The organism is Streptomyces hokutonensis (assembly GCF_000376565.1).
Taxonomy (GTDB): Bacteria; Actinomycetota; Actinomycetes; order Streptomycetales; family Streptomycetaceae; genus Streptomyces; species Streptomyces hokutonensis.
Map to the genome: position 1 here is coordinate 280726 of NZ_BARG01000031.1, position 57067 is coordinate 337792.

50 protein-coding genes (2 of these 50 running past the window's edge) are annotated in these 57067 nt (G+C 70.9%); 25 read left to right on the forward strand and 25 right to left on the reverse strand.

Annotated features, from left to right (window positions below):
- The 4 genes in view from SSP08S_RS18840 to SSP08S_RS18855 are tightly spaced (each overlapping or abutting the next) and all read left to right on the forward strand, a layout consistent with a single transcriptional unit that may run on beyond the window.
- A protein-coding gene (locus tag SSP08S_RS18840) for an ABC transporter permease (protein ID WP_019069169.1) crosses the window boundary here: on the forward strand, positions 1-143 show its final stretch. Its footprint begins 745 nt before the window's first position; only the last 143 of its 888 coding nucleotides appear in the window; the start codon falls outside the window, past its left edge; the stop codon is at positions 141-143.
- Positions 143-1873, forward strand: coding sequence for a dipeptide ABC transporter ATP-binding protein (locus SSP08S_RS18845; protein ID WP_019069170.1), 1731 nt, complete (start codon positions 143-145; stop codon positions 1871-1873). Before SSP08S_RS18840 ends, SSP08S_RS18845 begins: the two co-directional genes overlap by 1 nt.
- Positions 1870-3876 carry a CocE/NonD family hydrolase gene (locus SSP08S_RS18850; protein WP_019069171.1) on the forward strand — a complete coding sequence of 669 codons (2007 nt, stop codon included), beginning with the start codon at positions 1870-1872 and terminating at the stop codon, positions 3874-3876. The genes SSP08S_RS18845 and SSP08S_RS18850 overlap by 4 nt, the downstream gene beginning before the upstream one ends.
- Positions 3843-4538, forward strand: coding sequence for a TetR/AcrR family transcriptional regulator (locus SSP08S_RS18855; RefSeq protein ID WP_019069172.1), 696 nt, complete (start codon positions 3843-3845; stop codon positions 4536-4538). Before SSP08S_RS18850 ends, SSP08S_RS18855 begins: the two co-directional genes overlap by 34 nt.
- Here SSP08S_RS18855 and SSP08S_RS18860 read toward each other — a convergent pair.
- From SSP08S_RS18860 to SSP08S_RS18870, 3 genes are all read right to left on the reverse strand, one after another.
- Entirely contained in the window at positions 4501-5394 is an 894-nt protein-coding gene (locus tag SSP08S_RS18860) for an SGNH/GDSL hydrolase family protein (protein WP_019069173.1), read from the reverse strand. The two genes, SSP08S_RS18855 and SSP08S_RS18860, sit on opposite strands and share 38 nt — an antisense overlap.
- A gap of 77 nt (positions 5395-5471) precedes the next feature.
- Positions 5472-7139, reverse strand: coding sequence for a hybrid sensor histidine kinase/response regulator (locus SSP08S_RS18865; RefSeq protein WP_019069174.1), 1668 nt, complete (start codon positions 7137-7139; stop codon positions 5472-5474).
- An 8-nt stretch (positions 7140-7147) separates the two neighbouring features.
- Entirely contained in the window at positions 7148-7822 is a 675-nt protein-coding gene (locus tag SSP08S_RS18870) for a response regulator transcription factor (protein WP_019069175.1), read from the reverse strand.
- A gap of 231 nt (positions 7823-8053) precedes the next feature.
- On the opposite strand from SSP08S_RS18870, the gene SSP08S_RS55510 reads away from it, so the two are divergent.
- Entirely contained in the window at positions 8054-8446 is a 393-nt protein-coding gene (locus SSP08S_RS55510) for an STAS domain-containing protein (RefSeq protein WP_245607904.1), read from the forward strand.
- Positions 8447-8450: 4 nt separating this feature from the next.
- On the opposite strand, the gene SSP08S_RS18880 is transcribed toward SSP08S_RS55510, so the two are convergent.
- From SSP08S_RS18880 to SSP08S_RS18890, 3 genes are read right to left on the reverse strand one after another with little or no spacing between them, the layout of a single operon-like run.
- Entirely contained in the window at positions 8451-9326 is an 876-nt protein-coding gene (locus tag SSP08S_RS18880; protein ID WP_019069177.1) for a geranyl diphosphate 2-C-methyltransferase, read from the reverse strand.
- Positions 9327-9375: 49 nt separating this feature from the next.
- The gene (locus SSP08S_RS18885; RefSeq protein ID WP_019069178.1) at positions 9376-10416 is read right to left on the reverse strand and encodes a family 2 encapsulin nanocompartment cargo protein terpene cyclase; all 1041 of its coding nucleotides are present in this window, start codon (positions 10414-10416) and stop codon (positions 9376-9378) included.
- Between the two features lie 16 nt (positions 10417-10432).
- Positions 10433-11875 (reverse strand): family 2B encapsulin nanocompartment shell protein, encoded by a 1443-nt coding sequence (locus SSP08S_RS18890; protein ID WP_019069179.1) that lies wholly within the window; start codon positions 11873-11875, stop codon positions 10433-10435.
- A 293-nt stretch (positions 11876-12168) separates the two neighbouring features.
- On the opposite strand from SSP08S_RS18890, the gene SSP08S_RS18895 reads away from it, so the two are divergent.
- Positions 12169-12963, forward strand: coding sequence for a VOC family protein (locus tag SSP08S_RS18895; RefSeq protein WP_026178624.1), 795 nt, complete (start codon positions 12169-12171; stop codon positions 12961-12963).
- A 25-nt stretch (positions 12964-12988) separates the two neighbouring features.
- On the opposite strand, the gene SSP08S_RS18900 is transcribed toward SSP08S_RS18895, so the two are convergent.
- Entirely contained in the window at positions 12989-13594 is a 606-nt protein-coding gene (locus tag SSP08S_RS18900) for a TetR/AcrR family transcriptional regulator (protein WP_019069181.1), read from the reverse strand.
- 57 nt (positions 13595-13651) lie between these two features.
- Between SSP08S_RS18900 and SSP08S_RS18905 the strand changes: the two genes are divergently transcribed.
- Positions 13652-14119 carry a nuclear transport factor 2 family protein gene (locus SSP08S_RS18905; protein ID WP_019069182.1) on the forward strand — a complete coding sequence of 156 codons (468 nt, stop codon included), beginning with the start codon at positions 13652-13654 and terminating at the stop codon, positions 14117-14119.
- Positions 14120-14132: 13 nt separating this feature from the next.
- Here SSP08S_RS18905 and SSP08S_RS18910 read toward each other — a convergent pair whose 3' ends face one another.
- Positions 14133-15344, reverse strand: coding sequence for a low temperature requirement protein A (locus SSP08S_RS18910; RefSeq protein ID WP_019069183.1), 1212 nt, complete (start codon positions 15342-15344; stop codon positions 14133-14135).
- 90 nt (positions 15345-15434) lie between these two features.
- Between SSP08S_RS18910 and SSP08S_RS18915 the strand changes: the two genes are divergently transcribed.
- A complete protein-coding gene (locus SSP08S_RS18915; protein WP_026178625.1) occupies positions 15435-16133 on the forward strand; it encodes a ribonuclease H family protein in 699 nt (232 codons plus the stop codon).
- Between the two features lie 154 nt (positions 16134-16287).
- Here the strand turns inward: SSP08S_RS18915 and SSP08S_RS18920 are convergent, their stop codons facing one another.
- Positions 16288-16653, reverse strand: a complete 366-nt coding sequence (locus SSP08S_RS18920) for a hypothetical protein (RefSeq protein WP_019069185.1) — start codon at positions 16651-16653, stop codon at positions 16288-16290.
- Between the two features lie 163 nt (positions 16654-16816).
- Here SSP08S_RS18920 and SSP08S_RS18925 point away from each other — a divergent pair, with 163 nt between their 5' ends.
- From SSP08S_RS18925 to SSP08S_RS18950, 6 genes are all read left to right on the forward strand, one after another.
- A complete protein-coding gene (locus tag SSP08S_RS18925; RefSeq protein WP_019069186.1) occupies positions 16817-17167 on the forward strand; it encodes a hypothetical protein in 351 nt (116 codons plus the stop codon).
- Positions 17164-18015, forward strand: a complete 852-nt coding sequence (locus SSP08S_RS18930) for a hypothetical protein (RefSeq protein WP_019069187.1) — start codon at positions 17164-17166, stop codon at positions 18013-18015. Before SSP08S_RS18925 ends, SSP08S_RS18930 begins: the two co-directional genes overlap by 4 nt.
- A 107-nt stretch (positions 18016-18122) precedes the next feature.
- Complete coding sequence (locus SSP08S_RS18935) at positions 18123-18491, forward strand: roadblock/LC7 domain-containing protein (RefSeq protein ID WP_019069188.1); 369 nt, start codon at positions 18123-18125, stop codon at positions 18489-18491.
- 114 nt (positions 18492-18605) lie between these two features.
- A complete protein-coding gene (locus SSP08S_RS18940; RefSeq protein WP_026178627.1) occupies positions 18606-19817 on the forward strand; it encodes an FAD-dependent monooxygenase in 1212 nt (403 codons plus the stop codon).
- Positions 19818-19933: 116 nt separating this feature from the next.
- A complete protein-coding gene (locus SSP08S_RS18945) occupies positions 19934-21424 on the forward strand; it encodes an MFS transporter (RefSeq protein WP_019069190.1) in 1491 nt (496 codons plus the stop codon).
- Positions 21421-22011 carry a TetR/AcrR family transcriptional regulator gene (locus tag SSP08S_RS18950; RefSeq protein ID WP_019069191.1) on the forward strand — a complete coding sequence of 197 codons (591 nt, stop codon included), beginning with the start codon at positions 21421-21423 and terminating at the stop codon, positions 22009-22011. Before SSP08S_RS18945 ends, SSP08S_RS18950 begins: the two co-directional genes overlap by 4 nt.
- On the opposite strand, the gene SSP08S_RS18955 is transcribed toward SSP08S_RS18950, so the two are convergent.
- Both SSP08S_RS18955 and SSP08S_RS18960 read right to left on the reverse strand, forming a co-directional pair.
- Entirely contained in the window at positions 22008-22931 is a 924-nt protein-coding gene (locus SSP08S_RS18955; protein WP_019069192.1) for a phytoene/squalene synthase family protein, read from the reverse strand. The genes SSP08S_RS18950 and SSP08S_RS18955 overlap by 4 nt on opposite strands.
- A 42-nt stretch (positions 22932-22973) precedes the next feature.
- On the reverse strand, positions 22974-24695 hold the full coding sequence (locus SSP08S_RS18960; protein ID WP_245607905.1) for a cholesterol oxidase substrate-binding domain-containing protein: 1722 nt from the start codon (positions 24693-24695) through the stop codon (positions 22974-22976).
- A 136-nt stretch (positions 24696-24831) separates the two neighbouring features.
- Here SSP08S_RS18960 and SSP08S_RS18965 point away from each other — a divergent pair, with 136 nt between their 5' ends.
- Positions 24832-25815: an aldo/keto reductase gene (locus tag SSP08S_RS18965; RefSeq protein ID WP_019069194.1), complete on the forward strand. Its 984-nt coding sequence runs from the start codon at positions 24832-24834 to the stop codon at positions 25813-25815.
- Between the two features lie 46 nt (positions 25816-25861).
- Complete coding sequence (locus tag SSP08S_RS18970) at positions 25862-26359, forward strand: DUF6328 family protein (protein WP_026178628.1); 498 nt, start codon at positions 25862-25864, stop codon at positions 26357-26359.
- On the opposite strand, the gene SSP08S_RS18975 is transcribed toward SSP08S_RS18970, so the two are convergent.
- The 4 genes from SSP08S_RS18975 to SSP08S_RS18990 all read right to left on the reverse strand — a co-directional run bounded on the left by SSP08S_RS18975 (position 26283) and on the right by SSP08S_RS18990 (position 30797).
- Positions 26283-26939: a DUF2238 domain-containing protein gene (locus SSP08S_RS18975; protein WP_043259544.1), complete on the reverse strand. Its 657-nt coding sequence runs from the start codon at positions 26937-26939 to the stop codon at positions 26283-26285. The two genes, SSP08S_RS18970 and SSP08S_RS18975, sit on opposite strands and share 77 nt — an antisense overlap.
- Before the next feature lie 111 nt (positions 26940-27050).
- Positions 27051-28073: a hypothetical protein gene (locus tag SSP08S_RS18980; RefSeq protein ID WP_019069197.1), complete on the reverse strand. Its 1023-nt coding sequence runs from the start codon at positions 28071-28073 to the stop codon at positions 27051-27053.
- A gap of 106 nt (positions 28074-28179) precedes the next feature.
- Positions 28180-29832: a serine/threonine protein kinase gene (locus SSP08S_RS18985; RefSeq protein ID WP_019069198.1), complete on the reverse strand. Its 1653-nt coding sequence runs from the start codon at positions 29830-29832 to the stop codon at positions 28180-28182.
- 287 nt (positions 29833-30119) lie between these two features.
- Positions 30120-30797 carry a TetR/AcrR family transcriptional regulator gene (locus SSP08S_RS18990; protein WP_026178630.1) on the reverse strand — a complete coding sequence of 226 codons (678 nt, stop codon included), beginning with the start codon at positions 30795-30797 and terminating at the stop codon, positions 30120-30122.
- 136 nt (positions 30798-30933) lie between these two features.
- On the opposite strand from SSP08S_RS18990, the gene SSP08S_RS18995 reads away from it, so the two are divergent.
- The 4 genes from SSP08S_RS18995 to SSP08S_RS19010 are packed head-to-tail and all read left to right on the forward strand — an operon-like array spanning position 30934 to position 35460.
- Entirely contained in the window at positions 30934-31770 is an 837-nt protein-coding gene (locus tag SSP08S_RS18995) for an oxidoreductase (RefSeq protein WP_019069200.1), read from the forward strand.
- A 41-nt stretch (positions 31771-31811) separates the two neighbouring features.
- Entirely contained in the window at positions 31812-32846 is a 1035-nt protein-coding gene (locus tag SSP08S_RS19000) for a type 1 glutamine amidotransferase family protein (protein WP_019069201.1), read from the forward strand.
- A 42-nt stretch (positions 32847-32888) separates the two neighbouring features.
- Positions 32889-33971: a lipocalin-like domain-containing protein gene (locus tag SSP08S_RS55515; protein ID WP_019069202.1), complete on the forward strand. Its 1083-nt coding sequence runs from the start codon at positions 32889-32891 to the stop codon at positions 33969-33971.
- Positions 33972-34002: 31 nt separating this feature from the next.
- Entirely contained in the window at positions 34003-35460 is a 1458-nt protein-coding gene (locus tag SSP08S_RS19010; RefSeq protein WP_019069203.1) for an aldehyde dehydrogenase family protein, read from the forward strand.
- A gap of 69 nt (positions 35461-35529) precedes the next feature.
- On the opposite strand, the gene SSP08S_RS19015 is transcribed toward SSP08S_RS19010, so the two are convergent.
- The 7 genes from SSP08S_RS19015 to SSP08S_RS19045 all read right to left on the reverse strand — a co-directional run bounded on the left by SSP08S_RS19015 (position 35530) and on the right by SSP08S_RS19045 (position 44174).
- The gene (locus SSP08S_RS19015) at positions 35530-37236 is read right to left on the reverse strand and encodes an MFS transporter (RefSeq protein WP_019069204.1); all 1707 of its coding nucleotides are present in this window, start codon (positions 37234-37236) and stop codon (positions 35530-35532) included.
- Positions 37237-37418: 182 nt separating this feature from the next.
- Complete coding sequence (locus SSP08S_RS19020) at positions 37419-38378, reverse strand: threonine/serine dehydratase family protein (RefSeq protein WP_019069205.1); 960 nt, start codon at positions 38376-38378, stop codon at positions 37419-37421.
- An 83-nt stretch (positions 38379-38461) separates the two neighbouring features.
- Positions 38462-39490, reverse strand: a complete 1029-nt coding sequence (locus SSP08S_RS19025) for a polyprenyl synthetase family protein (RefSeq protein ID WP_019069206.1) — start codon at positions 39488-39490, stop codon at positions 38462-38464.
- On the reverse strand, positions 39487-40527 hold the full coding sequence (locus SSP08S_RS19030) for a tetratricopeptide repeat protein (RefSeq protein ID WP_019069207.1): 1041 nt from the start codon (positions 40525-40527) through the stop codon (positions 39487-39489). The genes SSP08S_RS19025 and SSP08S_RS19030 overlap by 4 nt, the downstream gene beginning before the upstream one ends.
- Positions 40528-40701: 174 nt before the next feature.
- Positions 40702-41379 carry an AIM24 family protein gene (locus SSP08S_RS19035; RefSeq protein ID WP_019069208.1) on the reverse strand — a complete coding sequence of 226 codons (678 nt, stop codon included), beginning with the start codon at positions 41377-41379 and terminating at the stop codon, positions 40702-40704.
- Positions 41380-41445: 66 nt separating this feature from the next.
- Positions 41446-42768, reverse strand: a complete 1323-nt coding sequence (locus SSP08S_RS19040; protein ID WP_019069209.1) for a CAP domain-containing protein — start codon at positions 42766-42768, stop codon at positions 41446-41448.
- A gap of 146 nt (positions 42769-42914) precedes the next feature.
- On the reverse strand, positions 42915-44174 hold the full coding sequence (locus SSP08S_RS19045; RefSeq protein WP_026178631.1) for a serine hydrolase domain-containing protein: 1260 nt from the start codon (positions 44172-44174) through the stop codon (positions 42915-42917).
- Between the two features lie 303 nt (positions 44175-44477).
- Between SSP08S_RS19045 and SSP08S_RS19050 the strand changes: the two genes are divergently transcribed.
- Complete coding sequence (locus SSP08S_RS19050; RefSeq protein ID WP_019069211.1) at positions 44478-46274, forward strand: M4 family metallopeptidase; 1797 nt, start codon at positions 44478-44480, stop codon at positions 46272-46274.
- 48 nt (positions 46275-46322) lie between these two features.
- On the opposite strand, the gene SSP08S_RS19055 is transcribed toward SSP08S_RS19050, so the two are convergent.
- A complete protein-coding gene (locus tag SSP08S_RS19055) occupies positions 46323-47066 on the reverse strand; it encodes a hypothetical protein (RefSeq protein WP_026178632.1) in 744 nt (247 codons plus the stop codon).
- A gap of 135 nt (positions 47067-47201) precedes the next feature.
- Between SSP08S_RS19055 and SSP08S_RS19060 the strand changes: the two genes are divergently transcribed.
- The 4 genes from SSP08S_RS19060 to SSP08S_RS19075 are packed head-to-tail and all read left to right on the forward strand — an operon-like array spanning position 47202 to position 53884.
- Positions 47202-48374 (forward strand): ROK family transcriptional regulator, encoded by a 1173-nt coding sequence (locus SSP08S_RS19060; protein ID WP_019069212.1) that lies wholly within the window; start codon positions 47202-47204, stop codon positions 48372-48374.
- Positions 48375-48414: 40 nt separating this feature from the next.
- A complete protein-coding gene (locus SSP08S_RS19065; RefSeq protein WP_019069213.1) occupies positions 48415-50199 on the forward strand; it encodes an alpha-galactosidase D in 1785 nt (594 codons plus the stop codon).
- A 23-nt stretch (positions 50200-50222) separates the two neighbouring features.
- Positions 50223-52589 (forward strand): glycosyl hydrolase family 95 catalytic domain-containing protein, encoded by a 2367-nt coding sequence (locus SSP08S_RS19070; protein ID WP_019069214.1) that lies wholly within the window; start codon positions 50223-50225, stop codon positions 52587-52589.
- Entirely contained in the window at positions 52586-53884 is a 1299-nt protein-coding gene (locus SSP08S_RS19075) for an SGNH/GDSL hydrolase family protein (protein ID WP_026178633.1), read from the forward strand. Before SSP08S_RS19070 ends, SSP08S_RS19075 begins: the two co-directional genes overlap by 4 nt.
- 3 nt (positions 53885-53887) lie before the next feature.
- Here SSP08S_RS19075 and SSP08S_RS19080 read toward each other — a convergent pair whose 3' ends face one another.
- Together SSP08S_RS19080 and SSP08S_RS19085 are read right to left on the reverse strand one after the other, a co-directional pair.
- A complete protein-coding gene (locus tag SSP08S_RS19080) occupies positions 53888-56851 on the reverse strand; it encodes a helix-turn-helix transcriptional regulator (RefSeq protein ID WP_019069216.1) in 2964 nt (987 codons plus the stop codon).
- Positions 56852-56927: 76 nt separating this feature from the next.
- Positions 56928-57067 carry the 3' end of a UBP-type zinc finger domain-containing protein gene (locus SSP08S_RS19085; RefSeq protein WP_019069217.1) on the reverse strand. The gene runs 211 nt beyond the window's last position, so the window shows 140 of its 351 coding nt (coding positions 212-351); its start codon lies beyond the right edge, outside the window — the gene reads right to left on this strand; the stop codon is at positions 56928-56930.

Consider the following 57067-nt stretch of genomic DNA (forward strand, 5'->3'; position numbering starts at 1 on the left):
AGAACCGCACCGCCATCACCGTCGTCCCGATGGCGAGCATCGCTCCCATCATCGCCCTGGCCACCCTCGTGGTCGGGCTCAACCTCGCGGCCGACGGCCTGTCCAAGGCGTGGGGCGTCGACCGGATCAGGGAGGGCTCCTGATGACCCCGATCGTTTCCGTCAACTCCCTGTCCGTGGCCTACCGTTCGGGCGGCCGGGACGTGCCCGTCGTGCACGAGGTGTCGCTCGATGTCGCCGAGGGGCAGACCCACGCGCTCGTCGGCGAGTCCGGCAGCGGCAAGTCGACCGTCGCCGCGACCCTGCTCGGGCATCTGCGACACGGTTCGCGGATCACCGGCGGGTCCGTCCAGGTGTCCGGCGCCGACGTATTCGCCCTGCCCGCAAGGGAGTTGCGAGGGCTGCGCGGCGGCACGGTCGCGATGGTCGGCCAGAACGCCGGCCACGCCCTCACGCCCTCCATGCGCATCGGACGCCAGATAGCGGAGGCGGGCGGCGAGGTCCCCGTCACGGAACTCCTCGCACAGGTCCGGCTGCCGAACCCGGCCGACCTGGCCCGCCGCTATCCGCACGAACTCTCCGGCGGCCAGCAGCAGCGTGTCGCCATCGCCATGGCCATCGCGGCCCGCCCCAAGGTCCTGGTCCTCGACGAACCGACCACCGGCCTGGACGTCATCACCCAGCGCAGCGTCCTCGACCTGATCGCCGCCCTGAGCGACGAACTCGGCCTGGCCGCCGTGCTGGTGAGCCACGACCTCGGCGTCGTCGCCCACATGGCCGACGAGGTGACCGTCCTGCGGTCCGGTCGGGTGGTTGAATCGGCGCCCACCAGGCAGCTGTTCGCCCAGCCCCAAGACCCGTACACCAAGCGCCTGTTGGCGAGCGTGCCGCGGCTCGACGACACCGGGCTCGCGGTCGTCGGCGAGGCGGGGGAGCGGGAGGTCAGGCCCAAGGCGGAGGTGCCCGCCGACGCTCCCGTGGCCGTGTCCGCGCAGGACGTCACCATCGACTACGGCAGCACCCGTGCCGTGCACGGCGTCTCCTTCGACGTCCGGCGCGGCGAAGTCCTCGCCCTCGTCGGCGAGTCGGGCAGCGGCAAGTCCACCCTCGCGTGGACCCTGGCGGGTCTGCGCACCCCGTCCGGCGGCACGATGCGCCACGAGGACGGCGACCTGGCCCGGCCGGCGCAGCAACGGCCGCTGTCCCTGCGCCGCCGGGTGCAGCTCGTCTTCCAGAACGCGGACACCTCGCTCAACCCCCGCCGTTCCGTGGGCGACGCGGTCCGCCACCCGTTGCGCTTCTTCGGCACGGCGGCCGACCGGCCGGAGGCGGCCGAGCGCGCCCGCCGACTCATCTCCGACGTACGGCTCGACCCGGCCCTCGCGGACCGCCTTCCCGCGCAGCTCTCCGGCGGCCAGCGTCAACGCATCGGTATCGCAAGGGCGTTGGCGGGTGAGCCGGACGTCCTGATCGCCGACGAGATCACCACCGCCCTGGATGTGTCGGTCCAGGCGGACGTACTCCGCCTCCTCGACGACCTCCGGCGCGAACGCGACCTCGCCTGCCTGTTCATCAGCCATGACCTGGCGGTCGTACGGGGCATCGCGGACCGGGTCGTCGTACTGCGCCACGGAGTCGTTGTCGAGGAGGGCCCGACGGAGACCGTCTTCGCCGACCCCCAACACCCCTACACCCGCCAACTGATGGCCGCCGCCCTCGAACCCGACCCCGACGCGCTGCCCTACGTCGACGACACCGCCGACTGGGCCGACGCGGCCGACGGGGACGACATCTGGACCGACCACGGCGCCGACGGCCACCGCGTCCGACGCTGGCGCCCCCTCGACGCCCCCGTGGCAGAAGGAGCTTTGTGAAGTACCGCAAGCAGTTCGACCGCCAGGTCGTCCGCGAGGACGTCTGGATCCCCACCCGGGACGGAAGGACCCGGCTGCACGCCCGTATCTGGCGGCCCGTCGACGCCGAGGCGGACCCGGTGCCCGCGCTGCTCGAATACCTCCCGTACCGCAAGAGCGACTGGACCGCGCCCCGGGACGCCCAGCGCCACCCCTGGTACGCGGGGCACGGCTACGCCTCGGTCCGCGTGGACATCCGTGGGCACGGCGACAGCGAGGGTCTACCCGGCGACGAGTACGACGCGCAGGAACTCGCGGACGGCGTGGACGTCGTCAACTGGCTTGCCGCACAGCCCTGGTGCACCGGCAAGGTGGGCATGTTCGGCATCTCCTGGGGCGGCTTCAACTCCCTCCAGATCGCCGCGCTCGCTCCCGAACCCTTGAAGGCGATCGTCACCGTCTGCTCCACCGACGACCGCTACGACAACGACGTCCACTACACGGGCGGCGCCGTCCTCGGCATCGACATGCTCGCCTGGGCCGGCACCATGCTCGCCTTCGCCGCCCGGCCGCCGGACCCGGCGAGCGTGGGCGAGGACCGCTGGCTGCCGATGTGGCGCGAACGCCTCGACGCCCTCGAACCCTTCCTGCACACCTGGCTCGACCATCAGCAGCGCGACGACTACTGGAAGCACGGCAGCGTCTGCGAGGACTACACCGCGATCGACGCGGCCGTCCTCGCGGTCGGCGGCTGGAACGACCCGTACCGGGACACCGTGCTGCGGCTCGTCGAGCACCTGCCCGGCGACCGCGTCCGGGGGATCGTCGGCCCCTGGTCGCACCAGTACCCCGACCGCGGTCTGCCGCCCGGTCCGGCGATCGGCTTCCTCCAGGAGACCCTGCGCTGGTGGGACCAGCACCTCAAGGGCGTCGACACGGGCGCGATGGACGAGCCCCTGCTGCGGGCCTGGATCACCGACCCGGTCCCGCCGGCGACGTCGTACGACGTACTGCCCGGCCGTTGGGTGGGCGACGTCAAGTGGCCGAGCCCGACGGTCAGTTGGGACGCACGACCCCTCGGTACGAGCACTGAGCCCGTCCTCGTGCGGTCCCCGCAGCACACCGGCCTCGACGCCGGGCGTTTCTTCCCCTTCGGGAACGCGAGCGACCTGCCGCCGGACCAGCGAGAGGAGGACGGCCGTTCGGTCTGCTTCGACTCCGAGCCGCTCACCGAGCGCGTCGAGATCCTCGGCCGCCCGCGCGTCCGGCTTCGCCTCGACAGCTCCGCCCCGCGCGCCCATGTCGTCGCCCGGCTGTGCGACGTCGCCCCGGACGGCTCCTCCACGCTGGTCACCCGTGGCGTGCTCAACCTGCTGAGCAGGCACGGCCGGGACCGGGCCGTCGAGTGGACACCGGGGACGTACGAGGACGTCGAGTTCGAGCTGACCGGCATCGGCTACGCGATCCCGCCCGGCCACCGCGTCCGGGTCGCCGTGTCCGACACCTACTGGCCGTGGGTGTGGCCGCACGGCCAGCGCGGCGAGCTGCGGGTCGTGCCGGCCGAGAGCGCCGTACGACTGCCCGTGCGCGAAAGCGGATCGGAGCCGCCGATCCGCTTCGAGGAGCCCGAACAGTCGGTCCCGCTCGACGTGATCTACGACCGGCCCGCAGGGCCGACGCCCGAGCGGCTGGTCACGCACGATGTCGCCAAGGGGGAGTGGACGCTGGAGGTCGACCCCAACTACGGGGGCTCGCGGACGTATCCGGACGGGCTGCGCTACGAGGAGAGCGCGCGGGAGACGTACCGCATGCGCAGCGACGACCCGCTGTCCGCGCACGCCGCCTCGGAGTGGCGAATCCGGTTGCGGCGCGGGGACGACTACGACGCTGAGATCATGGCGCGGACGGAGCTGCGCGCCACGGCCGCTGACTTCGTCATGGACAGTCGCGTCGAAGCACGGGCGAACGGAGAGACAGTGGCCGAGCGAGCATGGCACCGCACCACCCCGAGGACGTCGGGATGACGGCCGCCAAGCCCCCGCAGGCCGCCAAGGCACCGCGCCGTGCCGTCGCCGCCGCCGCCCGCACCCGGCAGCCCACCGAGGTGCGCCGGCGGCTCATCGTCGAGGCGGCCGTCCCGCTGATAGCGGAACGCGGCTACGCCTCGGTCGGCGTGCGGGACGTGGCGGCCGCCGCCGGGGTCTCCGTCGGTACCGTCACGTACCACTTCGGCAGTGTGCAGGAGATCCTGTCCGAGGCGATGGTCCTGCACATCGAGCGCTACTACGCCGAGTTGCACGAGGCCGCCGAGCAGGCGACCAGCGGGGCGGAGGCGCTGCGGCTGCTGGTCGACGCGCTGTTCACCGAGGACACCGACCGGCACTGGCGGATGTGGTTCGACTACTGGAACGCCGGTGAACAGGGCACCGACGAGGCCTTCAGCAGTGGGCAGGCCCGGCGCTACGAGAGCTGGCACCAGCAGATCCGCGCCCTGGCCGAACGGGGCGTCGCCGACGGCGAGTTCCGCTCCGACGACCTCGACGGCTTCACGGTCCGCTTCGCCGCCCTCGCCGACGGCCTCGCCCTGCAACGGCTGCGCCAGGCACCCCCGTTGACCACCGAGGACGCCCGCCGTCACCTCAACCGGCTCATCGAGACGGAGCTCGGGCGCCGATCACCCGCGTGATCTCCCTGGCCATGCGCAGGATGCCGGGGGAGCGGACCGGACACGGTCTCGGCGTCGAGGTCGTCGGCGCCAGGCAGAAGTGCAGGTAGTCGTCGTCCCGGTGCAGGGCCGTACGGCCGTTGCCGGGCTGGGTGCAGTAGTCGGGGTGGGCGCGCTCGTAGGTGGTGCACGGGAGGTACTGGGTCCAGGTGTAGCGGGCGCCGGCGGGGCTCACGGCCTTCCCGGCGTCGGCGACGGTGTCGTCCGTGGACCTGGCCTGCGCCTCGTAGAGCGCGTTCACCGCCCGGACGCGCTCGGGGGTGATCGGGTCGGGGCCCTGCAACACCCAGACGACGGTGGGCCGTTGGGTACCTCCGGCGGTCGCGATCTGCGCGGTGAGCTTCCTGATGTCGGAGGCGTACCGCCGCAGATACGTCTGCCGGTCGGCGTCGTAGGTGATCCCGTCCATGCAGGGCGTGTAGCCCCACGCGTTGCCCCAGAACTGCAGGATCACGAAGTCCGGGTGCAGCGCGCGCACCAGCGCCGCCGCCTTGTCGCCGTCCGGCACCAGGGAACGCGCCCCCGTGCCCTCCAGGTAGTCGCACAGTGTGGTCCCCGAGTACGGGGCACTCGTGTACGTCGCGTCGAGCCTGCCGCGGAGTTCCTGCCCGAGCACCCGCTGGCTCTCCATCGCGAGGGAGTCCCCGAGATACAGCACGCCGGGCGCCGACTTCACCGGGGCGACGGGGACTTGTCGATGGGTCGTGGCGCGCACGGACGGGGTCGGCGGCGGGACCTCGGGCCCGGACGCCGGGTCCGTGCACGCGCCGAGCAGCACTCCGGCCAGCAGTACACCCACGATCCACGGCTTCCGCATACGGCGACTCCCGCCCCGGGCACCGGCAAACGGCTCCCCAGGCAAGCACAGGCAGGGTGAAGGTGGAAGACGCTCCGCTACTCCAGGCGCTCCAGCAGGTCGAGCAGATCGGTCAGCGGGAGCGGCTTGGCGAGATGGGCGTCGAAGCCCGCCGTCCGGGACAGCGAACGGTCGGTGCCCCGGCTGAAGCCGGAGACCGCGATCAGCCGGAGCCGGTCCCCGTGCGGCCGGGCCCGTACCGTACGGGCCACCGTGTAGCCGTCGGTGTCGGGCAGGCCCAGGTCGCACAGGACCACGTCGAAGACGTCGGACTCGGTCGCGGTGAGCGCGTCGGCGCCGGTGTGGACGGCGGTGACGTGGTGGCCCTGGCGTTCCAGGAGGGTGCGGTAGGTCGCGGCGAGGTCGGTGTTGTCCTCCACGATCAGGATGGCGAGTTGGCGCCGGGCGCGGGGTGGCGCGGACGGGCGTGCCGGTTCCGGAGCCGCCTCGTCGGCCCGCGGCAGCAGGACCGTGAACGTCGCTCCCTTGCCGGGGCCTTCGCTGTGCGCGCTGATCCGGCCGCCGTGCAGTTCGACCACCGTACGGGCGACCGCGAGTCCCAGACCGAGCCCCTCGGGCGTGTTCGGGCCCGCCGGGGCCGCCCGCACGAACACCCCGAACAGGTCCTCGGCCTGGGCGGGTTGGAAGCCTATGCCGTCGTCCCGCACGGTCAGCCGGGCCTGCTCGTCCTCGACCGTGAGCCGGACCTCCGTACGGCCGCCGGGCGGGGAGTACTTGAGCGCGTTGGACAGCAGGTTCGTCAGCACCTGGGCCAGCCGCAGCCGATCCCCGTCGACCACAACGGGCGTGTCCGGCAAGGTCAGTTGGAGGGTGCGCTCCTCGTGTCCGAAGAGGCTCCTGATGTCGGCGCAGGCGCTCTCGACCACGGACCGTACGTCGACCCGCTCGGACACCAGCTCAAGTCGGCCGGTCAACGCCCGTGTCCCGTCCAGGAGATCGTTGCTCATCCGCACCAGCGTGCCCAACTGCCGCTCCAGGACCGAGAGTGCGGGAAGGCCGTCGTCCGGCAGGTCCAGTGCGAGCAGTTCCACGGCCGCGCAGGCCGCGGCGAGCGGATTGCGCAGTTCGTGCGAGAGCGTGGCGATGAACCGGTCCTTGGCCCGCTGCTCCTCCCTCAACTGTCGTCCGGCAGCGTCCAGTTCGGCGTTGGCGCGGCTCAGCTGCTCGTTGACCTCGCGGATCTCCCGGGCCCGTACGAACAGGTCGATCTCCATGCCCTCGGCCCGCATCTGCGCCTCGGCGGCGGCCCGTTCCTGCTCCCGGCCGACCCGGCGCAGATGCACGAAGTCCGTGACGTCCTCGACCCGGTGGATGATGTGCGTGACCCGTCCCTCGGCGTCCAGGACGGGGGAGTTGACGGGGCTCCAGTACCGCTCGGCGAAACCGCCCGCCTCGCCGGTCGGGATGTCGTAGCGCTGGAGGGCCATCGTGTCCTTGCGGCCCGTGGCCACCACCGACTCCAGCGAGCGGCGCAGGTTGGCGACGCCGTCCGCCGAGGGGTCGTCGGGGTTGTCGGGGAAGACGTCGAAGATCCGTTGCCCGACGATCGTGCGTTCCGTACGGGTGGCCGCGAGATACGCGCGGTTGACCTCGACGATGGTGAAGTCGGGGCTGAGGATCAGCAGCGGGGAGAGCGAGGAGTCGAAGAGCAGCCGGAAGTCGGGGGTCGTGAGGGGCGGTGACATGGCGGCTCTCAGGGGTCGAGGCGGTAGCCGTAGCCGCGGACCGTGGTGATCCGGGGCGCGGGCGTGGGGAGTGCCGCGAGCTTGCCGCGCAGGCGGTACACGTGCTCGATCACGGTGGCGGGCTGCTGCCAGGAGGCGCCCCAGATCCGGTCGAGGACCTGCTCGGTGGAGAACACCCGGCCGGGCGCCTCGCCGAGCATCTCCAGCAGGGCGTACTCCTTGGGACGCAGGGTGAGGAGGACGCCGTCGGCGGACGCCTGGCGGGCGGCCGTGTCGATCCGCAGTGAGCCGACCTGGATCACGGCCGGGGTCTCCGGCGGCTGCGACCTGCGCAGTACCGCCCTGATGCGGGCCACCAACTCCCGTTGTGAGAACGGCTTGACGAGGTAGTCGTCGGCGCCGATCTCCAGGCCCGCCACCCGGTCGGCCTCCGCGCCCCGGCCGGTGACCACGATGACCGGAAGCCGGCTGGTGGAGCGGAGCGCCCGCAGGAGTTCCAGGCCGCTGCCGTCCGGGAGTCCCAGGTCGAGGACGGCGAGATCGATGCGGCTCTCGTGGAGGACGGACTTGCCGGCGCGGGCGTCCATGGCCCAGGTGACGGTGAATCCCTCGTGCTCCAGGTAGGAACGGCACATCAGTGCGAAATCGGGTTCGTCCTCGATCAGTGCCAGGTGCGGACGCATTCCGCATCACCCGGCCCGACCTCGGCCCGCTCGTTGTGTCGCTGATGAGCGGGCGTTGATGCCCCGACCATGTGGCGAAGGTAGAACAGGAGGTACCCACGGTTCAAGGGGGAGCCGCTCGGGGGAGTTCCGGCGCGGGCTCGTGCGGTGCGGGGATGTCGAAGCCGCCGCACGGACCCGCGCCGGATCGTGCGCCCGCGCGCGACAGGCACGGAACGGGGACGGAACACCTTGCACGAGAAAAGCCTGGAGCCGGTGACCGCGGCGGCCTGGCCGGCGCCCGGCGACCATGCCCTGCTGGGCGCCAGGGACGGCCTGCTCGTCGTCGACCTGCACGGCGACATCGATCTGGCGACCACGACCCCGCTGCGCGAGTGGCTGGACTCCGTCGTCGCCCTGCGCGCGCCCGCCTACGTCGTCGATCTGCGCCGTACGACGTTCATCGACTCCACCGGACTCAACCTGGTGCTGCGTTTCCGCCGCCGGGTGCGGGAGCACGAGGCGGGCTTCGCCGTGGTGTGCGCCCCGCGCACCGTGCGCCTGTTGCGGGCGCACGGCACGCTGGACGTCCTCGATCCGGCGCCCGGTCTCCCGGAGGCGGCCTCCAGGATCGCCGGCCGCTGAGACCTCAGACCCGGTCGGCCGCGATCAGCAGATACTGGAAGCTGCCGTTGCGGTAGGCGGTCAGAAAGGTGTCCTCGATGCCCGTGACCAGATGGTCGGCCCGGCTGCGCAGCGCCCAGTAGGGGATCGTGTCCTGGGTGAGGTCCTGGACGTGGACGGGCACCAGCCGGTTGCGGGCCATCGCCCGGAAGTACTCCGACCTGGGGTGGATGTCGCAGATGTAGTGGGCGTTGATGAGGGACACCTCGCGCGAGGCCCGGCCGTAGGTGTCGTTGTAGCAGCCGGTGATCACCACATAGCGTCCGCCGCGGCGCAGCAGCCGGGCATGCTCGGCGAACAGCAGGTCCAACTCGACGTACATCGTGGACTCGTTGTTCCACGACGCGGCGAACTCCCCTGTGGGGAAGCCGGTGTCGAGCATGTTGCGGTGGTGGTAGCGCACCTTGCCGTCGATGCCCCGGGCACGGGCCTGCGCGTTGGCGAACTCGGCCTGCTTGGCGGAGATCGTGACCCCGTCGGCCCGGCAGCCGTAGCGCAGATGCGCCACCACACTGCCCCCGCCGCGCCCGCAGCCGGCGTCGAACACCCGGTCGTCGGGGGCGAGTTGGCCGAGGTGGGAGGCGAGCAGTTCGGCCTGGGCGTGTTCCAGGCGGTGGAGTTCGGCGGTGAGCCGTTCGCGGCGCCGGACGGGGTCTGGCTCCTCCAGCACGGATTCGTCGGCCCCGCCGATTCCGTAGTGGTGGTGGTACAGGTCGTCGATCTGTCCGAGGGCGAGGTTGACCGGGTTCTCTTCGGCGTTCCAGTAGTCCGCGACACGGCTCTGGTACGTGGACTGGGTCGGCACCGGTGGAGCTGTGGTGCCGGCGTCGGTGGTGGTCAACGGTGACTCCTAGCGTGGTGCGTCTGACGGGACGTCAGGGACCGGACTCTTACCAGTAGTTGGGCAGGTGGTAGCGGTGGGTGTTGGTCGCGTGCCACTCGTGGTTGCCGGACACCCAGGCGGCCAGGCCCTCGGTGTAGCGCGCGACGAGGGGCGAGGTCGCGGAGAGCGCCGCGGACTCCTCGTCGAAGGCGTCCATGATCCGGTTGTGGATCTCGACGGACTTCAGATAGGCGGCCTTCAGCCCGCACCGCTCGTCGGCAGCGACGACCTGCGGGAGGTTGAGGTGGTCCGGGTCGCTCGCGAGCTCCCTGGTGAAGGAGTACAGGTCGTTGACGATCGTGGTGGCGTTGCAGGCGAGAGCCGTGACCCGCTGGATCTCGGGCCGGGCGTAGACCTGTTCGGGCAGTTCGTAGCCGTCGACCGCGTCCACGATGGACAGACAGGGCCGGAAGTTGTTGAACTGCCGCATCACCAGGTACTCCCACACCCGGGGCTTGTACCGGATCTCGGCCCACGCGGCCTCGGCGAGATAGCCGAGGTGCAGCCGGGCGAGGTCGTGCACGATCCGGTCGGTCTGGCTGGGGGTGGCGAGGAGGGCGTAGTCCTGGATCGCGAAGTGGTACGAGCGCAGCGGGCCGTCGGTCTGCACGCCCTGGCGCCACTCCTCCTCCAGCTCGGGGGTGGAGTGGAACGGGTCGAGCGCCGACTGCGCGAAGATCAGCCGCCCGCCCAGCCCCCGGTGCGAGCCGCCCTTTCCCTCGTCCTCCTCGCAGTAGCAGTTGTCGACGATGTTCTCGGCGAGCAGCAACTTGCCTGCCGCGGTGAGCCGTTCGAGGTCGACCGCCCCCGGGTGCTGGAGCACCACGGCCCGGCCGAACTGGAACCCGGCGAAGTCCCCGCCCCACGCGGCCGGGAACAGATCGAGGCCGCGCGCCCAGGTCTCCAGTCTGCGGTCGAGCTCCGCGGCCTTCTCCGGGTCCGCGGGTACTGCCGGGCGGTAGGTGAGTCCGGGGATCGCTCCGGTGCGCCGGGCCCGCAGAGTGCTCGCCAGGTTCGGCGGGCCGGGCAGCGGGAGGGAGGTGGTCATGAGCTTCTCCAGGCCGTCACTCGGCGGTCCTGCCGATCTGGACGTTCTCCAGGATTCCCGCCGCGTCGGGGACCAGGATGGCCATCGAGTAGTACGCGGTGACGAGGTAGCGGATGATCGCGGCCGAGTCGATGCCCATGAAGCGGACGTTCAGACCGGGCTGGTACTCCTCGGGGATACCGGTCTGGAACAGGCCGACGACCCCCTGGTCGGCCTCACCGGTACGCAGCGCGATGATGCTGCTGGTGTGCTGCGGGGAGACCGGGATCTTGCTGCACGGGAAGAACGGCACACCGCGCCAGGCGGGGATCTCGTGCCCGTCGACGGTGGCCGTGCCCGGCACCAGACCGCGCCTGTTGCACTGCCGGAAGAAGGCCGCGATGGCCTTCGGATGGGCGAGGAACAACTTCGTCCTGCGTCGCATGGCGAGCAGTTCGTCGAGGTCGTCCGGGGTCGGCGGACCGGTGAAGGTGCTGATGCGCTGGGTGTAGTCGACGCTGTGCAGCAGCCCGAAGTCCCGGTTGTTGACCAGCTCCCACTCCTGCCGCTCGCGGATCTCCTCGATGGTGAGCCGCAGTTGCTGCTGGGTCTGGTCCATCGGATCGTTGTAGAGGTCGGCGACCCTGGTGTGCACCCGCAGCACGGTCTGGGTGAGGGACAACTCGTACTCGCGCGGGGCGAGTTCGTAGTCGACGAAGCCGCCGGGCAGCGTCGGCTCGCCCACATGGCCGGCCTGCACCGGCACATCGGCCTCGCCCTTGCGGTTCATCGGCAGCCGCTGCCGCTCGGCGTAGGCCTCCAGATGGGCGGCCAACGACGGTACGCGGTCGGTGAATTCGGACACGACGTCCCAGGGCAGAACCAGCAGCACGCCCGCGGTCTCGGCGCGCACGGAACTCAGCCACAGCGGGTCGGACTGTCCTATGGCCTCGTCCCCCATCTGGTCGCCGTCGGTGACGACTCCGAGGATCTCCTCCTCGTCGTAGGGTCCCGCCGCGTAGCGGGTGAAGCGGCCGTGGGCGACCAAGTAGGCCTCGGTGACGGGCTGTCCGGCCTCGAAGAGGACCTGGCCCGCGCGTACGTCCCGGACCCGGAACCGGGTGGCGATCTCCTTCAGGACCTCCGTGTCTGAGTACCCGCGCAGCACGGGCAGTTCGGTGAGCGTCTCGGGGATGACCTTCACGTCGTCGGCGCCGTTCTGCTCGAACCGCACCCGGCCGCGGCCGACGCTGAGCTGGAGCCGCCGGTTGACCCGGTAGGCGCCGCCCCTGACGTCCACCCAGGGCAGCATCTTCAGCAGCCAGCGCGAGGTGATGGCCTGCATCTGCGGTTCGGACTTGGTGGTCGTGGCGAGTTGCCGGGCCGCGACCGTGCTGAGGCTGGTGAGCTGTCCGTTGCCGGGCGGCTCGGGGGCGGAGTCGTCGGTGGCCGGTCCGTTGACGCTTTCCGGAGTGGACACATTCCCTCCCGGGAGGTGAACAGGGGTGAGCGCGTCGTCGGTTTACAAGCCAAACAGTCCTGCCCAGCACCGGTAACCGCGCGAAGGGGGCGGCTTCGCGTTCCGGAGGTCGTAAACCCGCCGGTCGGGTCGGGGAGGGCGAGGGTTCGTGCCCGCACCCCGGCGCGCGGGGCGCGCGGGCGCGGTGCCAGGCGATTCCGGCGTTCGACGCGCGCCCCGCACCCCTGGTGACTAGCGTGAGAATTCGGACAACCAGATCCAGCCAACCCGACCTATCGGAGAGGGCCGCAGCCATGGCCGTACAACCTGAAGGAACCCCCTGTTGGGCCGACGCGATGTTCGGCGACGTCGAGGGAGCCAAGAGTTTCTACGGCGACGTCCTCGGCTGGACCTTCGGCGAGGCGTCGTCGGAGTACGGCAACTACACGCAGGCCTACGTCGACGGAAAGGCCGTGGCCGCCGTCGTACCGCCGATGCCCGGCCAGGAGGGGCAGTCGCAGTGGTGCCTCTACCTCGCCTCACCGGACGCCGCTGCGACCGCGGCGAAGATCCGGGAGAACGGCGGCGAGGTGCTGATGGAGCCGATGCAGGTCGGCGAGTTCGGCACGATGTGCCTGGCCCGTGAGCCCAGCGGCGCCGTGTTTGGCGTCTGGCAGGGCGGCACCCACGAGGGCTTCGAGGCATCGGGCGTGGCCGGCGCGTACGCCTGGGCCGAGATCTTCACCCGCGAGCCCGCGAAGGCGGACGGATTCTTCCCGGCGGTCTTCCCGTACTCGGCGAAGAGCATGGAGGACCCGGGCGTCGACTACCGCGTCTACAACATCGGCGAGGACACGGTCATCGGACGGATGGCGATGGGCGACGAGTTCCCGCCCGAGGTGCCGTCGTACGTCAACGTCTACTTCGCCGTGGACAACTGCGACGACGCCGTCGCCAAGGCCACCAAGCTCGGCGGGATCCTCCGCTTCGGCCCCATGGACAGCCCCTTCGGACGGTTCGCGGCCCTCAGCGACCCGCAGGGCGCCTCGTTCTCGGTGATCGACATGACCACCACCCAGGGAGACATGCCGCAGATGACGGACGTCTGACCGGGCGGGCCGCGGGTCAGCGGCCCTAGGCCGTCCACCAGGCGGGGGCGCAGGCCACGGCCGCGTCGACCATGTCGTCCTTGGTGACCGCCGGGTCCTCCAGCCATGCCTTGATGGCACCCGCGAAGCCGTGGGCCAGGAACTGCGCGACGACCCGGCGGTTGGCCTCGGGAAGCCCCGGGTGGTCGCCGTCGGCCATGAAGGACAGCGTGTAGTCGCCGAAATGGCGAACGAGCGCCTCGTACACACCGCTGTCCGCCGGATCCGTGAGGGCGCGCCGGTAGATCGGCAGATGCCGCTCGACGTGGTCGGCGACCTCGGCGGTGGCCAGCCGGAGCAGTTCGGGGGCCGAGTGCCCGCCCTGCGCGCGGGCCTCGGCCTCGCGGCGGTGGCCGCGGTCCAGATCGGCCTGGAGCACCTGGATGAGCAGGTCCAGCGGGGAGCTGTAGCGGTTGTAGAACGTGGCGCGCGTGACCCCGGCGCGTTCGGCCAGTTCCGCGACGGAGATCCGGGAGACGGACCGCTGCGCGGCGAGCTCCACGACGGCCTCCTCGAAGGCCCGCGTCGTGCGGGTGACGCGGGGATCGATCCGCTGGTTCAGCGCTCCGCCCTCCTCGGGTTCACGTTGCACTCTGCCATGACGAGTGATTTTATACACATGTCAAATAGTGCGGCGAAAGGAACGGTCATGGCCTCGCACACCGCGATCTCACCCCAGGAGGCCGCCGACCGGCTGGCCGTCCGTGAGCTGGTCGACGCCTACGCGCACTGCGCGGACCGGCGGGACGCAAAGGGGCAGATGGCCCTGTTCACCGAGGACACCCGCTTCCTTGTGTTCATGGACGCCACCGCGGCGGAGCCGACGCAGGAGCTGCACGGCCGCGAGTCGCTGGCCCCGGTCTTCGACAACCTGAACGTCTACCGGGCCACCACGCACTTCAACGGCCAGAGCACCATCACCCTGGACGGGGACCGGGCGAGTGGCGAGAGCTACTGCCTGGCCCACCATGTCTCGGTCGACGAGTCCGGGCAGCGCTCGCTCATGATCGCGTCCATCCGCTACCTCGACGAGTTCACCAAGCTGGACGGCGACTGGTACTTCGCCGAGCGCCGGCTGATGGTCGACTGGACCGAGACCCGCCCCTCGACGCCCTGACACCCGTGCGCGGTCACACCGCCCGTTCCCCTTCGTGGGCCACGCGGTGCGCCACGGCCAGTCCCCAGGGCACCCCGAGCACGACCACGAGAGCCAGACCCAGGAGCAGCGGAGCCGGACGCAACGCGCCGAGCGCCACGCACACGACGGCCATGGCGACGCAGGTCCGGGCCAGCGGCCGGTAGAGGCCCAGGTCCTCGCTCCAGACCCGCAGGGACGACGCGAGCACCATCGTCGCGCAGAGCACGACGGCCGTACCCCCGCAGAGCACCCAGGCCGTGGCGGCCGGGGTCCGGCCGTCGTGGGCGTGCTCGACCAGGCCCACCATCGCGGCGCCCATCGCGGCCACCGCGGCCGTCAGCGGCAGATGGATCATCATCCACTGGAGGGCGCTCGCCCGCGTGGGCCGCGGCAGCCGGTGCCCGGCGAAGTCGAAGTACGTCCACCAGCCGCCGAAGCCGACCACGACGGCGACCAGTCCGACGGCGAGAGTGAGCGCGCCGGTCGGCTCGTGGGACAGTCCGTCGACGACGCCGGTCACGTTCTCGCCGAGCACGATGATGATGAACAGTCCGAACCGCTCGGCGAGCGCGTCGGTCACGCTGAACCCGACCACCCGTTCCGGAATGGCCCTGGCGAGCACGAACACGAACCCCAGCAGATAGACGACGGCCAGCGCGCCCCACGTCAGCACCCGGGCGTCGGCGGGCAGCGCGGCGCTCGCGGCCAGGACGACCGCGCAGAAGGCCGTCCCCGTCACGAACAGCGCGCTGGGGCGCCGGAATTCGGGAGTGTCGCCCCGCGAGGCCAGCAGCCACAGCAGCGCCAGGAGCGCGAACAGCACCCCCGCGTCCACGGCGAACGCGGCACCGCGCGTGTCACCCGCCTCCGGGATGAACGCGCCCAGCGGCACCAGTACCAGGATCTGCAGCAGGAACATGCTCCGGCCGCGGGCGTCCTCGTGCCCGTGCAGCTCGTGGTGCAGGCTGCCGTTGAGCCAGGCGATCCACACCAGCGCGAACACCGCGGCGAACAGGCCGAGGCCGTGCCAGTCGAGTTCCCCGGCCAGATGGTGGGCGGCCTGGGCGACGAGAACGACCACGACGAGGTCGTAGAAGAGTTCGAGCGGGCCGACCACCCGCTCGCGCGGCTGTTCCCCGTGGGGGCGCGGAGGCAGCCACAACAGGTCGCGCAGCCGGGCCCACTGCTCGTGTCGCGAGGTCATGCGCGCAGCGTAGAGGGCCGAGCGGCCCGATCCCCGGACGGGGCGCGCGGCCGGACCGGGTCGGCGGAGAGCGCGTGGTGCGGTCGTGGCATGATCGGGCGCATGCGTGAACGTGTGGTGGCCGCGTGCGACGGGGCTTCGAAGGGAAATCCGGGGCCCGCTGCCTGGGCCTGGGTCGTGTCGGACGACGCGGAGAGCCCGGCCCGCTGGGAGGCCGGACCGCTCGGCAGGGCCACCAACAACGTCGCCGAACTCACCGCGCTGGAGCGCCTGTTGACGGCGACCGCACCGGACGTACCGCTGGAGATCCGGATGGACTCGCAGTACGCCATGAAGGCGGTCACCACCTGGCTGCCGGGCTGGAAGCGCAACGGCTGGAAGACCTCCGGCGGCAAGCCGGTCGCCAACCAGGAACTGGTCGTCCGCATCGACGAACTGCTCGACGGCCGCTCGGTCGAGTTCCGCTACGTCCCCGCCCACCAGGTCGACGGCGACCCGCTGAACGACTTCGCCGACCGCGCCGCGAGCCAGGCCGCCGTCGTCCAGGAACCCGCGGGCAGCGACCTCGGCTCCCCGGAGCCGCCCCCCTCTCCCGACACCCCGAAGAAGTCCGCCCGTCCGGCCGGTGCCAAGTCGGCCCGGAAGAGCGCGAGTTCGTCCTCCCGCACCATCAAGGCGAAGTTCCCCGGCCGTTGCCTGTGCGGACGCGCCTATGCGGCCGGCGAGCCGATCAGCAAGAACGCCCAGGGCTGGGGTCACCCGGAGTGCAGTACCGGCAAAGTGGACTAGACAATTTCAGTCTCTCCGCTTTAACGGTCGTGCGCGGTCCGGGAATTCGGTCTCGCAAAGGTCGGACCTAATAGCCGGACCGGTCTCGGCGGATATGGCCGCGCCGAGACCGCCCGAAGTCGCGACTACTCGTTTGTCATATGCCGCGACGCCCTCATATCTCCAAACTCGCCTCAAGGCGCTTCAAGTTGTGCCGTGCCAGTGCGAGATTGCTGCGCTCACGATCCAGCGCCAGATACAGGAAGAGCGAGCCGTGCGCGCCCGCCAGCGGCCTGATCAGGTGGTACTGCTTTCCGAGGGTGATCAGGATGTCCTCGATCCGGTCGTCCACGTTGATGGACTTCAGCGTGCGCTGCTTCGCCCGTACGACCTCGGTGTTGCCCGCCCCCGCGACCTCCAGGTCCAGATGCGGACCGCCGCCCAACGCCCCCAGCGTCATGCCGCTCTCGTAGTCGACAAGGGACACCCCCAGGGCCCCGTCGATAGTCATCGCTTCCTTGAGCGTCGCCTCAATGTTCACGTGGTGCCTCGTTTCCCTCACGAGCCGGCGAGACGGTGGGTCTCGCCATGAAAACGGTCTCAATGCGAACCGTGCGGGTAACAGACAACACCATCTTTGGTCAGTGTTGCGATAGTTGGCAAATAAAGTAGTCTGCTCGCCAGAGTGACTGAAGGGGGGGCCTTTGTCATCGCTCGACACCGCGCTGGACCGTGTCCTGACCGCGCCCGGTATCAGCGGAGCCATGCTGCTCGATGCCGTCACCGGTCTCACCTATGCGGAGTCGGGTGAGGTGAGTGGCGGTCGGGATTCCTGCGAAATAGCGGAGATCGCCCGCACCCGCCTCAACCGGGCCGGTGCGTCGGGGGAGTTGGAGAGCGTCGTCGTGACCACCTCCACCCGCCATCTCGTGACGCTCCAACTCGCACGGCGGGGCGACCCCCTGCTGCTGTGCGCGACCGTCGACCGCGAGCGCACCAACCTCACCTGGGCGCTGCGCGAACTGCACCGGCACGCCGACGAGTTGCTGGCATGACGCAGTCCGGCACCGAGGAACCGCTCGCCGACTCCCGCAACGTTCCCGCCCTGTTGTCGGCCCTCCGGGACCGGGCCCGCTCCTGCACCGTGCTCGTCACCGGCACCCCGGGCGGCTCCATCCACGTCCGCGACGGGCTGGTGGTGGCCATGGAGACGCCCGGCGCACCCGGCATCGAGGGCCTCCTGCTCAGATCGGGCCGGATCAGCGAGGAGGCGTGGTCGGCGGTCCGGGCCTCCGACACCACCCACGAACACCTCGCCGCCGAACTCGTGGCGCGCGGGCTCGTCGGCGCCGGCGAACTCGAAGTCATCAGCCTGGGCGCCCTGTTCGACGCGGCCTTCGCGCTGTCCCTCGCCGTACCCGACAGCTGGGAGGTGGCCGATCCCGTACCGGCGCTCCACCGCAACGCCGGAGTCACCCCCGAGCGACTCCTCGACGAGGTGTCCCGGCGGATCAACCTCCTCGCCGGGGAACCCGGTTCGGTCGCCGCCCTCGCCCGCACCCGCGTCCGGTCGGTGTCCGCCGCGGGCCTCCCAGGGACCGCCGCCGGGCTTCCCGCCCGGCACCAGGAGGTCCTGGCCCACGCGGACGGCCGCGGCACGGCGAGGGACATCGCCTTCGCCCTCGGCCGCGGTCTCTTCGCCGTGATGATGGACCTACGTCATCTGCTGGACCGCGGACTCGTCCAACCGCACCTGCCCTCGGCGGAGAACAGGCCCAGCACGGCGGCCCGCGGCGCGCCCTCCGCGCCCCTCGCCGGGGCGTCCGCCGCGCCCCGTTCCGTACCGCTCCCGCGCCGTGAACCCGGGCGGAACTCCGCACCGGAGCTTCGGCCCCACGACTGAACGACCCGTCCCGCTCAGCCCGTTCGTGCCGATTCCGGCTGAAACCGCGACCCGGCCCCCTCCCGCCTCGTTGTCCCACCGCCTGCACGCAACAGGAAGAAGACGCCATGAGCGACCCCGTGACCGACCTCCTCATCGCCCTGCGGGACAACGTAATGGGAGTCACCGAATCCACCCTGGCCACCAGTGACGGGCTCGTCGTGGCCAGCGACGCGAACAAGACCCACCCCGAGTCCATGGCCGCCCTGGCGGCGGCGGGCCTCGCACTCGGCAACCGGCTAGCCGATCACGGCGGCGCGGGCCATCTCCGCGAGATCACCGCGCGGGGCAGCACGGGCCACGTCATCGTGACGGCCGTAGGAGACCGCGCGCTGCTCGCCGTGGTGGCCGACGACGGCCTCGACGAAGCGGCCTTCCGCCGCGAGATCCCGGCGCTCACGGCGGAACTGCGCCGCCATCTGGACAAGGACGTCTGAGCCGTCCTGGTTGTCCCCTTGGTCTCGTGCGGGGTGACGCGCATTCCGTGCCGCCCCATCCTGCTACTCTGCGGATCCACTTGACCACTTTGAGTAAAACCCAGGGGTGTGCGCGTGAAGGTCGCCTGTGTCGGAGGCGGGCCCGCCGGCCTGTATCTCTCGATCCTGCTGAAGCGGCAGGACCCGTCCCACGACATCACCGTCTACGAGCGCAACCCCGAGGGCTCGACCTACGGCTGGGGCGTCACGTACTGGCGCGGACTGCTCGGCCAACTCCGGGAGTACGACCCCGAGTCGGCGCAGGCCGTCGACGAGCACTCCGTGCGCTGGAGTGACGGCGTCGCCCGCGTCCGGGACCTCACGACCACCCAGCCCGGCGACGAGGGCCACGGCATCGGCCGCCACCGCCTCCTCAAGATCCTCGCCGAACGGGCCAGATCCCTGGGTGTACGGCTGGAGTTCGACCACGACGTCACCGCCGACGACCTGCCCGACGCGGATCTGATCGTGGCCGCCGACGGCGTCAACAGCGCGCTGCGCACCCGCCACGCCGACCACTTCGGCGCCGAACTCAAGCCAGGCCGCAACCAGTACATCTGGCTCGGCACCAGCAAGGTCTTCGGCTCCTTCACCTTCGCCTTCGTGGAGACCGACCACGGCTGGATCTGGTGCTACGGCTACGCGTTCGGCCCCGAGGGCAGCACCTGCGTCATCGAGTGCGCCCCCGAGACCTGGACCGGCCTCGGCCTCGACACCGCCGCCGAGGCCGACGGACTCGCCCTCCTGGAGAAACTCTTCGCCGACCTCCTCGACGGCCACTCCCTGATCGGCCGCGCCTCCGCCGACGGCAGCGCCCAGTGGCTCAACTTCCGCACCCTCACCAACCGCACCTGGCACCGCGACAACCTCGTCCTGCTCGGCGACGCCGCCCACACCACCCACTACTCCATCGGCGCCGGCACCACCCTCGCCCTGGAGGACGCCATCGCGCTCGCCGACGCCCTGCGCGACCACACCGAACTGCCCCAGGCCCTCGCCGCCTACGAACAGCGCCGTAAGTCCGCCCTGTTGTCCATCCAGAGCGCGGCCCGCTACAGCGCCCAGTGGTACGAGAACCTCCAGCGCTACATCCACCTGCCCCCGCACCGCATGTTCGCCCTGCTCGGCCAGCGCCACTCGCCGCTGCTGCCGTACGTCCCGCCGCAGGTCTACTACGGCCTCGACAAGGCGGCCGGACGACTGGAGGCGCTGCGCCGGTTCAAGCGCTGGCTCGGCCCCAGGCTGGCGCGCACCGTCCACGCGCGGGCGCTCGCCTCCCGCAAGTAGGGTGCCCGGCTCCCGCAAGCAGGGGCACCTGGCCTCCCGAGCGCATTGGGTGAATGGCTATTCACCGGATAGGGTGAATAGCCATTCACCTTCTTTACGTGTCCGCTGGAGTGCCCATGGGTCAGCCCGTACCGATACCCGACCCGTCCGGCACCACCGGGCGGACCCCCTTGCGGGACCGGCTCACGGTCCCGGTGCTGGCCTTCGGCGGGATCCTGATGGCGGTCATGCAGACCGTGGTCGTCCCCCTGCTGCCGTCCCTGCCCCGGCTGACCCACTCCTCCGCGGGCGCCGTCTCCTGGATGGTCACGGCGACCCTGCTCTCCGGCGCCGTCCTCACCCCCGTACTCGGCCGGGCCGGCGACATGTACGGCAAGCGAAGGGTCCTGACGGGCGCACTGAGCCTGATGACCGTCGGCTCGGTCATGTGCGCCCTGTCCTCCGACATCCGCGTGCTCATCACGGCCCGCGCCCTCCAGGGCGCCGCCTCCGCCGTCGTACCCCTGTCGATCAGCATCCTGCGGGACGAACTGCCGCCGGAACGCCGGGGCAGCGCGGTCGCGTTGATGAGTTCCACCGTCGGCATCGGCGCCGCGCTCGGACTGCCCCTCGCCGCACTGATCGTGCAGTACTCCAACTGGCACGTCATGTTCTGGGCGACCGCCACCCTCGGCGCGATCGGCGTCTCGGCGGTCTGGTGGGCGGTGCGCGAGTCGCCCGTGCGGGAACCCGGCCGCTTCGACGTGCTCGGCGCGCTCGGACTCGCCGCCGGGCTGGTGTGCCTGCTCCTCGGCGTGTCCCAGGGCGGCCAGTGGGGATGGGGCAGCCCGCGGATCCTGGGGCTGTTCCTCGGCGCGGTCGTCGTACTCGCGCTCTGGTGGTGGCAGCAGCTGCGCACCCAACTGCCGCTGGTGGACCTGCGGTTGGTGTCGCGGCCCCGGGTGGGCCTGTCCCATGTCGCGGCCCTGCTGACCGGCTTCGCGTTCTACGCCAACTCCCTGGTCACCGCCCAACTGGTGCAGGCGCCCAAGGCCACCGGGTACGGGCTCGGACTGTCGATCGTCGAGACAGGACTGTGCCTGCTGCCCGGCGGCATCACGATGCTGCTGCTCTCACCCCTCTCGGCCCGGATCTCCGCGGCCCGCGGCCCGCGGATCACGCTCGCCATCGGGGCCGCGATCATCGCGCTCGGCTATGTGGTGCGCATCGCCGACAGCCACGACCTGTGGACGATCATCCTCGGCGCGACCGTCGTGGCCACCGGCACCACCTTCGCCTACTCGGCGTTGCCCACCCTCATCCTGCGCGCCGTGCCGGCCGGCCAGACCGCGTCCGCCAACGGCGTCAACGTCCTGATGCGCACCATCGGCCAGGCCGTCTCCAGCGCCGTGGTGGCCGCCGTACTCGTGCACCACACCAGCCTGATCGGCGGACGCCCGCTGCCCACGCTGCACGGATACCTGATGGCGTTCGGCATCGCCGCCGTGGTCGCCCTGATCGCCTGCGCGACGGCGCTCACCATCCCCGGCGACGCCACGCCCGACAAGGCGCGGGGCACGGACGGCCGTACCCGGGGCGCGCGGGACGAGGCGCTGGAGGGAGCATGAGGGCCGTGAGCACCCCACCCGCCGCGTCCCCGTCCCCGCCCGCACGCCGGGACGCCGAGGCGACCAAGGCGGCCATCCTCAGGGCGGCCCGCTACCTTCTCGCCCGGAACGCGCACGCCGACATCACCCTCAAGGCCGTGGCCGAACGCGCCGGTGTCAGCGCCCCGTTGATCCTCAAGTACTTCGGCAACAAGGAAGCCCTCTTCGCCCGCGTGATGTCCTTCGAGTCGGACGCGGAGGCCCTGCTCGACGCCCCGCTCGACGAACTCGGCCGCCACATGGTCCGGCACGTCCTGGTCAGCCAGCGCGAGCGGGGCGCCGACCCGCTGCTGCGCATCGCGTTCGCGCCCCTCCAGGGCGACCACGGCGACATCCTGCGCGTCAACTTCCGCGCCCAGGTGGTCGACCGCCTCGCCGAACGGCTCCCCGACCCCGACGCCGGCCTGCGCGCCGAACTGGCCGTCTCCACCGTCCTCGGCCTCGGCGTGATGTACGGCATCGCACGCGGCACCCGGCTGCGCGAGACCGCGACGGACGTCATCGTGGACCGCTACGGACCCACTGTGCAGGCCCACTTGGACTCCTAGGCGTACCGGCGAGCCCTGCGGTACTGCCGGGCCAGGACACCCAGCGTGGCGAACACCGACGGTCCCGTGTCGCGCAGCAGGACCCTGCCCCCTGCGCGTCGTACCGCGCCCAGTCGCAGTTCCTGGACGGCGAGCAAGGCGTCGAGGAACGGCCGGTGTTCCGCCGCGACCAGCGCGGGAAGCGCACGGCAGTCCACGAGCGTGGTCCCGGCGAGGTCGGCCTGCGCCCGGACCACCTGGTCCAGCGCGGGCACGCACGCTTCCGGCCTGCTCCGCAGATCCTCGAACTTCAGCCCGTGCCGGGCGAGTTCGTCCCGTGGGATGCCGATGCGGTCGTTCTCGGCGTCCTCCCGGAGGTCGGCGAGGAAGTCGCTGCGCTGCCAGCCCTCGATCAGATCCCGGCACCCCTGGACGAACGACTTGTACGTCTCGGGGTCGGCCGGCGCGAGCAGCGACGCGGTCAGCATCAGGGCGGGCAGCGAGTAACTGTCCACGTACGCCTGGAAGTCGGCCTCCGTCTCGAAGCCGGTCCAACTCGCGTCGACGGGAGCGCCGTCGAGGAAGGCCCGCACCCGGGCCGCCATGTCCGGGTGACGGCGAACGGTGTCCCAGAGCGCCAACAGGCCGTCCTGCTCGGGTGGTTCGGCGCTCTCCAGGGCCGCCGAGGTCCCGGCGTCCCAGGCGGAGAGGGCTGCCTCCCGCGCGTCCACGTCACCGGTGTCGATCAGTTCGTCGGTCGTGTGCATATAGGCCACCGCGGCGACGACCGGCGGATGCAGCTCCGCCGGCAGCAACAGCCGTACCGCCACGTACTCGTGCAGCGCGAACCTGCGGACGATCCCGCGCTGGATGTCGTAGGCGTGCCGCAGTCGCGGATCGGTGATGCCCGCCTTCGTCAGCGCGGTCGGCCAGCTGGTCACAACTCTCCCTGTGTCAAGATCTCCGACACAGCCTAGTCAGTGCTAGCCGAACAGCCGGTCCAGGAAGGCATTCCCGAACACCCCGTGTGGATCGAGCCGGTCGAAGGTCCCGGCCGCCTGCCCCCACACCGACTCCCCGAACGAACCCGGGACCGCCGTCCCCAGCACCTCCTCGTCGCTCCACGCGGCCTCGTCGGTGTAGGCCCAGCCCTTCGACCACTCGACCCGGGTGCCGTCGAACGAGCGGAACAGGAACTGCTCCAACTCCCGCAGGAACTCCTCCGCGTACGGCGTGCCGGGCAGTGTCAGGACGTCCAGCCAGACGGCCGTGTCCCACTCGGGGTGCTCGGCGCTCGGGCGCAGCGCGGAGAGCAACGGGGCGCGGGCGCCGGTGAGTTCGGAGTCGGCGGGGTGGTCGAGGCCGGTGACTCTGATCTCGACGGTGCCGTTGACGGGGAACCGGCCGAGCGCGGCGTACGCGGCGAGCCGCTCCCGGTAGAACTCGGTGAACTCGTGCACCACCCGCTGCACTTGGGCGCGTGCGGTGAGCACCGCGTACCCGTTGGCGGTCTCCCGCAGTGTCGTCGGCCTGACGTAGAGCAGTGTGTTCTTCGACGGCCCCCAGATGTCCGCCGACAGCGTCGCCGTCAACCCCACTGCAGCCACGTCGAGTTGGGCGTTGCCGAGCACCGGCGCCAGATACCACGCGCCGTCGGACAGGATCCGCCCGACGAGATCCGCGACCACCGTCGGCACGTTGTCGGAGAACGGATAGTTGTACGGCGACGTCACGCGCCGCGAGGTCAACGGCCGGGTCGGTGCGACGCTCCACACCTTCAGCCAGGGGAACTCGGTGAACGCGAACCAGATCGCCTCGGCCCGCCCGGCCTCGTCCAGGAAACTCGCGAAGGTACGCCCGTCGGACCCGGGCGCCGCGAAGAGCTCGGTGGCCGGGATGTCCGTACGGCTCAGGCACCGCAGATTCGCGTTCGCCCCCACCCGCAGCACGACCTCGGTGACCAGTGAACGCCCCAGATGGGTGAGCAGCGCCGCGCAGTCCGCCTCGTCGCGGGTGTAGGTCCGCAGGACGTACGCGCCGGTGTCCGAGTCCCACACCACCGCCGTCAGCGACAGCACCAGATTGCTGAGCGACCCGAACGTGTGCCCGGCCGTCCGCTCCTCGCCGTCAGCCGGTACGGCCGTGCCGTGCGCGTCGATCGCCAGGGCGCCGCCGAGCGTCAGATCGCCGGGTGCGGGCGCCGCGGTGAGACCGAGACCGTGCCCCTCCAGATAGGTGAGCAGCGCCTCCAGGGTGACCCCGGTGCCGGCCCGGACGGCCGAGGCGGAGTCCAGGGTGAGGCCGGTGAGGTGCGGGGCGGTGTCGACCAGCAGCACCGGCGCGTCCGACGCCGTACCGGACTCGATCGTCAGCGGTGACCAGCCGTGCGAGGAGCCGCGGGCGCGGACCCGCCAGCCGTGCTGCCAGGCCCAGTTGACGACGGACACCACCTGGCCGGCGTCGGTCGGCGCGCACGCCCACAACCCGTCGGCGGTGATCTCGCCGACCCAGTTCCGGTACGCCGAGCGGTAGAGGTCGACCTCGGCCGGGAAGTCCGGCAGCTCGGCCGCGGCGAGAGCCGGATCGGCCGTCAGGAGGACGGGTACGGCGGCCAGCGCGGCCGCAGAGAGGAGGAAGCCACGACGGGTCCAGGGAGCGGAACTGCCGTTCCCCGACTGGAGGTTGTTCGCCACATGATCGGTCACGCGCACACGCTAGGTGGGAGTTGACACGAGTAGGCAGCCTGTCGAACTGGTTCACCCGTGTGAGTGAAAGATTCACAGGTCGCGGCCCGGAGGAGCCCGTTCCGCGCATGTCGGTGCCGGATGACAGACTGACGGCATGGACGAACGTGTAATCGGCAGGTCGCAGCAGCAGGCATCCGTCGTCGGGCTCGGCACCTGGCAGCTGGGCGCCGACTGGGGAGACGTCGACGACAAGGAGGCCCTCGCCGTGCTGGAGGCGGCGGCGGAGTCGGGGGTGACCTTCTTCGACACGGCCGACGTGTACGGCGACGGGCGCAGCGAGCAGACCATCGCCGCCTTCCTGAGCGGCCGGCCCGATCTGCATGTCCTGGTCGCGACCAAGATGGGCCGCCGCGTCGACCAGATCCCCGAGAACTACGTCCTCGAGAACTTCCGCGCGTGGAACGACCGTTCGCGCCGCAACCTCGGCGTCGACCGCATCGACCTGGTACAGCTGCACTGCCCGCCGACGCCGGTCTACTCCTCGGACGAGGTGTTCGACGCCCTCGACACCCTGGTCGCCGAGGAGCGCATCGCGCGGTACGGCGTCAGCGTCGAGACCTGCGAGGAGGCCCTCACCGCGATCGCCCGGCCGAACGTGACCAGCGTGCAGATCATCCTCAACGCGTTCCGCATGAAACCCCTGCTCCAGGTGCTCCCGGCCGCCCAGGAGGCGGGCGTCGGCATCATCGCGCGCGTGCCTCTCGCCTCCGGCCTGCTGTCCGGGAAGTACACCAAGGACACGGTCTTCCCCGAGAACGACCACCGCACCTACAACCGCCACGGCGAGGCCTTCGACCAGGGCGAGACCTTCTCCGGCGTCGACTACGCGACGGGCGTCGAGGCCGCCGCCGAGTTCTCCGCCCTCGCCCCGGAGGGATACACCCCGGCCCAGCTGGCCCTGCGCTGGATCATCGACCAGCCCGGTGTCACGTCGGTGATCCCCGGCGCGCGCTCACCCGAACAGGCCCGCGCCAACGCGGCGGCGGCCAGGCTGCCCGCCCTGTCCGAGGACACGCTCACCTCGATCCGGGACCTCTACGACCGCCGGATCAAGGACCAGGTGGAGGGCCGCTGGTAGGCCGCAGTTCCGTTTGAAGGGTCTGCGGTCCGGTTACACGGACCGCATGACTCAGGAGGAAGATCGGCGGACGGGGCGCGACGAGTCCGAGGACGAGAGAGCGGACCGGATGTGGGGCGAGCTCATCCAGGAGGTCCGGGTCGCGCAGACCGGCGTACAGATCCTGTTCGGGTTCCTCCTCACCGTCGTCTTCACCCCGAAGTACGCCCAGCTGGAGCACGCGAACCAGGTCCTCTACGTCGTGACCGTCGTCCTCGGTGCCACCGCCACCGGAGCGCTGATCGGCCCGGTGTCCCTGCACCGCCTGGTCTCGGGCCGGAGCGTGAAACCCCAGGCGGTGCGCTGGGCGTCCCGGCTGACCTTCGTCGGGCTCGTCCTGCTGCTCGCCACGATGACGGCCGCGCTGCTGCTGGTTCTCAGGGTTGCGACCCACGACGCGTATGTGCCCTGGCTGGTCGCCGGGGTGGTCACCTGGTACCTGCTGTGCTGGTTCGTATTGCCACTGTGGGCGAGACAGCGCGATACGACTCGACCGGGCCGATGACCCCGAGCCGCGCCATCTGCCGGTCGTGGACGCGGCTGAGCACCAGCACCGAGACCGTGGCCCCGATCAGCGCGCAGAACATGTCCCACTGCGTGTCCCACACATCCCCCTGGGTCGCCAGAAAGGCGTCCGCGCCGTGTCCGCCGATCACGGCCGCCGCCCACTCGAACAGCTCGAAGAGCGCGCTGAAGGCGAGGCACGCGCACACGGTCAGCGGCGCCAGCCAGCGGCTGCCGCGCAGCGGCGAGGTGCGGGTGAGCAACTCCCGTACCAGGACCGCCGGTACGAAGCCCTGCATGAGGTGGCCGAAACGGTCGTAGGGATTCCGGCTGAGCCCGAACGTGTCCCGGACCCAGTCGCCGACCGGCACCTGCGCGTACGTGTAGTGGCCGCCCACGGCGAGAACCAGCGCGTGCGCGGCGAGCAGACAGCACAGGAGGCCGGTGAAGGGGAAGCGGCGCCAGGTCAGGACGATCACCGGGAGTCCAACGAAGACCCACACGGTCTCCAGGAACCAGGTCGTGCGGTCGTGCGGATGCCAGGCGGAGACGGCCATGCCGACGATCACCAGCGCGACCATGGCGGCGGGCAGCCGGCGCCGCGGCGCGGAAGCTGGAACGGACACGATGGGGCTCCCTTGTCGTGGGGAGCCCCATCGTGTCCGAAGGCCGAAGCCGCTACATGAGTACGGCTACTCAGCCGGAGTGGTGCTCTTGCGCAGCGCGGTGAGGCAGCTGTCGATGGCCTGCTGGAGTTCCTCCAGACGCTTGACCATGTCGTCCTCGTAGAAGTCCTGGGCGTCGTCGAAGGTCAGCTCCTCGAACACCTTCGTGGCCTTCTGGAGGCTGCTGTAGAACTTCGTCCGCCGCTCCTGGACGCGCAGTTCGGGGTCGGCCTCCACCGTCTCGACGACCAGGTTCTTCATGGTGTCGTAGGCCTCGGTGGCCCACTCGCCGGTGTCCTCGCCCTCCTCGAGCTCGTCGAGCAGCGACAGGTGCCGCTCCGCCTCCTGGCGTACGTCGAGGGGCGCGTCGACGGTCTGTCCTGCGGGGGTCTTGATCTGGCCCGACTCGGCGATCTGGCGGACGTAGCCGATCCGGTCCGCCGAGCGGCTCTCCGTCGCGACGGCCTTCTTCAGGTCGTCGGTACGGACCACGTCACGGGCCAACTCGGCCTGCAGCTCGGGGTCTTCGCGCACCCGGTCGAGCAGCGCCTGACGGGCCGCCCGGGCGGTGGACGGGTCGGCGAGGATCGCGGCGCGCAGCGCGGTGGGGTTCTCCGCGACCTCCAGGGCCTTGGTGGGGCGGATGCCTTCGGCCTCGGCGGCCTCGGAGATGGCGGTGCCGCGCTCGGAGGTGGCGGAGGAGCGGGAGACGTAGTAGTTCAACCACACGTCGGCGTCCGGGAGTTCGACCTCCTGGCCGGGGGCCAGCTCCTCGAACTGCGGTACGAGACCGTCGTCCGCGGCCCGGTCCCAGGCCTTGTAGTAGCGCATGACGCGCTCGGGGGAGCAGTCGGCGAGTTCGGCGAACTCCTTCGCGGAGACCTTCGGCGTCTCGTCCGCGCTCTGCCCGCCGGGCCGTACGCTGCGCGCCACCTTCAGGCCGAAGGCCCAGCCGCCGGTGCGGGCGTAGGCTCCGAACTCCTGGGCGTCCCGGGCGACGAGGCCGGCGTCGTCGAGGGCGGTGAAGGACGTCTCGGCCTGGTCGATCACTACGGTCAAGGCGGACTCTCCTGGGCTTGAGATGAGGCACGGTGCGAACAGGCAGCCTATATCCACCCATTGCCGCTGGTTTGAGTGCCCGGCCCTCGCGTCGCCGTCAGTTCGCCGACCGCTTGAAGGTCTTGAAGAAGGTCCCCAGCGCCTGACGGTTGGCCGCGTCGTTCCACTCGTCGGCGGGCGTCGTCCACCGTAGCGAGAAACTGCGCCCGCCGCCGAGCAGGAACCCGCGCCCGAGCGTACGCACCCTGGCGTCGCCGGTGCCGGAGAACCACTCCAGGTCGGCCGCCTTGTCGCCCTGGTACGTCGTGGCCCTGATGTCGCCGATCTGCTGGAAGCCCTCGGTCTGCTTCAGCCCCGGCAGTACGTCGTCGCGCCAGATGGCGACCGGGTCCGGGCCCGCCTGCGTGCTGTAGGTCACGGCCAGGGTGCGCGGGTCGCCCGAGGCGCCGAAGGTGACGCGATAGGCGATGTCGCCGTCCTTCTGGGTGTCCACCACCTTCCAGCCCTTGGGGAGCGCGACGGAGAACCCCTCCGGCGCCTTGAACACCCGGAAACCGGCGGGCAGCACGGAGGCGGTGGGGGAGGGGGACGGGGACGCGGTGACCGAGGGCGAGGCGGAGGCCGCGGGGGAGGTGGGGGCCGTCGGTGAAGGCGTGGCGGAGGGGCTGTAGTTGTGTCCGTCGACGTTCTCGCCGGGAGTGCTCGCGGAGGCCGAGGCGGACGGGAGGGGCGAGGAGGGGGAGGTGGCCGACGAGGTCTCGGTGCCGGGGAGTTGGTGGGTGGCGGCGAGGACGGCGACCGTGACGGTGCCGACGGCCAGCGCGGTCCCGACGGCCATGCCGCGCCCGCTCCAGGTGGTGCCCGCGCCGCGGAAGGTGTCGTAGGCCCGCCGCAGCCGGGGCAGCGGGACGGGCTCGCGGTCCGCGTACGGGTCGTCGTGGAGGATCCGGGTGAGGGCCTCGCGGACCACGGGGCGGGTCATCCGCTCGCGGGAGTTCTTGCGCAGCAGCCCCTGGATGACCTGCGCCAGCGGCCCGGCGCGCGACGGGCCGCGCATCGGGAGCCGGTCCACACCCTTCAGGGTCGCCTCGGGGCGGCCCCGATCACGGAACGGCGGGTGCCCCTCGACCAGCGTGTAGAGGATCGCACCCAGCGCCCACAGGTCGGCGGCCGGTCCGATGCGCTCGTCGCGGGCCTGTTCGGGGGAGGCGTATGAGGGTGCGGTGAGCCGGGGGACGAGGGTGGCGCCGGCGAGTCCGAAGCCGGTGAGGACGACGGTGCCCCGGTCCCGCACGAACACCTGGCCGGGGCTGAGTTCGCCGTGCGTGATGCCCTCGTTGTGCGCGGCCTCCAGGATGTCGAGCAGTTCGAGGCCGATGCGGGCCGCCCGTACATAGTGGAACGTGCCCTGCTGGGCGAGGAGTTGGCCGAGCGGTGTGCCGTCGATCCAGTCGGTGACGGTCCACAGCGTGCCGGCGTCCTCGACGGCGTCCATGACCTGGGCGACCCGGGTGGGAGCGAGCAGCACCATGATCTCGGAGGTGCGCATGATCGCGGCGGTGGTCCGGCGCGCGCTCTCCTCGTCCAGCGCGGCGGGCAGCGTCACCTGCGTGAGGAGGCACGGGCGTTCGGCGGCCATGTCCTCGCCGTACCACGTGAGCCGGTTCGTCTCCCGATGCGCGACCTCCATGGGTCGGTATCTGCCGGCGACTGACTCGTGTACGGAGACGTGCGTCTCGACCATGGCCATCCCTCGCTGAACCCCTGGGTCTCACCTTTCCCAGAAGTACGGCGGTTGTGATGGCGCGGTTCAAAGGAATCCCAATTCCCCGGTGGTTCTTGCCTTTTATTCAATCGCGGCGGCGGGCGGGCGGGGAAATGCCGACGGGAATACGCCCGCCCCGACCTGGTGGTAACCACCGGTAACGAGCAACTTTCCCGCCGTTGGCGCCCTGACCAGGGCCTCTTGCCCTGCCGGGGGAGAGGCATGCGCGCGGGGACTTCCGGCGGCTACCTGGCTGTTCCCGGGAGTTCAGATCAGCGGTCGGAACTGGTCAGCAGGCCGATCAGGTAGACCGTGATGGAACGCTCAAGGGTCGCGGCGAAGGGCGTGCGGAGGAATACGAGACTCGGATCGTTGGCGTACGCGTCGCGTACGGCCGTCGCCGGATGGCTGTGCGTCCACAGTGCTCCGACGAGAACGATCGTCATGCTGGCCGCTTCGGCGACCTCCCGGTCGCCGAGCTCGGGCAGGATCTCCCGCAGCATGGCCGCCAGACCGGCGAGTCCTTCGTGGGCCCCCCGCTTGTACCTCGCGGCAGCCTCGGCGGAGACGTTGTGCTCAAGGATGCCGGCCTGGGCGCTGAGCAGTTCGCAGAGCATCCTCCGGGACGCGAAGGACGAGGCCAGCCCCGATGCCACCGACTCGGCTCGCGCGGTCGGGGAAGCCGTGCGGTCGACGCAGGCCGGCAGCTGATCGACCACCTCGGTCAGGAAATCCCGGGTCAGGCTCTCAAGGAGTTCCAGGAGGACGGCCTCCCGCGACTCGAAGTAGCGCATGACATTGGACTTTGCCAGGCCCACGCGGCGGCTCAGCTCATTGAGGCTCAGGGCGGACACCGGCATCTCGCTGAGCATGGTCGCCGCGGTTTCCAGGATGGTCCGGCGGCGGACTTCGCGCTGCTCCTCGGTTCTGGCGCGCTGGAACGTATTCATGGACATATGTTACAGACCTCCGGTCCCTTGCGTAGAGACCGTAGGTCTCTTATGCTCGAAGAGCCCGCCGGTCTGTTAAGTGGCGTCGGGTCGGTCGAACGTCGGGTCCTACGAGTTCTGAGAGCGGGAGTCAGCAATGACGAAGAAGGTAGCCCTGGTCACCGGTGCCTCCTCGGGCATCGGCGAGTCCGCCGCCCGACAGCTTCAGGAGGCCGGCTTCGTCGTCTACGGCGCGGCCCGACGCACCGAGCGGATGAGCGGCCTGGCGGCGTCGGGCGTACGAACGCTCGCACTCGACGTCACCAGCGAGACCTCGGCCGAGAAGGCGGTCGCCGAGATCATCGCGGCCGAGGGACGCATCGACGTCCTCGTCAACAACGCCGGCTACGGCTCGTACGGCGCCCTGGAGGACGTATCCATGGAGGAGGCCCGCGCACAGATCGAGGTGAACGTGTTCGGCCTGGCGCGGCTGACCCAGCTGGTCCTTCCGCACATGCGCGCCCGGCGCGGCGGCACCATCGTGAACATCAGCTCCATGGGCGGCCGGTTCGCCACGCCCATGGGGGCCTGGTACCACGCCAGCAAGTACGCGGTCGAAGGCCTCAGTGACGCGCTGCGCCTGGAGGCCAAGCGGTTCGGCATCGACGTCGTACTCATCGAGCCCGGATCCATCCGGACCGAGTGGGGCGCGATCGCGGCCGGCAAGCTGCGGGCGACCTCCGGCCAGGGGCCGTACGCCGAACAGGCCGACGCGATGGCCAAGTCCCTTGAGCGCAGCTCGCGGCCCGGCGCCCGCATGACCTCACCCGCCACCGTCATCGGCAAGGCCGTGACCACGGCGGCGACCGCCCGTCGCCCGCGCACCCGCTACCGCGTCGGATTCGGAGCAGGCCCCCTCATCCTCCTCAACAGGCTGCTGCCGGACCGCACTTTCGACGCGCTCATCAAACGCTCGTCAGGGGTACGGGCCTGAAACCCCCGACCTGAAACCAACTCCGAAGAGAAGGCAAGACCATGCCCGAAACCACCAGCCCCCGCCCCAAGGCGCTCATCGTCCTGTCGTCGGCACGTCGGCTCCCGCTGAGCGTGCCCGCCGCCCACCCCGGGATACCGACCGGGTTCTTCCTCGTCGAACTCGCCGCCGTCATGGCGGAGTTCGAGAAGGACTACGACTTCATCCTGGCCACGCCGGACGGCGAGCTGCCGCAGTTGGACGTCAACGGACTGGCTCTCAACTTCCACGCCGCCGCAGGCCTCGGCCCCGCCACCGCCCGCACCACCATTCAGACCGGAGTCGAGCGGTTCGGCCCCGAGAAGCTGCGCGAGAAGAACCCGGACCTCCTCAAGCGCCGCGAGAGCGAACTCGCCCTCGCCCGCCGGCTCCTGGGCCGCATCCCGGTCTCCGAGCCGCTCCCCAAGACGGACGCAGAGGCCATCTCCGTCCGGGCCGATGTCGTCGCCGACTTCGAGACATCGCCGCAGCGCGAGTACCTGTCCATCCAACAGCTCATCGAACGGCACCGCGACCCCGCCTCCGACTTCTCGCTCGCGGACATGGCCTTTGTGCATATGCCCGGCGGACACGCCCCGATGGTCGACTTCAACAACAACCCGTGGATGGGCGAGTTGCTCAACACACTCCGCGAGGTCGACGTCCCGATCTCCCTCATCTGCCACGCCCCGGTGGGCCTGACCTCGGCGCGGTACCGGGTCGACGCCGACGGGAAAGTCACGACCGATCCCGACCACGCCTTCAAGGGCGCACGGATCACCACGGTCCCCAAGTACGGCGAGAAGGTGATGCTCGCGTCCGGGTATCCGAAGGTGCCCGGCGAGCGCACGCGCCTGACCTACTACGTCGACGTGGCCCTCAAAGAGGCCGGTTACGACGTCAGCCTCACTCTCAACCCCTCGGCCGCCAAGGTGGTCTGGGACGCCGAGCACTCCCTGCTGACCGGCAACGGCCCCCAGGCCGTGGACGAGCAGGCCGCCCGTCTGGCCGAGATCGTGCGCGGGCGGGCACGCAACTCCCTTTCGCGCACGCACTAGTTGTTGCCAGCCATCACGGCGAGAGTTGAGAGGAGACATCCGATGCGCACCATGAACCGGGTGCACGGACGCAGGGCGTTGGCGGTCGCTCTCGCAGGAGTCGGCGTCGCAGCCTCCGTCGGAATTCCGGCGGCGGCCAACGCTACCAGCGGCCACGAGCACACCGTTTCGCGGGAGGTGCCGGGGCCCGGTCCGAGCGCCGACCCCGGCTTCCCCACCTTCGTCCACATGCCCGCCGACCAGGCGGCACACCCGAACGCCACGCAGGAATGGTGGTACACCGTCGGCCACATCCGGGCCGGCGGGCACAAGTACGGCTACGAGGTGCAGCTCACCCGCAGGGGCACCACCCAGATCTCCATCACGGACGAGGAGAGCGGGGCGTACACCTCGGAGCAGAAGGCCTTCAAACCCGACCAGTTCAGCACGTCCGCGAGCGAACTCGATGTGCGGATGCCGAACGCGTCACTGTCCGGCCCGCTCGACGCCATGCACCTGCAGGCGGAACTGCCCGAGGGCAAAGGGACGTTGGACCTCAAGCTGAAGGCCGTAGGACCCACTCTCTACAACAACGGGACCGGCCTGTTTCCCTTCCTGGACGACACCAGTTACTACTACTCGCTCCCCGACCTGCAGACCACGGGCACCCTCACGCTGGACGGCGCGACCAAGCACGTCACGGGCACGTCCTGGCTCGACCGCCAGTGGGGCAACTGGAACTGGGACACGCTGCACAAGTGGACCTGGATGGCCGTGCGGCTCGACAACGGTCAAGTCCTCAACCTGTGGGACCTGTTCGACGACAAGGGAGAGAAGCACTGGGCCACCGTGCTCAGTCCCGACGGCACACACCGCGTCGTCCCCGTCAACCCGCTCGCTCCGCAGGCCACCCACTTCGAGACCAGCCCCACGACCGGCCAGCGCTACGCCGGCAAGTGGACTGTCACGATCCCCGCCCTGAACACCCAACTGGTCGTGAGGGCCAGGCCCGTGCTCCAGGAGATCCAGGCCGACCAGCCGTTCACGCCGGGAATCAACGAGGCCGACTCAGCGGTGCGCGGTGCCTACCAGGGGCGACCGGTGACGGGCGAGGCGTACGTCGAGCAGTTCGGCGTCTGGAAGTAGGACGCCACAAGAACGGAGAACGGAGAACGTCATGAGCACCACCGTCCCGCAGTTCGAGCACTGGATCGACGGCCACCCGGTGCCACCCGTCTCGGGCCGCCACCTCGACTCCACCAGTCCCCACGACGGCGAACTCGTGTCCCGCATCGCCGACGGCTCCGCCGAGGACGTCGAGCGGGCCGTCACCGCCGCGCACCGGGCCCAGCCCGCCTGGGGGCGTACGACCACCACGGAACGTTCCCGGGTCCTCACCTCCATCGCGGCCGGCCTACGCGGGAACATCGACCGGCTCGTCGAGCTGGAATGCGCCGAGGGCGGCAAACTGCCCGTGCCCGCCCGGATGGAACTGCTCATCGCCGCCGACTACTTCGAGTACTACGGCTCCATCGTGCGCACCCTCGCCGGCGACACGATCGACCAGGGCCCGCGGAACCTGACGTACACCCGGCACGAGCCCTACGGCGTCGTCGCCGTCATCACTCCATGGAACGGCCCTCTCAACCAGGGCTCCCGCGGCATCGCACCTGCGCTGGCGGCCGGCAACACGGTCGTGCTCAAGCCGAGCGAATTCACCTCGACGACCTCCCTGGAGCTGGGCCGGATCGCCGCGGAGGCCGGGCTGCCCGACGGCGTCCTCAACATCGTCACCGGACTCGGGTCCACCGTCGGCGTCCCGCTGGTCTCGCACCCCCTCGTGCGCCGCATCGGCTTCACCGGCTCGGTCGCCACCGGCCGGGCGATCGGGCGGATCGCCGCCGAGCGCGTCATTCCGGTGGGCCTCGAACTGGGCGGCAAGAGCCCGATCCTGGTCTTCGCCGACGCCGACCTCGACGCCGCCGCGCGGGCCGCGGCGATGGCCGTCCTCATCAACTCCGGACAGGTCTGCTCCGCGACCACCCGGCTGCTGGTCGAGCGCGGCGTGCAGGACGAGCTGGTACGTCGTATCGGCGCGATCCTGGACGGCAAGCGGCCCGGTGAGGACTTCGGCCCGATCGTCACGTCCCCCCAGTTCGACAAGGTGCTCGCCATGCTGGCCACCGCACGGCAGGAGGGCGCCCGCGCCGCCGTCGGCGGGCACAAGTACGAGGACGGGGTGCCCGAGCGGGGGCTCTATGTCCAGCCGACCGTCCTCACCGACGTCAAGCCCGACATGCAAGTGGCCCGGGAGGAGGTCTTCGGACCGGTGCTGGTCGCCATGCCGTTCGACACCGAGGACGAGGCCGTCACCCTGGCCAACGCCACCGAGTACGGCCTGGCCGCCGCCGTGTGGAGCGGGGACGCCGCCCGGGGAATGGCCCTCGCCCATCGCATCGAGGCCGGCCAAGTCGCCGTCAACGGTGGGGTGATGGGCGTCGAGACACCGTTCGGCGGCTACAAGACGAGCGGCATCGGCCGGGAGAAGGGCGTCGCTGCCCTCTACGAGTACACCCAGCTCAAGACGGTCGGCGTCACCTTGCCGGACTACGGCACCAACAGAAGCGCTGCCTAGCGTTGTGCCGGACATGCGGGCCGCGGCGGAGCCGTCACACTCACGCCGCGGCTCCGGGCCGTGCTCCGGTCAGGCCTCGCTCACCGCGAGCGCCGCCAGTTCGCGGTCGACGGCGTCCTGGTGGGCCTGCGCATCCTCGCGCGCCTTCTTCGGGCTCCAGCGGCCGGCCATCACGAACACGAAGGGCAGGAAGAGGAGTTGGCCGCCCACGCAGATCCACCACCAGGTGCGCCACTCGCCGGGACCGTCCTTCGCGGCCTTCTGCACCTTCGGGCCGTACTCCTTGAGCACCTTGAGCTGCGGCTGGGCCTTCTGTACGACGGCCAGGTCGGCGGGGCCGACCTCCTTGACCGCCTGGGCGGCCAGGGCGGGGGGTGTGGTGGTCGGCGTGTACTTGCCCAGTTCGGCGAAGAGCTGGGGGTGCGCGCCGACGATGGCCAGCGCCGGGGCGGCCTGCTTCTGTGCGACCGCGACCTCGGCGCCGTGTTCGACCAGCGGGGTGACCGAGGTGACGAGTACCGGGATGAACGCCGCCGACACGGCGACCACGATCCGTACCGTCCAGCCCCAGACCGCGAGGCCCGCGGCGGTCGCGGCCGGATTGCGCTTCTCCACGGTCTCGGTGAAGCTCGCCATCCAGGGGGCGTAGGCGATTCCGCTGAAGACACCGATCGCGACGAACAGCCAGGCGAAGGTGTAGTAGCCGGTCGTCGGGTGGGTGGCCAGGGAGGCGAAGAACGCGGTCGCCACCACGGCGCCGATCCCGCCGACGATCATGAAGGGCTTGCGCACCAGCAGCCGGTCCGAGAGCAGGCCGGCCACGATCAGCGCGAGGGCGTTCGCGGCCCAGTACCAGTTGGCCAGGCCGTTGGTGCGCTGCTCGCTGTAGCCGAAGGTGGTCGAGAAGTAGACGACGAAGTTGCCGACGGCGGCGTAGTAGAGGAGCAGGAAGACCGCGATCGCGAAGGCGGAGCCGAGGATGTCCAGGCGCAGCATCTGGCGCCACTCGCCGCGCCGTACCGCCTCGGTGTCCAGTCCCTTGGCGCGGGCCTCGACCAGGGCCCGGTCCCGCAGGCTCACCATGATCTGGTCGCGCAGCCCGGGCGACAGCTCGCGCAGGGCGAACAGGGCGACGACGAACACGACCAGCCCGGCCGCCCCGGAGTACCGCAGCTCGTCCTGCCAGGTGGCGGAGTCGAGGGTGCTGCTGGTCACCGAGGTGACGACCAGGCTGCCGATGACCGGGCCCATCGTCCAGTAGCCCATCGCGGTGGCGCGGCCGAGCTGCGGTGAGAAGTCCCGTATCAGCGCCGGGGTCGCGACCAGCACGATGCCCTCGATGACGCTGACGACGGCGAACAGCACCAAGTACGCCGTCTTGTCGGACGCGTTGGGCAGTCCGATGAAGACCAGGAGCGCTGCGATCAGCAGTCCGTAGACCACGAGGTTCGCCCGTCCCCAGCGGTCCGCGAGGCCGGCCACGAGGGAGGCGAAGGCCCCGAAGGCGTTACCGATGACCGAGACCCACACGAAGTAGCGGTAGGTCATGTCGAAGTGCGTGATGATCGACGTCGCCACCGCGTACTGGATGTAGAGCATGTAGTAGAGCACGACGGTCGTGACCACCACGATCGCCAGATACGACATGCGTCGCCCGGTGGCCGGATACGCCGGCAGATCGCGGCGGTACAGCCGGGCGAGCGCGCCACGGGAGCCGGCGCCGGGCGCGTCGGTACCCGGGTTACTCGTGTCAAAGGGTGCGGAAGCGGAAGACATACGACTCCCTTTGGAGCTGCTGGGGACAGGGTGAGCGGCGGGAAGCTGGGGGCCTTTCCGTCCGGCGGAGCGTAGTACCGACTAGTCGGTACGGCTAGATGTGCGACAAGCCTTCCCGCGCGGGGTCCGGAACGGGGTCCCTCGCACGGGAAGTCGGCATCGCCCATGCCGTCAGCGGCAGGTCAGCGCAGCCCGAAGCGCTCCGACCAGTCCGCGATCTCCCCGGCCGTCGCGTTGCCCCCGCACACCACCAGCCCGAGCCGCGCGCCGTCGCCGACCCGGTCGAGGACCTGCCGGGCGGCGGGCAGCAGACAGCCCGCGGCCGGCTCGGTCCACACCTTGCCGTGCTCGGCGAGGTCGAGACAGCCCCGTACGGCGTCCTGGTCGGAGACGGTCAACACCTCGGTGACCAGGGCCGACACATGGTCGTACGTCAGCTGCGACACGGCCGGCGCGCTGAGCGTGGTCACGATCGAGGACGGCGCGACCGGCACCGGGCCGCCGGCCGCGAGCGCTGCGGACATGGCCTCGGCGCCCTCGGTCTCCACACCCCAGACCCGGATCCCGGGCCGCCGCGCGTGCAGGGCGGCGGCGACCCCGGCGATCAGTCCACCGCCGCCGATGCTGACCAGGACGTCGGTGAGTTCACCGGCGTCCTCCGCGAACTCCAGCCCCACGGTGCCCTGTCCGGCGATCACCACCGGGTCGTCGAACGGGTGGACGAGGGTCAGTCCCTCGTCCCGCAACCGGTTCACCAGCGCGAACGCGCTCGGCATGTCGTCGGTCAGCCGCAGCGACGCGCCCGCCGCCTCCACCAGCGCCACGGACCGCGCCGGCGCCGAACGCGGCATCACCACCGTGGCCTTCACGTCCAGCGCCGCCGCCATGACCGCGAGCGCGATCCCGTGGTTGCCGCCGCTGACCGCCACCACCCCGGCCGCCAACTCCTCCTCGCCGAGCGAGAGCAGCTTGGCCGTGGCACCGCGCGCCTTGAAGGAACCCGTGCGCTGCAACAGCTCCAGCTTCGTCGTGACCGGGACACCGAGCAGCTCCGAGAGGCCCGGACTCTCCACGGTCGGGGTGCGTACGACGTGTCCGGCGATCCGCTCGGCGGCGGCTTCGATGTCCGAGATGCCGATCAAGGCAGTCATCCTTCCGGCTCGGGGACAGGTGCCCCGCGCCGCCTCCGACCCTGACTCGGGAGGGACCCGCAGGTCAACACGATTCAGAGCTCGCGGCGCACCAGGAACTCCAGCAGGGACTGCAGCTCGTCCACCGGCCCGGCCGCCAGGGGAACACCGGCGAGAGCCGTCTCCGCGGCGGCGATGTGCCGGCGGGCCTCCGCCAGCGTCGCCGTACGGCCACCGGCCTCCTCGATCAGCCCGGCGGTCACGACGGGTTCGGCACCCGATTCCAGCAGTGTGGCGAGGTACCGGGCGCCGGGGGCGGAGAGCGCGGTCAGCACCGGGAAGGTCTTCTTGCGCTCCCGCAGATCGCCGTGCACGGGCTTGCCGGTCACGGCCGGGTCGCCCCAGATCCCCAGGACGTCGTCGACCAGCTGGAAGGCGATGCCCAGATGCCGTCCCGCCCGGTCCAGCGCGGCGACCGTCGCGGGGGGCGCCCCGCCGAGTACGGCACCGAGCGCGGCCGAACAACCCAGCAGCGCACCGGTCTTGCCCTCGGCCATCGCCCGGTACTCGTCGGGACGCACCCGCTGTGGACCCGTCCAGGGGCGTGCCGCGAACAGCAGGTCGTCCGCCTGTCCGTGCACCAGGTCGCCGAGCGCCGTGGACAGCAGGCGCAAACCGTCCGCGCCGTCCGGGACTGCGGCGAGCGTCTCCACGGCCAGCGCGAACAGGGCGTCGCCCGCGAGAACGGCCGGTCCCGTGCCGTATGCCTTCCACACCGTGCGGCGGCGGCGCCGGGTCTCGTCGCCGTCCATGATGTCGTCGTGCAGCAGTGAGAAGGTGTGCACCAGCTCCACTGCCACGGCGGCGGCGATCCCGGCCCGCCCGGGCGCACCGGCGGCTTCCGCGCCGAGGACGGCGAGGGCCTGCCGCAGGCCCTTGCCGCCCGGCGCGACGACGGGCGTACCGCCCACCTCGCACCAGCCGAACGAGTAGGCCGCCATCTCGCCCAGCCACGGATGCAGCCGCCCGACCGCCTCCTTCAGCGCGGGGTGCACCAACTCGCGACAGCGGTCGAGGACTTGGGGTGCGGTCGGTGCCGCTACGACCGAGGGGAGCGCCGTCACCGTGCGACCTCCACCGTGATGCCCAGCTCGTCCTGCGCCCGGGCCACCATCTCGCGCGCGTGCCGCAGCCCTATGGCCTCCAACACCCGTGCCAGGTCAGCCAGTTCGGCCGCCGTCTCGGCACTGTCGCGGCCCAGGCGGGCCAGTGACTTGGCCAGGCCGAGCCGTGAGAGTGCCTCGCCGCGCGGTTCGCTCATCGCGCGGAACTCGCCGAGCGCCTGCTCGTAGAGGTCCCGCGCCTCGGCGTAACGCCCGGCGCGGTACAGGACGTTGCCGCGCATCTTGTGGTTGTACGCGAGCGCGCTGGACAGATTCATGGCACGACAGCTCTCCTCGGCCTCGGACAGCAGGCCGAGTGCCCGCTCGGGGTCCCGGTCACGCACCGAGACGATGTCGGCGAGTCCGCGCAGCGCCCAGGCGTGCCCGCGCCGGTCGTCGGCTCCCGCCGCGATCGCGGCCGCCTCCTCGAACATCGCGTACGCCGTGTCGTAGGAACCCCTGTTGCGATGGATCTGTGCGATGCCCTCCAGCGCCCACACCGTGTGCCGGGCCTCGCCGCGCTTGCGGGCCTCGGCCAGCAACTGTTCGTGCAGCCGCGCCACGGCCTCGTAGTCGCCCTGGATGCGGCCGGTCTCGGCGAGCCCCGCCAGTGAGTATCCCCGTACGACGATGTCGCCGCCGCGCTCGCCGAGTTCGGCCGCGAGCCCGAGCAGCCGCCGGGCCAGCGGGAAGGCGCCGCGCTGGCGGGCCAGGGTGCCGCCGCTCCACAGGGCCCAGGCCATCGCGGCCGTGTCCCCGGCCTCGCGGGCCGCGCGGTAACTCGCCTTCCACGCCCCGTCGGCCTCCCGAACCTGCCCGAGCCGCCGGTGCGCCTCGGCGACCGCGAGCCCCGAGCGGGCCGCCTCGCCGCGCTGCCCCGAGCGCTCGGCCGCCGCCAACTGCTCGGTGCCGGCGGCCAGTACGTCGACCAGAGAGGAGTTCACGGACAGGGTGGTGAGGGCGCCCTGGTACTCCGGAGCGAATGCCTTGCCGTACATCGATGCCTTTCGGTCCGTATACACCACATGTAGACACTGTGTGTATACATGGCGTGTATAGAGCGTCGAAAATCAGCCCTGGCCGTGGGGGCCAGGGCGTCATCTGCTGTTGCGGATCAAGACGTCGACGCGGTCGGCGAGGTTGCCTGTGCGGCGCAGATCACTCGCCGGACCTCAGTGCTGCTGCGCCTTCTGCGGAGTCACCTCGCTGGGCCGTACGACGACGAACCCCTCGCCCTGGAGCATGAGTTGGACGGCCTCGCCCGAGCCGCCCCGCAGCATCGACCCGATGGACTGCGAACGGTGCAGCGAGGTCTGGAGGTTGGCCGACCAGCCGACCACCGCGTCCGTGTCGACGAACACCGGGTACTGCGGCGAGACGGGTATGACCAGCGGGTTGCCCTCGCAGACCAGACCCAGCCTGCCCTGCCCGGTGAAGACGCTGTTGAACAGGCCGCCGCCCGCGATGCCGGACCCCTTCACCGTCTTGATCGCGTACGACAACGAGGCGTCGAAACACAGGACGTTGCGGCCGTTGACGGTGAACTCGTCGCCGGGGTCGATCTCGACCACGAAGCAGTTCTGCGCCTCGTGCGCGAACCATGCCTCTCCCTGGCCGCGCACCGCCATCAGCGGCAGGCCCTCACCGGTGACCGCGCGCTTGAGCATGCCGCCCACGCCCTGGCCCTTGCGCTCGAACTGGAGGTTGCCGCGGTAGGCGATCATCGCCCCCTGGCGGGCGAGCATCTCGCCGTTGACCGCGTACTTGATGCACTTGGCATTCTCCACGGTCATGCCCGGCGCGGTGGCCGGCTGCACCATGTGCTCACTGGAAAACAGATCACCCTTCATGCGGGCATCCTGGCCCGGAAGATCTCATTCCGCCAAGATCGTGGAGGGGTTGACCCTGCCGTGTGGTCAGGCGCCGAAGAGTTGCGTCCAGTACGTCCCCATCTGTCCACCGCCCGCGAAGCCGATGCCTATGTGGGTGAAGTCCGGCTTGAGGATGTTGGCGCGATGGCCGGGGCTGTTCATCCAGCCCTCCACGACCTCGGCGGGGGAGCGCTGACCGCACGCGATGTTCTCGCCGATCGTGCGCCTGCGCGAGCCCGCGGCGGCGGCCCGGTCCCAGGGCTGGGAGCCGTCGGGGGAGGTGTGCGAATAGAAGGCCCGGGCCACCATGTCCGTGCTGTGCGCCTGCGCGGCGGCGGCGAGCAGCGGGTCCACGGCGAGGGGCCGCAGCCCGGCCCCGGCCCGCTCCGCGTTGGTCAGCTCCACGACCTTGTCCGCCGTCCCGGCCAGATTGCGTTCGGTGAGCGGCCTCGCCCACAGCGCCGTCCAGTAGATGTCGCCCGAGCGGGGATCGACGGCCTGGGCGAGGCCCGCGTGCGTGAAGACGCGTTCGAGCAGTGTCCGGCGGGCCTGCTCGGTGCGGAGGCAGTAGTCGACGAACTCGGCGGGGGTGCGCGGACCGGAGACCAGGTGCTCGCCGACGGTGAGATAGGCGTACCCGGTACGGATCACCCGCTGGTACACGGAGGTGCCGTCCCGGCTCTCCGTGCCGAGGTGCCCGGCGGCGGCCATGTCGGTGACGTGGGCCTGCGCGGCCGAGGCGAGCCGTGGGTCGAACGTGACGGGCGGTGAACCGGCTTGGGCGCGGGACGAGTTGACGAGGGCGAGGAAGCCGGTCGGGTCGGGCACCGGGGAGTTGGGGGAGCCCCCACCTCGTGCGGCGCCGACAGGGGTGGGAGCGGGAGCCGTGTCCTCGACGATGTCCACGCCGAAGTCCCGTGCGATGCCCGCGAGTCCGTCGGCGTACCCCTGTCCCAGTGCGCGCAGCTTCCAGCCCGTGCCGCGTCGGTAGAGCTCGGCGAGGAGCAGGACGGTCTCCCGCTGGGGGCGGGCCGGGGTGAAGCGGGCGAGCGGACGGCTGCCCGCGTCCGCGACATGGAGGGTGGGTACGGGCAGCCGGCCCAGCGGTGTGCCGGGGTCGGCGGGGCTGACGACGACGGTGACCCGGGCGGCGCCGGCGCGGAGCCGGGCCGGGTCGACGGTCAGGGTGTCTCCCTGGAGGCGGGCTCCGGTCACGGTCGGCTGGTTGTAGAACACGAAGTCCGCGTCACCGCCGACCTTGCCGCTCTCGTCCGTGATCAACGCCGACACGTCGAACGGGCCGGGCACCCGCAAGGTCATGGCACCGCCCGGTAGGGGCAGATTGCCGCCCGGCACCAGCTCGTTCATGGCACCGCCCTCGCTGTTCGTGCCCGGGGAAGTGCCCGGTGGGGGAGTTCGTCCTCCACTCAACGTCCCGTCACGGCAGGAGGGTTCCCGCAGGGCGCGGTGGGTGCCGGTGCGCGAGGCCGCCCGGCACCCACCGCGCGGCGCGTTCAGTCCCGGGCGATCTCCGGCGCGATGTCCTCGTAGGCCGTGTGCCGTTCGGTGACGTACGACCCCCGGCCGGTCAGCGGTGAACCCTCGAGCGTCCTCGTGCGCTTGCCGCAGAACGCGGACTCCAGGGTGCCCGCCAGCGTGTTCAGCACCGTGCCGTTGTTGGAGGTGTTGGCCAGCGCGGTGAGACTGCGGCGGCCGTCCTTCGAGGTGAAGGAGTAGGTGTAGAAACCCTGGACCGCGCCCGTGTGGCCGTACACGGAGACACCGCAGGACAGATCGCGCCGCCGCAGCCCGAGGCCGTAGCGCGTCGTGCTGTTGACCGGAGTCCACCGCTCCATCTGTGCGAGCGCGGCGGCGGAGGTGAGCCTGCCGGAGAGGAGGGCGGAGAAGAAGGTGTTCAGGTCGTGGGTGGTGGAGATGAGCGCGCCCGCGCTCTGCGCCCAGGACACCGTCTGGTCGGTCGCGTCTACCGGTTTCGCGCCCGCGCGGTCCTGGGTGAGGTAGCCGCGGGCGTGGCGGCCCGGGATCTTCGTGTCCGGGTGGACGTAGAGGGTGTCGCGCAGCTTGAGCGGCTTGATGATGCGGTCGCGGTACGCGGTTCCCACGGAGTGGCCGGTCAGCTTCTCGATGAGCATCCCGGCGACCACGAAGTTGGTGTTCGAGTACGAGTAGGCGGCGCCCGGCGCGTTGGTGCGCGGATGCTTCAGGGACAGCCGCACCAACTGCCGGTAGGTGAAGACCTTGTCGCGTACGGCCTCGAAGCCGGAGACCGAGCTGGCGAACATGGAGTTGGTGTAGTCGTACAGACCGCTGCGGTGGCTCAGCAGATGGCGCACGGTGATCCGCTTGTCGGGGAGCAGGCCGGGCAGATAGCGGTCGACCGAGGCGTCCAGGTCGAGCTTGTGCGCATCGACGAGTTGGAGCAGGACGACGGCGGAGAACGACTTGGTGACGCTGCCGATGCGGAAGCGGTCGGCGTTGTCGATGGCCCGGCGTGTCGTGCGGTCGCCGATGCCCGCGGCGGCCGTGCGGACGGTTCCGCGGTCGTCGATCCGGGCGATCGCCCCGGGTGCGCCCTGTGTCGTCAGGGTGCGCAGCACGGCACGCAGGCCCGCCATGTCGGGGGCCGGAAGCGCGGCCGTGCTGCCGGCTCTCGTGGTGTCCGACCCGTGGGTCGCGGCATGCGCCGGTACCGCTGTGAGCGTCAGCAGTGCCGCTGCCGACGCAGTGGCCCTGAGCACCGTTCTTGAGACCATCCGGTTCTCTCCCGTTTCTCTTGTGTGCGAGATCGGTCACAGTCGCGCGAGGCAACCTTCTCGCGGCCCGTCACATCTCCACAGCTGACGCACAGTTGGTCACTCGCTGATCACTGGGCGACGCGGATTTGCAAAGTATTGCCGTGAAAGTCACGAAAACCGTTCATTTCGGCTTTACATGCACATGACTGATCCATAAGGGTTTCGCCTCGGGGCCCGACCAGCCCCCTGGGCGCTCTCAACCGCGCCCGGTCTCAAGGCGGTTGGCGATCCCAACCGTCTCGAAGCGAGGAGCCCTCACTCATGCGTGGACCCCACATACGCGGCCTGGCCGTCGCCGTCGCCGTGACGACAGCCGCCACGGGGCTGGCCGGAACGGCGTTCGCGGGACCGGCCACGGGGACGGACCGCGCGGTGGCGGCCACCGGCACGACCGCCGCGTCCGTCGTCACCGCCGCGCGTGCTGCCGCCTTCGCGCACGCGACGGCGACCGGAGTCGTCCCCGGCGACGGACTCCGGGCCAAGGACGTGATGATCGACCCCGAGGGCGCACGCCATGTCCGGTTCATCCGCACGCACCGGGGCATGCCGGTCCTCGGCGGCGACCTCGTCGTCCACCTGTCCCGCCAACTGGCCTACACCGGCGTCACCAGGGCGGCCGACCACAGCGTCGAACCCGCCACCACCCGCCCCGAACTGACTGCGGCGGAGGCCGAGACGAAGGCGGCCGCGGTCACCAAGGGCGACGCGGGCACCGCCCACCTCGTGGTCGACGCCCGCGACGGCCGGGCCGCCCTCGCCTACCAGGTTCCCGTCAGCGACAGCGACACCACCGAGGCCACCGGCACCCGCACCGTCGTCATCGACGCCGTGACGGGCAAGGTCCGCAGCAACACCCCCGACAGCGACGAGTTCCTCTCACCCGAACTGCTCGACACCCTGCGCGAGCGCGGCGAGACCCTGAACCCCGCCACCGGCACCGCCACCCGGGCGACCGCGCTCACCGCGGCCGGCGCGGCCCGCGCGGCCCACTACCCGGTCACCGCCTCGGGCACCGGCACCTCCCTCTTCGTCGGCAAGGTGCCGCTGACCACCACCCAGACGGCACGCACCAGTTACCTCCTCAAGGACCCCACCCGCTGGGGCACCGAGACCCGCGACGCCAAGGGGCAGGAACTGGAGAGCTTCGCGCGCGGCAAGGCGTTCACCAGCACCACCGACAAGTGGGGCAACGGCACCGTCTCGCATCGCGACAGCGCCGCCGTCGACGCCCAGTACGGCATCACCAAGACCCTCGACTTCTACAAGAAGACCTTCGGCCGCAAGGGCATAGCCAACGACGGCAAGGCCGCCCGCGGCATGGTCCACTTCGGCAAGAAGGTGGCCAACGCCTTCTGGGACTCGACCTGCGACTGCATGCTCTACGGCGACGGTGACGGCGACATGTTCAAGAAGCCGCTCGTCGTCCTCGACGTCACGGGGCACGAGCTGACCCACGGAGTCGTGGACGCCACCGCCGAGCTGGAGCCGACCCGCGTCGACGCGGACGGCAACCAGTACGGCGAGGCGGGCTCCCTGAACGAGTCCCTCGCGGACATCTTCGGCTCCAACGTCGAGTTCAGCGCCAACAACGCGAAGAACCCGCCGAACTACCTCATCGGCGAGAAGCTCGGCCTCGCCCAGAAGTTCCTGCGCCGCCTCGACCACCCCTCCCTCGACAAGCTCGAAGGCACCATCGACTACTGGTCACCGCAGACCTACGACGCCGAGGTGCACGCCGGTTCCGGTGTCTCCTCGCACGCGTACTACCTGCTCGCCGAAGGCAGCGGACGCAAGACGATCGGCGGCTTCGCCTACGACTCGCCCACCTACGACGGGTCGACCGTCACCGGCATCGGCCGCGCCAAGGCCACGGCGATCTTCTACCGCGCGCTGACCCGCTACATGGTGTCCACCACCGACTTCCACGACGCGCGCCTTGCCATGCTGAAGGCGGCGGCGGACCTCTACGGCGCGAACAGCACGGCGTACCAGACCGTCGACCAGGCCTGGGCCGCCGTGAACGTAACGGTCGCCAACACCCCCGCGGCCAGGCGCTGATGACCCTCCGGGTGTCCCGCCACGAGCGGGGCACCCGGAGGTCCGGCCTCAGATCCACTGCTTCTCGACCTCCTCGGACACCGTGAACACGGCCTCGCAGGAAGGGCAGCTCGCCTTCCCGAACACATACGTCAAGGCCGTCGCGACCTCCGTCTGCCCGAACTCGACCGCCTCGCCGTGCAGTCGCGCACCGATGCCGTCGAGCGCGTCGGGCGCGGCCGGTATCAACTCCGTCCGCCCCTCGGTGTTCTCCTCCTTGCCCGTGCCGGTCACGTAGTCGCCGGCCGAGGTGAAGATGCCGTACGAACCGAACGCGACGTACAGGCCCTCCTCGCACTCGGGGCATTCGAGGTCGTACTCCTCGCTGTTCACACCCTCCAAAGCCTCGGCCCACACACTGCCGCCCTCGAAGGCGAGCACGGCCATCTGCAGATAGACGAAGGTGTGCGCGTCCTGCGTCGGGTCGGCGCGCAACCGGCGTGCGACGTCGAGCAGTTGGCCTATCTCCCGCGCATAGCGTTTGTGGCAGTCCTCGTCCGGGTCCGTGGTGATCAGTCCGGCCATGGTGACCGCCTGTACCGCCCCGCCCGGTGCCCGCTCCAGCGCGATGTCGACGAGCACGGGCATCGCCGCCCAGCTCGCGTCGTACACCGACCCCTGGTGACACAGGGAACCCCACAACTCCTGCCACACCGCGTCGTCCTCGGAACCGCCGAGGCGCGCGAACAGGCCGGGGATGTCCTCGGCGCTGCCGTAGGCGTGGGTCAGCTCGGACCAATCGATCGTCGTCATACGGCGATTGTGCCGCCCGGCACTGACAACGGGACTCCGGCCGCGGACGGCTCCGTTAGACCTGCCGTCAACTTGGACCGGACGAATCCTGCTTCTTTCATTGACGACGGAAAAGAAGGCATCTAGGTTCCGGCCATGCGCTCGATCCCCCACACCGAGTCGTTCCCGGCCCACACGCCGGCCGCCTCACAGGTGTTCACGACCGTGCTGTCCCACGGCCCCCTCACCCGGCTCGAGGTGGCCCGCCGGGCCGGTCTTTCGGCGGCGGCCGTGACCAAGGCGGTCCGGCCGCTGATCGGTGCGGGGTATCTGACGGAGGGCGCCGACGAGGACGCGCCCCCGGCGCTGGGGCGGCCCGCGAACCTCGTACGGGTCGACGGCGGGCGCGCGCTGTTCATCGGGGTCAAGGTGACCGGCGACGAGATCATCGGCGTCCTCACCGACCTGTGCTGCCGTATCCGGGTCGCCCGCCATGTGCCGCTGACCGACCGCGACCCCAGGGCGGTGTTGGCCTCGATCTCGGACCTGGCCCAGGAACTCCGCACCGAGGCCGACGAGTTGGGCATCCAGGTGGTCGGCCTCGGTCTCGCGGTCTCCGGCGACGTGGACCGCGGCGAAGGGGTCGTCCGCTACTCGCCGTTCCTGGAGTGGCGTGACGTGCCGCTCGCCGAACTGGCCGCCATGACAACGGGCTTGCCGGTCACCGTCGACAACGACGTGCGCGCGCTGACCGTCGCCGAGCAGTGGTTCGGCGCCGGCGCCGGACTCACGGACTTCGCCGTGGTGACCGTCGGCGCGGGCATCGGCTGCGGACTGGTCGTGCACGGCCGGGTCGTCGCCGGCGCCCACGGCGTCGCGGGCGAGATCGGCCATGTCGTCGTCGATCCCGCCGGGCCCCGCTGCCACTGCGGCAACCGCGGCTGCGTCGAGGCGATCGCCGGGGACGCCGCGATCGTGGCCCGCGTCCGCGAGGTGACGGGGGTTCAGGTCGCCGACACCTTAGAGGCCGTGGCCCTCGCGCACCGGGGCGACGCCGGAGCGCGCGAGGTCTACGCGCGGGCCGGGGACGCGATCGGCCGGGGCATCGCGACCGTGGCCAATCTGCTCGGCCCCGAACGCGTGATCATCTCCGGTGAGGGCCTCGCCGCCTACGACCTGTTCGCCGAGCAGATCCGTGACTCCTTCGCGGAGGCCGCCTTCGGCTCCGCCGCCCGCTGCGACGTACGCACCCGCCCGCTGCCCTTCGACGAGTGGGCGCGCGGGGCCGCCGCCACCGCGATCCAGTCCTTCATCCGAGCCGCCGACTAGCCCGCACGATCCCCCTCCGACCCGCACGAGGAGCCCAACGATGTACTCCCTCACGCCCGTTCGCGCCCTGAGAGCCATGGTGGTCCTGGCCCTCACCGCCGGCTTCGCCACCCACCTCCCCACCGCGCACGCGGACACCGCGCCTGCCGTAGCGGCCAAGCCCTATATGGGCTGGTCGAGTTGGAGCATGCAGTCGTCCAAGTACCCCGGCCTCAACCCGGACGGCGACTACAGCTACCTCACCGAGGCGAACGTCAACAAGCAGACGGACGCGCTCGCCAGCAAGCTGAAGAAGTACGGCTACGACCACGTCAACATCGACGCCGGCTGGTGGATGGACAAGACCTGGAAGTCCGGATTCGACGAGTACGGCCGCCAGAAGGCCGACCCGGTCCGCTTTCCCAGCGGCATGAAGGCAGTCGCCGACCGCATCCACTCCAAGGGCCTCAAGGCCGGCATCTATCTGCCCGCGGGTCTGGAGAAGGGGGCCTACGGCGACGGGAAGACGCCCATCTGGAACGCCGACGGCTGCACCACCGCCGACATCGTCTACAGCGACCTGCGCACCACCAACGGCTGGGACAGCGCGTACAAGATCGACTTCTCGCGGCCCTGCGCCCAGAAGTACATCGACTCCCAGGCCCAGTTGATCGCAGGATGGGGCTACGACTTCCTCAAGCTGGACGGTGTCGGCCCCGGTTCGGGCAAGAGCGGTGATCAATACGACAACGTTGCCGACGTGGCCGCCTGGAACAAGGCCATCACCGCCACCGGACGCCCCATCCACCTGGAGCTTTCCTGGTCCCTCGACTACGGGCACGCCGCCGACTGGAAGAAGTACTCCAACGGCTGGCGCATCGACACCGACGTCGAGTGCTACTGCAACACCCTTGTCAGCTGGGAGAACTCGGTCGACGACCGCTGGGACGACGCCCCCGCCTGGACCGACAGGGCGGGCCCCGGCGGCTGGAACGACCTCGACTCCCTCGACGTCGGCAACGGCGCGATGGACGGCCTGACCAAGGCGGAACGCCAGAGCTACGCCACCCTCTGGGCCGTCGCCAAGTCCCCCCTGTTCACCGGCGACGACCTCACCCGGCTCGACGACTACGGCCTCTCCCTCCTCACCAACCGTGAGGTCATCGCCGTGGACCAGAGCGACGCGCCGCCCGCCCGCCCCGTCACCCCGTCCGACGCCCAGCAGGTATGGGCCGCCAAGAACCCCAACGGCACTTACACCGTCGCCCTGTTCAACCTCGCCAGCGCCCCCGCCGCCGTCTCCGCGAACTGGACGACCCTCGGCTTCACCGGCAAGGCCGATGTCCGTGACCTCTGGAACCACGAGGACCTCGGCTCCTACACCAACAAGGTGACCCAGGCCCTGCCCGCCCACGGCTCCCGCCTCTTCACCGTCACCCCGCACGGCAGCGCCGTCACCTCGACCGCCTACGAGGCCGAGGCCACCACCAACACCCTCAGCGGCAACGCCAACATCGCGGACTGCTCGGCCTGTTCGGGCGCCCACAAGGTCGGCAACCTCTACCTCGGCGGCAAGCTCACGATCAACAACGTCGTCGCCGCCAAGGCCGGCACCTACCAGGTGAAGATCGCCTACGTCAGCGGCGACTCCCGCTCGGTCGCGATCTCCGCGAACGGCAACGGCGCCACCAGCCACAAGTTCCCGTCCACCGGCGACTGGGGGACCGTCGGATCGGTCAGCGTGCCGGTGACGCTGAAGGCGGGCGCCAACACCATCACCTTCGACAGCGGTTCGAGCTACGCACCGGACATCGACCGGATCGACGTGCCCAAGTCCTCCTCCTGAGCCGACCTTTGCGGAGACCCATCATGTCCAGTGCACTGCCCGACCTGCCCAGACGCAATCTGCTCGCCCTCGCCGCGGCCACCGGCGCCCTCGCGGGCCTGCCCGCCTTCACCGCCTCGGCCGCACCCGAGCGACCCGCCAACTCCACCTACAGCGGCGGCACTTCACGCAACACCCTGTGGTGGCAGGCCCCCGCCGACGACAGCTCGATGATCGTGCAGGGCCTCCCCGTCGGCAACGGCCGCCTCGGCGCGCTGGCCAGCAACGACCCCGGCCACGAGGTCCTCCTCGTCACCGACGCCACCATGTGGACCGGCGGCCTCAACGACACCCTCGACTCGGACGGCCAATTCCCCTACGGCCGCGCCGACTTCGGCTCCCTCACCCTGCTGGCCCGGCTCACCGTCGACATCCCCGACCACGACCTGGGCGCGGTCTCCGGCTACCGCCGCACCCTCGACCTGGAACAGGGCGTGGCGACCACCTCGTACGTCCGCTCCGGAGTGACGTACCAGCGCCAGCTGTTCGCCAGCCGCCCCGACGACGTGATCGTCCTGCACTTCACCCAGAACGGCGGCGGACGCTACACCGGCACCGTCGACCTGGCGGGCACGCACGGCGAACCGGCCGCGGACGCCCGCTCGTTCGGCGGCACCCTGGCCAACGGCCTGCGCTACGGCGCCGCCGTCACGGCGTACGGCACCGGCGGCAGCGTCACGGTGAACGGCTCGCGCGTCGCCTTCTCCGGCTGCAAGGACGTCACCGTCGTGCTGAGCGGCGGTACCAACTACGCGCCCAACGCGGCGGCCCACTACCGCGATCCGTCCCTCGACCCGCAGAAGCTGGCCCGCACCAAGGTCGCCGCAGCCGCCAAGCACACGGCGGCCACCCTGCTCCACACCCATGTCGCCGACCACAGCGCGCTGTTCGGACAGCTGGGCATCTCGCTCGGCACCTCGTCCGCCGACCAGCGCGCCCTGGACACCTGGGAGCGCATCCAGGCTCGCGCCCGCGACGGCGAGCCGGACCCCGAACTCGAAGCCTCCTACCTCCAGTTCGGCCGCTACCTGATGATCGCCGGCTCCCGGGGGAGTCTGCCGATGGGCCTCCAGGGGAACTGGCTCGACGGCAACGACCCCGACTGGATGGGCGACTACCACACCGACATCAACATCCAAATGAACTACTGGATGGCAGACCGTGCCGGACTGTCCCAGTGCTTCGACGCGTTCACCGACTACTGCGTCGCTCAGCTCCCCGACTGGACCGACGTCACCCGCAGACTCTTCAACGACTCCCGCAACCGCTACCGCAACTCCAGCGGGAAGAACGCCGGTTGGACCGTCGCGATCTCCACCAATCCTTACGGCGGCGGAGGTTGGTGGTGGCACCCGGCCGGCAACGCCTGGCTGAGCAACACCCTCTGGGAGCACTACGAGTTCACCGGCTCACGCGCCCACCTCGCGAAGATCTACCCGCTCCTCAAGGGTGCCGTCGAGTTCTGGGAGGCGCGGCTGCTGACCACGACCCTGCCCGGCAGCTCGAAGGAGGTGCTGATCGCCGACAGCGACTGGTCGCCCGAGCAGGGTCCGCTCGACGCGAAGGGCATCACCTACGCCCAGGAACTGGTGTGGGCGCTGTTCGGCAACTACTGCGTCGCGGCAGCCGAGTTGAAGAAGGACACCGGCTACGCGGGCACGATCGCGGGACTCCGCAAGAAGCTGTACCTCCCGGTGGTCAGCCCCAAGACGGGCTGGCTGGAGGAGTGGATGTCCCCAGACAACCTCGGCGAGACCACCCACCGGCACCTGTCCCCGCTCATCGGACTCTTCCCCGGTGACCGCATCCGCCCCGACGGCTCCACCCCGAAGGACATCGTCGACGGCGCCACCGCGCTGCTCACCGCCCGCGGCATGGACAGCTTCGGCTGGGCCAACGCCTGGCGCAGCCTGTGCTGGTCACGGCTCAAGAACGCCGACAAGGCCTACCAGTTGGTGGTGAACAACCTCCGCCCGTCCACCGACGGCAGCAACGGCACCGCCTCCAACCTCTTCGACATCTACCAGGTCGAGGTGGGCCGCGGCATCTTCCAGATCGAGGCCAACTTCGGCACCCCCGCCGCGATGATCGAGATGCTCCTCTACTCCCGGCCCGGGCATCTGGAACTCCTCCCCGCCCTCCCCGACGCGTGGGCCGCGTCCGGGTCCGTCACCGGTGTCGGCGCCCGCGGCGGCTTCGTCGTGGACCTCCACTGGAAGAACGGGAAGCCGACCGAGGTGAAGATCCGCAGCATCAACGGCCGGACCACGACAGTGGCCTTCGGCACCACCACCCGGACGGTGCGGCTGACACCGGGCGAGTCGGTCACGCTGCGGGACTTCGCGCGGTGACGGCCCGACGGGCACGGTTAAGCCGTGGGCTGGCTCTCCTGATGATGGCCGTGGCTCTCCAGACCGTGCCCGCACAGGCACGGTCCGGGCCTTTCGCCCCTGAGGCGGCCTCTGGCGCGGAGCTCACCGTGCCGACCGCGGCCTCGGGCGCTGGGCTCACCGTCCCGACGTCGGCGACGGCCCCGGCCAGCTCGCACACCGTCGTCACCTGGGGAGCCAGCGCCGACCGCATGGGCGACGGAGTGGCCGGCCGCAGTTACCGCCTGATCGTGCACACCAGTGTCGCGGGCGGCGAGTTGCGGATCCGGCTCTCCAACGCCTTCGGCGACCGGCCGGTGACCTTCGACAGCGTCTACGCGGGCGTGCAGAAGGAGGGCGCCGCACTGGTGCCCCGTTCCAACCGGCGGCTCACCTTCGGCGGCGGACGGTCGGTCACCGTCCCCGCCGGGGCGACCGCCTACAGCGACCCACTGACCGGCACACTGCCCGCCGCCACCAACCTGGTGGTCAGCATCCACAGCCCGGACGCGGCGGGCCCCGCCACCGGTCACGGACTCGCCATGCAGACGTCGTACGCGACCCAGGGCGACCACACGTCCGAGGAGAGCGGTACCGCCTGGACCGACACCATCGGCTCCTGGTACTACCTCGACGCCGTCACCGTACGGGCGGGCACGGACACCGGGGCCGTGGTCGCCCTCGGCGACTCCATCACGGACGGCTGGGCGACCACGACGGACCAGAACCGGCGCTGGCCCGACTATCTGGCCCGACGGCTCCAGCGCGCGGGCACGGCCGTCAAGGGAGTGGCGAACGAAGGGATCTCCGGCAACAAGGTGCTCGCGGACGGTGCCGGGCAGAACGCCCTCAACCGGCTGCAGCGGGACGTCCTGTCGCAGCCCGGGGTCCGCACGGTGTTCCTGTTCGAAGGGGTCAACGACATCAAGGCCCACAGCGGCGTCACCGCCGAGGACCTGATCGCCGGCTACCGCGAGATCATCGCCCGTGCGCACGCCGCCGGGAAGTGTGTCGTCGGCGCCACGGTCGGACCGTACGAGGGCTGGTCCGAATGGGACCCGGCGGGTGAGGCGGTACGCCAGGAGGTGAACCAATTCATCAAGGACAGCGGGGAGTTCGACGCCGTCACCGACTTCGACCACATCCTGCGCAGCCCCTACGACCAGGAAAGGATGCTGCCCTTCTTCGACAGCGGCGACCATCTGCACCCCAATGACAAGGGGATGCAGGCCATGGCCGACGCGGTCGACCTCGCCGGTCTCGACTGCGGGCGGTGAACCTCAGCCGGACGCCGTCGCCTCCGGGGTGATCAGACCCTGCCGGTAGGCGATCGCCACCGCCTCCGTACGGCTCGCGGCGCTCAGCTTCGCGAGGATGTTGGAGACATGGACGCTCGCCGTCTTGCCGGTGATGAACAGCTCCTCGCCGATCTGGCGGTTGCTGCGGCCCAGCGCGAGCAGCCGCAGCACGTCCTGCTCGCGGGCCGTCAGCGGAGAGGGGCGCTCCCCGCCGTCCGCCACCGGGTCGCCGAGGCGGCCACGGCGGACGAGGGTGTCCAGCCGGGCGAGCAGGGGCGCGGCACCGAGCCGGGCGGCCGTCTCCCGGGCCGCACGGGCCTGGGTGGCGGCCTCCTCGCGCCGGTCGGCGGCCAACAGGGCTTCGGCGAACCGGAATTGGCAGCGCGCCCGTTCGTAGACATCGCCGTAGTCGAACGCGGTCACCGCCTTCTCCCAGGCCGCAGCGTCCGGTCCCGCGATCGCCCGCGTCCACTCCGCCTCGGCGCGCGCCAGCCAGGCCATTCCCTCCGGCCCCTGCGGCCGGTGGCCGTCGCCCTCCTGTGCCACGGCCCGCGCCAGCTCGACGAGTTCCGTCGCGGTCTCGGTCCAGCGGCGCACCCCCGCCTCGTCACCCGTCAGCCGCAGCGCGGCGGCCCGGTCGGCGACCGGGGCGAGGGCGAGGGCGGCGAGCCGGACCGTGAGATCGGGACGCCGGCCGGAATCGTCGGTGAGCGCCGCGACCGTAGAGCGCATCGCCTCCACGGCCGCCTCGGGTTCGTCCCGCGAGCCGCCCGCGTCGGTCAGTACGATGCCCGCCACCATGGCCGCCATCCAGTCGAACGGCCCCTCCAGCAGGGCGCGCGCCCGGTCGGCGGCCTTCAAGTCGCCGCGCGCCAGCGCCACATACAGTGCCGGTCCCATGGTGAAGCCGCCCATTCGCGGCAACACCTTCGCATCGTTCGTGGCGGCCTTCTCGCACTCGTCCCAGCGGCCGAGTGTGTACAGCACCAGGAGTTGGAGGTAGCGCATCTCCAGCGGGTACGGTGAGGACAGCAGCCCGGCGCGACGGGCCCGGTCCAGTCCCTCGGTGAGCCAGGGCAGGGACTCCTCCAGGTGCCCTGACTCGAAGTTGCCGATGGCCAGATGGAACAGGGCGCGCATCTCCACGGGCGCGTGCCCGGCCTGCCGGGCCAGCTCGCGGGCCTGGGCGAGCCGCTCGCGGCCCTCCTTCGTGCGCCGGCCGCCTTTTTCGAGCGTGGCCAGCGAGATCAGTAGATCGGCCCGGGCGTCGACCAGTTGGAGTTCCTCGGCGGTGCGCAGGGCCTGCCGGGCGACGCGCAGCGCGATCTCGTCCTCACCGACCTGCCGTGCCGTCAGCACATGGGTGGCCGCCGCCCACACCCAGGTCGGCGAGGGCGGTTCGGCGGGGATCATCGCGAGGGCCTCGCTGCTGTAGGCGAACGCGGCGGTGAGGCTGTCGACGTCCATGAGGTTGCCGGCCAGCGTGTAGCGGACCCGGGCGGCCAGCTCGGCGTCCGTGTCCTGGCCGATCCCGGCGAGTGCGGACCGGGTGAGGGAGACCGCGCGGTGCGTGTCCCCGGCGTGCGCCGCCGCGGCCGAGGCGCGCAGGGTGAGGGTCACGCTGTCGATGCCCTCGCCGGCGGGCCGGGCCGCCGGGTCGACCGACCGCCACAGGTCGAGGGCGGTCTCGAGATGCCGTAGCTCCTCGGCGGGCGCGCCCACGCGCTGGGCGTGGTCGGCGGCCTCCAGGGAGGCGGCCAGGGCCTCGGCCAGGTCGTGGCTCTCGCGGTAGTGGTGGGCGCGCTCGGCCGCGCTCTCGGCGGGGTGGCCGCGCCCGGCGAGGAGACGGGCGAACGAGCCGTGCAGCCGGGAGCGCTCGCCGGGCAGCAGATCCGCGTACACCGCCTCGCGGGCGAGGGCGTGCCGGAAGGAGTACGTGTCGCCGTGCCCGGGGACCAGGAGCTGCCGCTCGACGGCCTCCCGCAGCGCCGACTCCAGCTCGTCCTCCGGGAATTGGACCGCGTCCCGCAGCAGGTCGTACTCGACGCGGCGCCCGGCGACGGCGGCGGTGCGCAGCACCTGCTGGGCGGTGTCGGAGAGTTGCTCGAAGCGGATCAGCAGGACGTCGGCCAGACCGCTCGGCACACCGCCCGCCTCCATGTCGGTGGCCGCGAGCAACTCCTCGGCGTAGAAGGCGTTTCCCTCGGCGCGCTCGACGATCCGGCGGACCGTGCCGTCCGGCACCGGGCCCGTGCGCAGCGCGCGCACCAGCCGGGCGACCTCCGCGTCCCCCATGGGCCGCAGCTCCAGGCGCTCCACGGCGGGCAGCCGCACCAACTCGGCGAGCAGGGGCCGTAGGGGATGGCGGCGGTGGAGGTCGTCCGCGCGGTACGACGCGAAGACCGCGAGGCGGTGGGTGGGCGCGCCGCCCGCCGGGCGCTGGAGGATGCCCCGGCTGAGGAGGAAGCGGAGCAGGTCGCGGGAGGACTGGTCGGCCCAGTGCAGGTCCTCCAGGACCAGCAGCAGGGGAGCGATGTCGGAGAGGTCGGCGAGCAGTCCGGCGATGCCCTCGAAGAGGCGCAGTCTGCCGCCCGCGTCCCGGGCCGCGTCCGTGCCCGCGCCGAGCAGCCGGTCGACCGCCGGATGCGCGGCCAGGGCGGCGGCGAAACGGTCGTCGCCGGCGAGCGCTCCGAGGATCTCGGTGAACGGCAGATAGGGCAGACCCACGTCACCGAGGTCGACGCAGTGCCCGGTGAGGACCGTCATCCCGGCGTCGGCGGCCCGACCGGCGAGCTCGTCCAGGACCCGGGTCTTGCCGACGCCCGCGTCCCCGGCGATCAGTACCGCTCCCGCCGTGCCCGCGCGGGCACGCTCCAGTACACCGGCGAGGCGGGCGACCTCCTCGTCCCGGCCGATGAGCGGCGCTGCTGCTACGGATTGCGACACGCCCCCATCCTGGCACGCGCCACTGACAACGCACCTGGCCACCGGGCGGAAGGCAGCTCCCGCCCGGCGGTCTTGGTCAGCGCAGTGTCTCGGCCCAGTTCGCCGGGACGCGTCCCGCCGGTCCCGGCACCGGCTGGTCCTTCGGGTGGCTCACCGGGGCGGCGAGCTCGGGGCCGGAGTCGTACAGCTCGGAGGTGCTGAAGTTCCAGAACCAGT

Excerpts from the sequence above, each read along its gene's own strand:
- SSP08S_RS18905 (WP_019069182.1), top strand. The coding sequence starts at position 13,652 with ATGGCCTCGCACACCGCGATCTCACCCCAGGAGGCCGCCGACCGGCTG.
- SSP08S_RS19015 (WP_019069204.1), bottom strand. The coding sequence starts at position 37,236 with ATGTCTTCCGCTTCCGCACCCTTTGACACGAGTAACCCGGGTACCGAC.
- SSP08S_RS18885 (WP_019069178.1), bottom strand. The coding sequence starts at position 10,416 with ATGACCACCTCCCTCCCGCTGCCCGGCCCGCCGAACCTGGCGAGCACT.
- SSP08S_RS18870 (WP_019069175.1), bottom strand. The coding sequence starts at position 7,822 with ATGCGTCCGCACCTGGCACTGATCGAGGACGAACCCGATTTCGCACTG.
- SSP08S_RS18990 (WP_026178630.1), bottom strand. The coding sequence starts at position 30,797 with ATGAATACGTTCCAGCGCGCCAGAACCGAGGAGCAGCGCGAAGTCCGC.
- SSP08S_RS18860 (WP_019069173.1), bottom strand. The coding sequence starts at position 5,394 with ATGCGGAAGCCGTGGATCGTGGGTGTACTGCTGGCCGGAGTGCTGCTC.
- SSP08S_RS18895 (WP_026178624.1), top strand. The coding sequence starts at position 12,169 with ATGGCCGTACAACCTGAAGGAACCCCCTGTTGGGCCGACGCGATGTTC.
- SSP08S_RS19050 (WP_019069211.1), top strand. The coding sequence starts at position 44,478 with ATGCGTGGACCCCACATACGCGGCCTGGCCGTCGCCGTCGCCGTGACG.
- SSP08S_RS18970 (WP_026178628.1), top strand. The coding sequence starts at position 25,862 with ATGACTCAGGAGGAAGATCGGCGGACGGGGCGCGACGAGTCCGAGGAC.
- SSP08S_RS18855 (WP_019069172.1), top strand. The coding sequence starts at position 3,843 with ATGGCACCGCACCACCCCGAGGACGTCGGGATGACGGCCGCCAAGCCC.
- SSP08S_RS19060 (WP_019069212.1), top strand. The coding sequence starts at position 47,202 with ATGCGCTCGATCCCCCACACCGAGTCGTTCCCGGCCCACACGCCGGCC.
- SSP08S_RS55515 (WP_019069202.1), top strand. The coding sequence starts at position 32,889 with ATGCGCACCATGAACCGGGTGCACGGACGCAGGGCGTTGGCGGTCGCT.
- SSP08S_RS19035 (WP_019069208.1), bottom strand. The coding sequence starts at position 41,379 with ATGAAGGGTGATCTGTTTTCCAGTGAGCACATGGTGCAGCCGGCCACC.
- SSP08S_RS18945 (WP_019069190.1), top strand. The coding sequence starts at position 19,934 with ATGGGTCAGCCCGTACCGATACCCGACCCGTCCGGCACCACCGGGCGG.
- SSP08S_RS19040 (WP_019069209.1), bottom strand. The coding sequence starts at position 42,768 with ATGAACGAGCTGGTGCCGGGCGGCAATCTGCCCCTACCGGGCGGTGCC.
- SSP08S_RS19065 (WP_019069213.1), top strand. The coding sequence starts at position 48,415 with ATGTACTCCCTCACGCCCGTTCGCGCCCTGAGAGCCATGGTGGTCCTG.
- SSP08S_RS19055 (WP_026178632.1), bottom strand. The coding sequence starts at position 47,066 with ATGACGACGATCGATTGGTCCGAGCTGACCCACGCCTACGGCAGCGCC.
- SSP08S_RS19070 (WP_019069214.1), top strand. The coding sequence starts at position 50,223 with ATGTCCAGTGCACTGCCCGACCTGCCCAGACGCAATCTGCTCGCCCTC.
- SSP08S_RS18965 (WP_019069194.1), top strand. The coding sequence starts at position 24,832 with ATGGACGAACGTGTAATCGGCAGGTCGCAGCAGCAGGCATCCGTCGTC.
- SSP08S_RS18930 (WP_019069187.1), top strand. The coding sequence starts at position 17,164 with ATGACGCAGTCCGGCACCGAGGAACCGCTCGCCGACTCCCGCAACGTT.
- SSP08S_RS18950 (WP_019069191.1), top strand. The coding sequence starts at position 21,421 with ATGAGGGCCGTGAGCACCCCACCCGCCGCGTCCCCGTCCCCGCCCGCA.
- SSP08S_RS18935 (WP_019069188.1), top strand. The coding sequence starts at position 18,123 with ATGAGCGACCCCGTGACCGACCTCCTCATCGCCCTGCGGGACAACGTA.
- SSP08S_RS18985 (WP_019069198.1), bottom strand. The coding sequence starts at position 29,832 with ATGGCCATGGTCGAGACGCACGTCTCCGTACACGAGTCAGTCGCCGGC.
- SSP08S_RS19000 (WP_019069201.1), top strand. The coding sequence starts at position 31,812 with ATGCCCGAAACCACCAGCCCCCGCCCCAAGGCGCTCATCGTCCTGTCG.
- SSP08S_RS19045 (WP_026178631.1), bottom strand. The coding sequence starts at position 44,174 with ATGGTCTCAAGAACGGTGCTCAGGGCCACTGCGTCGGCAGCGGCACTG.
- SSP08S_RS18995 (WP_019069200.1), top strand. The coding sequence starts at position 30,934 with ATGACGAAGAAGGTAGCCCTGGTCACCGGTGCCTCCTCGGGCATCGGC.
- SSP08S_RS18910 (WP_019069183.1), bottom strand. The coding sequence starts at position 15,344 with ATGACCTCGCGACACGAGCAGTGGGCCCGGCTGCGCGACCTGTTGTGG.
- SSP08S_RS19010 (WP_019069203.1), top strand. The coding sequence starts at position 34,003 with ATGAGCACCACCGTCCCGCAGTTCGAGCACTGGATCGACGGCCACCCG.
- SSP08S_RS18975 (WP_043259544.1), bottom strand. The coding sequence starts at position 26,939 with ATGGTCGCGCTGGTGATCGTCGGCATGGCCGTCTCCGCCTGGCATCCG.
- SSP08S_RS18845 (WP_019069170.1), top strand. The coding sequence starts at position 143 with ATGACCCCGATCGTTTCCGTCAACTCCCTGTCCGTGGCCTACCGTTCG.
- SSP08S_RS18865 (WP_019069174.1), bottom strand. The coding sequence starts at position 7,139 with ATGTCACCGCCCCTCACGACCCCCGACTTCCGGCTGCTCTTCGACTCC.
- SSP08S_RS18915 (WP_026178625.1), top strand. The coding sequence starts at position 15,435 with ATGATCGGGCGCATGCGTGAACGTGTGGTGGCCGCGTGCGACGGGGCT.
- SSP08S_RS19030 (WP_019069207.1), bottom strand. The coding sequence starts at position 40,527 with ATGTACGGCAAGGCATTCGCTCCGGAGTACCAGGGCGCCCTCACCACC.